Here is a 57,671-nt window from a genome sequence, read left to right as displayed (position 1 = left end):
GTTGTGAAGACCGGCGTGCGCGTGACCGGCTTGCCAACGATGACGCGCCATTGCTCGCGAGGCTTGCCGTTCTCCCACAAGGTCAGTTCCTGCGCGGCGATATTCACCATCAGGTAGCGTTTCCCCAGCCGCGGTGGAAGCCAGCGCCAGCGCGCCAGGTTGGCACGTATCACCGCTTGCCGACCGGCATGCGTTTCGCGCTCCAGAGCGTCGACCAGAGCCTCGTAATGCGGATGCGAAGGGCGAACCGAGCGCAGGTAGAGATCGAGCCGGTTGGCCGCGAGCGCCTCTTCGAGCCCGGCCCACAAAGCCTCGTCGTCGACGCTGCCGTCGATGTGCCACCAGGCGGGGCGCTCGGAGCCGCAGCACCGACCGCGCCAGGCACGCATCAAGGTGAGCGCAGCATTCCCGGCCAAGGGCGCGATGCGTTTTCGATCCCCGCTGTCGATTGCGACCCGCAGGCGCGTATCGGTTCCTGCGGGGAGCGTAATACCCTCTCCCGGCGCGCGCTCTATCCAGCGCAAGAGGTTTTCCGCCTTGGCCGGGGTCCAGCCGGTCTGCGCCGCTGCGGGCGAGGATGCCAGCAGGGCGGCAGCAAGGAACAGGACAAGGAAGCGTAACAGCATATCGACCTCCGGCGTGGACAATCACGCGTTGACAAGGCGATTAGACCAGTACCGCAAGAGGTTCAAACTCGAAGCAGGAGCGCCGATCGCCGCCAACGGGTTGCAGAATAACTTGAACTCGGCTGCAATCGGGCAGACAATCATCGCTGGAGGCCTGCCATCGTTGAACTGACATTCCTCGGCGCTGCGGACACCGTCACCGGCTCGCGGTTCCTGTTCGAAACTTCGCGCAGCAGGGTGCTGGTCGATTGCGGCCTGTTCCAGGGATTGAAAGTCCTGCGTTCACGCAATCGCAAGCCCCTGCCGGTCGATCCGGCCAGCATCGACGCGGTGGTTCTGACCCATGCCCATCTCGATCACTCGGGCTATTTGCCGGTCCTTGTGAACAACGGCTTTGACGGCCCGGTCTTCTGTACCGAGGGTACGCGCGCGCTGTGCGGCCTGCTGCTGCCCGACAGCGGTTATCTGCAGGAAGCAGACGCGCGCTACGCCGCCAATCGCGGCTTCAGCCGGCACGATCCACCGCTGCCGCTTTACACCCGCAAGGATGCGCTGGCCTCGCTGGAAACGCTTGTCCCGCACCCCTTCAAGCAGCGCATAGATATCACTCCGGACTGCTGGATCACTTTCCATCGCGCAGGGCACATACTGGGCGCGGCCATCGTCGAACTGGTGGCCGATGGCACGCGCATCGTGATCTCGGGGGATCTGGGGCGCTACGACGATCCGCTCATGTTCGACCCGGAGCCGCTGCGCGCGGCGGATCACCTGCTGGTCGAATCGACCTATGGCGACCGGCTGCATCCCGATCTCTCCGCGCAGGACGAACTGGAAAGGATCATCAGGCGGACCGTGGCGCGTGGTGGCAGCGTCATCATCCCCTCCTTCGCGGTGGGCCGTGCGCAGTCACTGCTCTACCACATCGACGCCATCCGCAAGCGCGGCGCCCTGCCCGATGTGCCGGTCTATCTCGACAGCCCGATGGCCTGCAGCGCGACCGACATCTTCTGCAAGCACCCCGACGATCACCGGCTCACCGCCGAACAGTGCCGTGATGCGTGGGACGATGTGATCTACACGCGCGAGGTCGAGCATTCGAAGCGCCTCGACACCGAGCCAGGCTCGAAAATCATCATCTCCGCCAGCGGCATGGTCACCGGCGGGCGCATCCTCCACCGCCTCAAGCGCTATGGGCCCGACCGCAGGAGCACCATCGTGCTTGCCGGTTACCAGGCCGCCGGAACGAGGGGCGCGGCGCTGCGCGACGGGGCAGAGACGGTCAAGATCCACGGCCAGCAGGTCCCGATCAGGGCGGAAGTGGTCTCGCTCGACATGCTCTCCGCCCATGCCGACCAACACGATTTGCTGCGCTGGCTGGGCGGCTTCCAGTCACCGCCCGGCGAATGCTTCGTCGTCCACGGCGAGGCAGGTGCGGCAGATCGCTTGCGGTTCGAGATTGCGCAGACCTACGGCTGGAACGCACGGGTGCCCGAACACGGCGAAACGGTCCGGCTGGGATGAGCGACAGCACCAATCGCGACGCGCTGGGAGCACCCGGAGAATTGGTGCCCCTGGCAGCCCGCCGACTGGGCCTGCACACCCAGCGCGAGGATGTAGCCATCGTCCACCGCGACTGTTCGGTAGCCCGTTCCGAAGGATTGAGCGGACGCTCCCGCGTCGAGCTCAGGGCCAACCGGAAGAGAGCGGTCGCGCGCTTATATCAGGTCGACAACGGCATGGTCGCGCCCGACAGTATCGGCCTGTCGGAAAGCGCCTGGCACAAGCTGCGCCTCGACGAGGGCGAAGGGGTGACGCTGCATCATGCGCGCGACACCGGCTCGATGCGGGCCTTGCGCGGAAAGGTTTATGGACACAGGCTTTCGCAAAGGGACGCGTCAGCCATTTTCCGCGACATCGTCGACGGGAAGCTTTCCGACGTGCAGATTGCCGCATTCGTTGCGGCACTCGCCAGCCATGCGCCCGAGCGCACCGAGATAACAGCCCTGACCCACGCGATGGTGGCGATTGGCGAGCGCCTCTCTTGGCCGGGCGAAGTGGTGGTCGACAAGCATTGCGTCGGCGGGCTGCCGGGCAACCGCACCACGCCCATCGTTGTCTCGATCGTGGCCGCGGCCGGACTGACCATCCCCAAGACATCCTCGCGCGCAATCACCTCCCCGGCCGGCACGGCCGACACGGTGGAGACCATGACCCGCGTCGATCTCGGCGTTAAGGATATGCGCCGCGTGGTGGAACAGGAAGGCGGCTGCCTGGTCTGGGGCGGTGGCATCGACCTTTCCCCCGCGGACGATCTGCTCATCCGGGTCGAGCACGAGCTGGAACTCGACTGCACCTCGCAGATGGTCGCATCGGTATTGTCGAAGAAGATTGCCGCAGGTTCGACCCATGTCCTGATAGACGTTCCTGTCGGGCCGACCGCCAAGGTGCGATCGCGCGCCGATGCGGATGAACTTGCCATGTTCATGCGGGGCGTTGGCGAGGCCTTCGGGCTGACAGTGCGGACTGTCATGTCCGATGGCCTGCAACCGGTCGGCGACGGGATCGGGCCGGCGCTGGAGGCACGCGACGTGCTGGCCGTGCTGGAGAACGACCCGCACGCGCCACAGGAATTGCGCACAAGGGCGCTGGGGCTCGCCGCTGCTGTGCTCGAGATGGGAGGAGCCTGCGCTACGGGCAGCGGCATTGGCGCAGCCACTGCTATCCTCGACGAAGGGCGCGCGCTGGCGAAATTCATGGCAATCTGCGAAGCCCAGGGCGGGTTCCGTCGCCCCGGCATTGCCCCCTTCACCAAGGTCATCGAAAGCGAACGCCCGGGCCATGTCGCTGATATCGACAACCGCCGCCTTGCGCGGCTCGCCAAGCTGGCCGGGGCACCGCAAGCGCCCACTGCCGGCGTCGCGCTTCACGTCAATCTCGGCGATGGCATCAGCCGCGGGCAGCCGCTGCTCACCTTGCATGGTGAAAGCCGGGGCGAGCTCGACTACGCGATCGATTACTACCAAACGAATACCAATCTGATCGAGGTCCGGGCCAAGTGAAACCACTCCTGTTCACGCTTCACGCTGCCGACAGCCTTGCGAGCGACATGCTTGCAGGCGGGCTCTTCGATGAAGGTAACGTGGAACGCCGCCGCTTCCCCGATGGCGAAAGCTATGTCCGGCTCGAGACGGGTGTCGAGGACCGGGCGGTGGTGTTCCTGTGCAGCCTCGACAGGCCGGACGAACGGGTAATGACCCTGCTGCTGGCAGCCGAGGCGGCGCAGGCGCAGGGCGCGCAGCAGGTCGGGCTGATCGCTCCCTATCTAGCCTATATGCGGCAGGACAAGGCCTTCAGGCCCGGGGAGGCGGTCTCGGCCCCTGTCTTTGCCGAAATCCTTTCGCGCCGTTTCGACTGGCTGGTCACGCTGGAGCCGCACCTGCACCGGATCACGAGCCTCGATGAAATCTTCACCATCCCTGCGCGCGCGGCCGAAGCGACGCAGCCGATAGCCGAGTGGATCGCAGCCCATGTCGAGCGCCCCTTCCTCGTCGGCCCCGACAGCGAAAGCGCGCCCTGGATCGAGCGGATCGCGGCAAGGCTCGATGCGCCCTTCGCCGTGCTGGAAAAGGAGCGTCTCGGCGATCACGAGGTCCGTATCGGTGGGACGCTCGGCGGCTTGCGACCGGGTATGACGCCGGTCGTCGTCGACGATATCGTGTCGAGCGGGGGAACGCTGGCAACAATCGTCGAGCGCATCGCACAAGAGGCGGATCGTGCCGCCGTCTGCATTGCCGTCCACGCGCTCTACGGCGAGCTTCCCGCCCCTCTCGCCTCCTCCGCCAGCCTACAGGCGCTGGCGAGCAGTGACAGCGTGCCGCATGCGAGCAACCGGATCGGGATTGCGAACCCGCTTCTGGCCGAGGCCGAACAGCTCATCACCCTCAACCTGAAGCGCCATCGCTTATGAGGATGCGAACCGAAAGCTAGCGGGCGCTGTTCCGAACGACGGCAGCCGGGCCGGCCAAAAGCAGCTCGTCCCACAAAACGATCACCACGACCGCAGAGCCAAGTACGTGGAGCACCATTGCGACAAGCAGCGTCAGCACGATCGCGCGGGGCGTCGCGCGGCTCTGGCCCTGGCTTTCCCTGGACAGCGTCACCAGATCCTCGAAACCGGTACAGGCCGCGGCGACCGCAGCGAGAAGAAAGGCAAAAGGAGCATAGGCCCCCGCCCGCTCGATGATGTCACCGATGAAGACATACATGCCGGCGTCGACAATCGTATCGAGCCCGTAAAGGACAAGGCCGAGCGGACTGACCTCGCGGCGTATTTCGGCCGCTTGCTGGACAACGTCGCTGGAGGGTCATGCGGTGAAGGAAAGCGAGGCTCGCAAACTGCGGGACCAGAGAGGGCGGCAACCCCGGCCCGCTTCACGAAAATGACAGCCCCATCGCTGAAGACGCCCAAGTGGATTTCTGGATGACCGGCGGCCGGATCATAAGAATGGCTTAAATCCCCGCGGCAGATTTCCTCTCACTCTTCGAGCGCTCTCGCAACCGCGTCGGTTAGAGCCGAGACCCATCGATCCATTCGAATATCCGCTAATGGCGCGCCCGGCAGGACTCGAACCTGCTGCCTCAAGATTAGAAGTTAGGTCTAACGGTTCCCATAGGCCATCAAAGGCCCGCAATTCTGCGGTTTATGCTTTCCATTTTGTCCATCGCTTGCATGTTACCTCAAGCTGAGTTACCTAGCATGTTACCTATTGCCGATAAGGTAACAGGCGAGCCGAGGTGAGGCGGCAACCTCCACCCCGGCTCTATCGCAACCCTGGATAGAGGGCACGACCGATGGACATAGCAACTGAGATACCCCTAGCAAGCTTCGACGGCAGGTTTGTCGTGATCCAAATTCAAAGCGGCTCAAAGCTGATTGAGCTAGCCTTGGATGCACACCAAAGCGCACGCCTAGCGGGACAGCTGAAATTCGCAGCGCAGGATGCTTTCGACAAACAGCGCGAGAGCAATGTCATCCAGTTTCGAAAGCTTTCCAATGCTGACTGATACCAAGATCGCAGCAATCAAACCGCCCGAAAAGGGACAGGAAGAACATGCCGACCATAAGGTGACGGGGCTACGGCTTCGTGTTGGCGCTGGCGGGGCCAAGACATGGACTTTGCGCCGCCGTGTGGGCGGTAAGGTGATAAACCGGAAGCTTGGCACTTATCCGGCAATGAGACTGGCACAAGCGCGCAACGCTGCCGAGGCAATGATTGAGGCGCTAGAGCGCGATGGCAGCACGGAAGGAATCGACAGGCCTTTTGAGGTGGCTGCCGAGGCATGGATTAAAGCCAAGAAGCGCCCTGCCCTAATCAGTCGCCAGCTAGAGCTTCACGTTTACCCTCATTGGCGAGGGCGCAAGCTAGGCGAGATAAAGCGCGCTGATGTGCGCGACCTTATTGCGGGGCTGGAAGGTGACGTTCTGCCAAACCGCGTTCTGGCGACCATCAAGACAGTCTTTGGCTACGCTATATCGCAGGACTGGATTGAGAACTCGCCAGCCGACCGCATCGAGAAGCCAAATAGCGAGACCCCGCGCGACCGCGTTCTGGATATGGGTGAAATCGCGCGCGTTTGGAATGCGACTGGCCTTCTAGGCTATCCGGTCGGCCCATGGGCGCGACTGCTCTTGCTGACAGCACAGCGCCGCAGCGAGGTTGCAGGGATGCGATGGGCAGACCTCGACCTAGACAACGCAACGTGGACGCTCTCGGCAGGCGATACGAAGGCGAAGCGCGCCCACCTTGTTCCCCTCGCCCCTGCGGCGGTGGAAATCATCAAGGCTATGCCAGAAGTGGGGGACTACGTTTTCTCGACTTCCGCAAACACTCCCATGAGGGGCTTTGCGCGCGCCAAGTCGCAAATCGACCAATGGCTAGAGAGCAAGGACATGGCCCTAGCAGAGCCTTGGCGCTTTCACGATCTAAGGCGCTCGGCAGCAACGCACATGGTCCGGCTCGGCATTCCCGAACTTGTGGTTTCCCGCGTCCTGAATCACCGCGTCCAAGGCGTTACAGGACAGGTCTATGCCCTTCACTCCTATGCTCCCGAAAAGCGCCATGCTTTGGAAGCTTGGGCGGCGGAAGTGGACAGGGCAGTGCATGGCGACCGTGGAGGCAATGTGGTGTCGATCAATGGCTGAATATGAATTGCAATCGACTGGCGACGATGAGGCAGACAACGTTAATTTGCCTGTTTTGCTGGCGCTGACCGGCGGTAAAATCGACAGTGAAACGACTTCATATCTCGCAGAGGTTTTGCGGTCAGACTACGCACTCAGTCCAACCCTCCGGCAAATTCTCGCTGACGCGTTAGACGGAGAGAGCAACGATCTAAGGCTAACGCTCGCTCGCAAAGGAAAGACAGGGCCGCTTCCGAAGCAGCCGCCATTGTTCAAAGCCATGGTCGATTGGGCAAGCAAGATGGCATGGGGCCAGTTTATCAGCGAGCACCCAGAAAGCGACATCAAGCTTGAAAATGCCATTCAGGATGCGTGCGAGCACTTTGACATCCAGAGGTCAGAAGCCTTCGCTGGCCTCAAAGTATGGAGAGAGGTTCACGAGCGCGGCTAGTCCATGGGTTATAGGCTAATTCTTGGACAAGGGACTGGTCGCGCTCGCATAAAATATCAGTATTAAAAGTGTCGCCCAAGAAAAAGGAGGCGACACATGGCAAGGCTCCTCAGCCCCAAGAAGGTCTGCGAAGAGGTTTCTTTCTCTCGCGCTACGCTCGACCGCCTAGTTGCGGCTGGCGATTTTCCTGCTCCAATCCGCATCACGCAAAACCGCTTAGCCTATAGTGCCGAGGCGGTTGAAAAATGGATCGCAGACAAGCTGGGAGCAGCCTAATGGACACGAAAAACCCCCGCCTGGGGTCACAGGCAGGGGCTTCGGTATCCATTGCAGCGGACACCCTAGCTCTTACTAAAAACCGCCCGATTTTGCAAGCGAATAGCGCCATGCGCGCCCGCCTCACCATGCTCCTTTGGGCGTGGCCGTGGAAGGTCCAAAGCGACCGGAGGGCAGCATGAGCGACAAGCCCAAAACCACACCGCAAGCCAAGTGGCGCAATGCCAATCCGAAGGCCACCTGGGCGCACGCTTCGCTTCGCTCGGCACTACGGCGCGGCCTTATCACTCGCGGCAAGTGCGAAGTCTGCGGAGAGGCCGAAACCGATGGCCATCACCCGGACTATGACCGCCCGATGAAAGTGCAATGGCTATGCCGGAAGCACCATCGCGAGCTGCACCGAAGGCAGTCCAATGGGCAAGCCTAGAACCTTCACCACCCTGCCGGTCGCGATGATCGCAGACACGGACCTAACCGCGCTCGACTTGCGTGTTGCGGCAGTCATTGCCCTGCACGATGGCATGAGCGCGGTGAAGGGCAAAGGCGGCGGGTGCTATGCGAAGAACCTAACGCTGGCAGCCCTCGCCCGCACCGATCCCACCAACTTCAGCAAGTGCCTCTCCCGCCTTATTAGCAAGGGCTATGTGACCCGCGAACCGCAGCTGATGGACAAGCGGCGCTTCACCTTGCGCGTCCAATATCCTGCCGATGATAGTTGGCGAGTTGACCAACCTTCAGGCGAGACGGTGGACGCCGAAACAGGCGAGATAGTTGGTGAACCCGCCAAGCCGACCCATGAGATAGTTGGTGAAGCCGATAGCAAGAATGGCGGTTCCTCTAGGCAAACTGGCCGACACTATATTTCCTTAAAGGAGGAACTAGATTCTGTAGAAACAGAGAAACTAAATTCCTTTGAAACGGCGCGTCTTAGCGATGCATCATTCCCGCCAGAGGATGACGAACCTGTCTGGCGAGTGGCCGATGCAATCCGACAGGAAAAAGATGCGGCTAAAGCCGAGGCTATCCGATGGGCGCTCGACGCTCACCTACCTCACAACCTGGAAGCCCTGCCCATTGGCGCACAGGTCTCCAAGCTCGACACGGCCTTCACCGCGATAGGCCGCGACCCCAACGCCCTGCACGACAAGGAACGGGCGAAATACACTCACCTACTCACCGACATTTTCGAGACCTTCATGGGCGGCGACATGGACGCGACCGCACAGCAAGCCTTGCGCCTGTCCGAAGACATGGCGGTCTATTGATGGAGAGGACAATGAACGAACTACAGCACGACTGGAGCGCACCGCCACACAAGCCGTGGTGGCCACCACACCCTAAGGGGGCGCTTCGATCACTCCGAGCAGGAGGGAATCTGGCGGCGGTGGAGACGCGTAAAAATCAAACTAAGGATGCCAGATCATGTTGAGCGCGCCCAAACATCTGCGGGACGCTGGCAGCGCCTTTTATACCTCGGTGGCGGATGAATACGCGATCACCGACGCGGCGGGCCTCGCCCTTCTCTCCCGCGCGGCTGAATGCGTGGACCGAATGACAGCGGCTCAGTCTGCCATCGCAGAACACGGCGAGCTTGTGCCCGACCGCTACGGCGGCGTGAAGCTCAACCCTGCCTGCAATCTCGAAAAAGACGCGCGCAGCGGATTCCTCGCAGCCGTGCGCGCCCTCAACCTCGATCTCGAACCCTTGCGGGACGGCCCCGGTCGCCCGTCTGAATAGGAGAACCAAAGTGCCTACCAATCGCACGCGCCGGAAGCGCAGCAAGCAAGACCTCGACCAGCACAAGCTAAGCGAACTCCATCACGGCCCCGGCACCTGCCTACTGGCTGGCTGCGGCTACTTCATGCACCCCGATTGGCCCGGAGCAGTCCCTGGCAATCAGACTGGCTTTTACTGGGAGCTTAGCGACGAGAACCAAGCCATGGTTCGCGAGGCCATGCTCTCCGATTGGCGGCTCTATCGCGATGAAGTGATGGCAGCGTGGGATGGCGAGGGCGATCCGTGGGCACTTACCGAATTTGGGGAGATTACCTGATGCGACCAGAAACAGATGAGCAATTCACCATCGCGGCCCGCGCCATTGCGACCGCATTTCTCGACCGCTTCGCTCACATGCACCTTTCTCGTGATGAGGTTGCGAACATCTCCGGCGCGGCTTTGTCGGAGATCCTTGCACAGCAGCTAGGCCCTTTCGGCGCGGTCGAACGGCTCCGCGACTTGGCTGACACATTAGAGCAACAAGTGTTGAAAGACGCACTGGATTCTTGACTTTGTTCTTGTTTTGTGCTAGCGCCAAAATCACCGGCAATGCCGAGGCCCACGGGGTGCTGATTCCCCGCTCACCCTTCACGGGCGGCCTCGGCATTTTTGCATCGATCCGCCCTTAAGAATTGGACGGATAGATGAAGACCCAAAAGCTGATTGAACTGGAACGCGACCGCCTCACCATTATGGAAGAGGCCCGTTCGCTCCTGCACGACCTTGAAAGCGAGACCGACGAGGCGAAGGCGCGCGAATTGGAACGCCAGCACGACAAGGCCATGCGCTCGCTCGATGCAAACAAGCTCGACATTGAGGAAGAGCAGATGAACTCCGCCGATGAGGCTGAGCGCAATGCCCGCCGCCCCGGATCGAACGGCAGCGTTGGCGGCAGCGATGACGGAGCAAACGACTTTGCCCGCGCTTGGAGCGGCGAAGGTCGCGGCGAGTGGATCGATGAAAAGGGCAACGCGGTTCGCGTGCTCGAAAACACCGACCGATTTAGCGACACCCGACAGCGCGGCAATGCCCTAGGCGATACCGTCCGAGCAATGGTGACTGGCGCACGCAACGACACCGAGCGCCGCGCCCTTGCTGAAGGCACAGATAGCGCGGGCGGCTATACCGTCCCCACGCCCCTCGCCTCTTGGTTCATCGACCGTCTGCGCTCGCAGTCCGTGGCGGTTCGAGCTGGCGCTCGCACAGTCCCGATGGAATCTCAGACTCTTGCCATCGCACGGCTCGAAACCGACCCGACGATTGGCTGGCGCGCTGAGAACGCGAGCATCGCTGAAGGCGATCCGACCTTTGGCGCAGTGACGCTCACCGCGAAGTCGCTGGCAGGCATCTTGAAGGTCTCGCGCGAACTAATGGCGGACAGCCTCAACGTGGGCGAAATGATCGAGAACGCTCTTGCGCAGACCATGGCGCTGGAGATGGACCGCGCCGCAATATGGGGCGACGGTTCGAGCAATCAGCCGACTGGCGTTGTGAACACGGTTGGCATCAATAGCGTTAGCATGGGCACGAATGGCGCGGCTCTGGCTGACTATGACAGCCTCATCGATGCGATCTATGAGTTGCACGCGGCAAACGTGCCGAACCCGACTGCTGGCATTCATCACCCTCGCACGGGACGCGAACTTGCCAAGCTGAAGGACGCAGACGGAAATCCGCTTGGGGTTCCCGGCATGGTCTCGAACGTTCCTTTGCTTTCGACCACGGCGGCTCCAATCGACGACACGCAAGGCACGGCGACCGACGCTTCGAGCGTGGTTTATGGTGACTTTCGCCAGATGTTCCTTGGTATGCGCGAGAGCATCAACATCCGCATTCTCGACCAGCTTTACGCTGACAGCGGCCAGATCGGCATTCTGGTTCATGCCCGCATGGATGTGCAGCTCGCACAGCCCAAGGCGTTCTGCGAACTCGCTGGCATTATTCCGCCTGCGTAACCTTTTCCCGGCGGCTGCTCGCAAGGTTCGCCGCCGGGTTTCCTGGGTGGGAGAGGGGGAACGGTCCTCCCCCAAGGAGACCCCTCTCCCATTCCCCTAAACAATTGGAGTTCCGCACTTGGCCACTACCATGCTTGGCAGCCTGTTAATCAGCTTGGGCTTGGACTCTGGAGAGTTCAAATCCGGCTTAGATGCTGCCGAAAAACAGATGAAGAAGTCGGAGCGCAACATGAAGCGCATGGGCCGCGACCTTCAGAACATCGGCAAGAGCCTCACCGTTGGCCTCACTGCGCCCATCGCAGGGGTGGCGTTGGCCTTTGGACGCGCGGCAGGCACGATGGCGCAGGAAAGCAAGAGCATGGCCAATTCGGCTCGCCTTGCTGGCGAGGGCTTTGAGCGCTTCCAGCGCCTTGCCCATGCCGCGAGTGTGGGCGTTGGTATTAATGCCGAAAAGCTAGGCGACATTCTCAAAGACACCCGCGACAAGATTGGCGACTTTGCCAGCACGGGCGGCGGCGAAATGGCCGACTTTTTCGAGAACATTGCGCCCAAGGTTAACCTGACCGCCGAGGCCTTCCGGGGCCTAAGCGGCAAGGATGCCTTGCAGCTTTACTATGACAGCCTCTCGAAGGCCGGCGTTTCGCAAGAGCAAATGGTCTTCTACATGGAGTCCATTGCCGACGAAGCCAGCGGCCTAATCCCGCTCCTGGCCGAAAGCGGACGCGAGTTCGACAGGCTTGCCAGCAAGGCTACGATTGTCTCCAGCAGCGATGCAAAGCAGCTAGAGGAATACACCGAAGCACAGCGCGAAATGACGAGCGCCACGCGGCAGCTAACCATTGCTTTCGTGAATAGCGGCCTGCTTGAAGGCCTGACCAATATTGTGACCGCGATTGCGGACTTCACTTCCAAGCTAGCCAAGGCCAGCCCCTTTGCTTTCCAGCTAGCGGCAGGCGTAGGCGCGGCGTTGGCAGTTCTAGGCCCGCTAGGCATTGCGGTGGGCGGCGTAACGCAAATCATCGCCCCGGCCATTGCAGCCTTCAAAACCTTTGGGGGGATGGTGACGGCGGCCGCCACAGCAAGCGGCTCTGCAATTCCAATCCTCGCAGGCTTGAAAGCGGCGATAGGTTCCGTGCTCGCAACGGCACTACCGTGGATTGCCGCACTGACAGTTGTGGCGGGCGTGATTTACCTCGTCGCAAACCGCAGCAAGCTGCACACTGACACGGCGAAGAAACTTGCCGAGCAGCAGGCCATTAACAAGCGCGTCACTGACAAGCTTAGGGAGGCAACCGACAACCTTGCGACCGCCCACGGCGAGGCCCGCAAGGCTGCGCTGGAATCTGCCCGCGCGACTTACGAGATGACAAAGCAGGAGCGCGATGCCGTATGGTGGAAGCTCCAGATGGCGAAAGCCGAGCTTCGCCTTGCGCAAATCCGCACCCGCACACAGCGCAACGCGACGACTGGCGGCGTGGCCGGAACGGCTGGCTTCATTCAGGGCCTAGGCGATACCGAGGTTGGCAAGGCTCGCGACCTTGCGGACGGCTTCGCAGCGCAGCTTGAAGAGCTAAACAAAGACCTTGCCGATGCGCGCAAGAAGATCACCGCGCCCGCTCCGGTCAACTCGTATGTCCCACCCTCCACTTCAAGCGGTAGCGCCACTGGCAGCAATGCACGCGGCTCCGGGCGTAGCAAGGCGGAAATTGAGGACCAGTTCAAGCGCGACCTTGGCGCGCTCTATGAGCGCACATGGTCCGCGATGTCGGCGGTTGCCACCAGCGCGGAGGAAAGGGCTGAACTGGAGCTGCGCAGCGTGGAGCTTGCCCGCCTTCAGGCCTTGAAAGAGATTGAGGCTAACGAGGACTACAACGAAGCGCAAAAGCGCGAGCTTGCCGGAGCGGTGGAGTTCCTTGCCGACCGCGAACGAGCGGCGGTGGAGTATCAGCGCATGGTGGAACTGGAGCGCGAGGCAGCGGACATGGCCGCAACCCGCGTGGACATTGAGCGCGACAAGCTGGACCTTCAATACAGCATGGCCAACACGCAGGCCGAGCGGAAGCTCATTGCTGCCGAGATTCTTGCACTGGAGCAGGAATACAGGCGCAACCAGCTAGAGATGGTCATTGCCAGCTCTACGGCAGCCGATGCCGAGAAAAGGCGCGCACAGGCCATCCTAGACAGTCTGGAGGCTATTGAGGCCGGAGAGCGTGCCGAGGATGCAAGGCGCAACGAAACCGACGCGGAACGCTATGGGCGCGAGATAAGCAAGACGGGCGCGCAGATTGGCGAGGAATTGGACCGCATCAAAATTCGCGGTCTTGAATCGCTTAATGATGCGCTGACGGATGCAATTGTGAACTTCCGCAATTTGCGCGACACGGTTTCCGGCGTTGTGAAAAGCATTCTTGCCGACCTGATCCGGCTGCAAATTCAGCAAGCAGTTATCAAGCCGCTAGCCGGGGCAATGGGCATTCCAATTCCCGGCTTCGCCACTGGCACTAGCTTTGCTCCTGGCGGCATGGCGCTTGTCGGTGAGCGCGGGCCGGAGCTTGTGAACCTCCCACGCGGGTCAAAGGTCAAAACGGCAGGCGTAACAAGCGCCATGCTTCAAGGTCCGATGGGCCAGCAAAGCATGAGACCGATCCATATGACGGTGAACACACCCGACGCGGATAGCTTCCGCAAAAGCGAAGGCCAGATTGCGCGCGAACTTCGCCGCAAACTGAACGGGGTTTGAGAATGAAACTGGACGCAAGCCAATTCAGCAATGACGAGATTGCCGAAATCCTCGCAAAGCAGCTTGAAGCGGTGGAGCAAGAGGCCATCGCTTTTGGCCTTCCTCGCGCAGCAATCGGCATGGGCTTTGCCCGCGCGGCCCGCCGAATACGCGAGGCGATGGAGCGCGATGGCGCAACGATAAACTAGAGCAAGCGGCGTACCACTACGAACACCGCCACTCCGAAGCAGAAAAGCGCCAAGACCAACAGCCCTGCAAACTCCAGTTTGGCGAAGCGGTCCCCCGGCTGAGGCTCCTTGTCGCGCCAATCCTTCATTGACCAATGTTCTCGCCATGTTCCATTTGAAGCATGGTCCGCCACTCTCTCGATTCGGTCAATGAGTTCGCCCGCCAAGGCTACAACCTGCGCATCACTTGCAGCGGCTGCGGTCGCGTTATCGAGGCCAATGCGGTCGAGATGATGGTGGAACTAAACAGGCGGCGCGCACCGTTGTCGATTGCCAGCCTGGAGGATCGCGCCAAGTGCCGGGAATGTGGCCACAGGGGTGCGACTGTCACTGCGTGTGAAGTGAATATCTAGCCAACTTTGAAAAGAAATCCGTCTTTGTGTAGCAAATACCAGCCACGGGAATTTGAGAGGAGACAGATGGACTTTATCGACTACGCGACTGTCGCGTTAGCGCTCTTCTTTTTTGAGTTCGGCCGATGGATACCGCCGGATGAATGGAAATCCCTGCTTGGAGTTCCAATTGCTGGAGTCGTATTTTCTGGGTTCCTTGGGGTCGCGACGACTGATCCTGAGAGATTAGTCGAAATGCTTATTGTTTGGTCAATGAGCAGTCTTGCGGGGTATCTGCGAAACAGAGCAGAGGTGGCTTAGTTTGCGATAAATAGACGACGGTAACAAATTCCACTGCTAAGGAATGTCTGATGAAACCGCTGGGCGGCGTGGTCAACGTTCTATTCCTAATTTGAGGGACCATCGAAAATGTCAGACTTGCGGCCATAGGGGCGCGACGAACACAGCTTGCGAGGTTAGCTTTTAGGCTGTTTTCCAGCTTCCGCCCTCTTGCAGTCGTGGCTTAGGATATTCGGTCACGTGTGCAGGTTGCGCTAACATTACACTGAACTTGATGCGGCTAGCGTTGGTCTCACTACGACCGCTCGCTGATCCCGAAGATAGCTCTGCGGATGCCTGAAGGGAGAGGACGCTGATTAGTCCCGCTTTGCCGCCTACTTTCTCCGCCGAATTATCGTCCGTCGCATCTGTGACCGTTATTGCCACATCAAATTCCACCGGTGATGGATTGGCTACCTTAGCCCCCCTCCCAGCTTCGCGACGGGTTGGGTTTACCTCGGCTTCGATCTCTTTCTCAGCTATGAATCTTTTTGCGTCGTCAACCCCGGCGACAATCTGTGAAAGCGTCTCAGCGACAAAGGTCTGAAGGTCCATCCGAATCTGCCCCTATCCTTGGCGCGCCGCATCAGCGCATTGTTACCTATACGTTACCTAGCTAAGCCAAGGTAACTCTCAAAACTTCGCAAAAGTGGCGCGCCCGGCAGGACTCGAACCTGCTGCCTCAAGATTAGAAGTCTCGCGCTCTATCCAGATGAGCTACGGGCGCGCGCCGACCTGCCCATAACGCGGCTTTGCGTGTAGGCCAATCGGCGATAGGCAGCGGCTTATGGAAAAGCCCCTCCCTTCAGCCACGACCACCGAGCCACGCTTCCGCTTCTATGATCTTGTGATGGCTGCATTCGTGACCGTGCTGCTGCTGTCCAATATCATCGGCGCGGCCAAGCTTTCGGCCATCCCGGTCGGTTTCTGGCCCGAAGGCTGGTGGCCCGCGCCCGAGGGCATGTTCATCTTCGGCGCGGGAATCCTGTTCTTCCCCGTCAGCTACGTCATCGGCGACGTGCTTACCGAGGTTTATGGTTATGCCCGCGCGCGGCGTGTCATCTGGACGGGCTTTGCCGCGATGGTCTTCATGGCGCTGATGAGCTGGGCCGTCGTCGCCATGCCGCCCGCCGACGGCTGGGACGGACAAGAGGCCTACAAGAGCGTTTTCGGCCTCGTCCCGCGCATCGTGCTCGCCTCCATCATCGCCTTCTGGGCGGGCGAGTTCGTCAATTCCTATGTCCTTGCGCGGATGAAAATCTGGACGGGAGGCAAGGCGCTGTGGAGCCGCACGATCGGATCGACCGTGGTCGGCCAGGCGGTCGACAGCGCGATTTTCTATCCCGTCGCGTTCCTCGGCATCTGGGAGACCAGCGCGGTGCTCACTGTCATGGTCACCAATTGGGCGCTCAAGGTCCTGTGGGAAGCGGTCCTGACGCCGGTGACCTATGTCGTGGTCGGCAGGCTGAAACAGGCCGAGGGGGTCGAGATTTTCGATACCGACACCGATTTCTCGCCCTTCGCGAATTCCGACACCCGCGCATAGGAAAAGGGGCGACCCGCAGGCCGCCCCTCCCTCCCCCTTTTAACAGGTCCGCCTAGAACTTCGCGCCCACAGCGACACCGTAGCGGCGCGGATCGAGCGTGAAGATGTTGGTGAACAGGCCCGACGACTGGTCGGTGACGTAAAGCCCGGTCACTGCATCGCTGTCGAACATGTTCTGGACGAAGCCGCGTACATACCAGCGCTCGTCCTGACCGTTCAGCTGCAACTGGGCGTTGACGATTTCATAGCCCTGGATGCGGTTGATATTGTCGTTGAAGATGCTGCCGTAGCTTTCGCCCTGGTAGGACACGTCGACGCGCGGCACGAGGCTCATGCCGTTGCTGAATTCATGCGTGTACTGCGCACCCACCGAGAACTTGAATTCGGGCGCCTGCGGCAGCTGGCTGCCCTGGATGTCGACCGGGATACCCGAAGACACCGTGATGCCGCCGAAGCCAGCTCCCCCCACAGCAGCAACATCGAATAACGCCTGGCAGAGCGAGAAGGCGCCCGTAGTGTTGGTTGAGGGGATCGGCGTGGTGGGCTGCAACACACCGCCCAAAACTACCCCGTTGACGTAATTGACGAAATTGTTCGCCTGCTCTGCACTGCCGATATCGGATGTCACCGCACAGTTGCTGCCAAGGCTGATGTCCTTGATGATGACGGTGTCGTCCTGACCTGCCGAGACATCGCGCGGATTGATCAGCAGCTTGCTCTCGGACACTTCCGAATTGAGGTAGCTGGCGTTGAAATTGACCAGCACGTTCGCCGCCGGTGAGACGATGGCTTCCGCTTCGATGCCCCAGATATCGGCATCGATATTGTCGTTCACCGAGGTGCGCGAAATAATGCGGCTGAGCTGCAGCCCGCTGTACTTGTAATAGAACCCGGTCAGGTTGAGGACCAGATCGCCGTTGCCGAAGACATTCTTCGAACCGATTTCGAAGGCGTCCACATCTTCGGGAGCGAAGGTCTCGTTGACCGCCCCCACCGACAGCGGCGGGTTGATACCGCCGGACTTGTAGCCCCGCGAATAGGAAGCGTAGAGCAGGTTGTCCGGAGTCAGCTCGAAGTCGGCCACGAAGCGCCCGGTCAGGCGGTCGAAACTGACGTCGCGTTCGGTGAACTCCTGCACGCCCGGCGTCGCACGGTCGAAATCGGCTGCGGCATAGTTCAGCGCATCGGTGATGTCCTGCGCCGAATAGGGCGCGATGAGCGCCTGGCCGCCGCTGAACTCGGTCGAGTTGCCATCGCTATAAAGCAGGGTGCGGGCACGCAGTGATTTCTCGTCATTGTTGTAGCGCAGGCCTGCGGTGAACTTCAGGCGATCGGTTGCCTGCAGGTATACCTCACCGAAGATACCGTAGCTGGTGAGGTTCATCTCCGGCGTGTTGTTCCGGTAGAAGGGCGAGATGCGGTAAACCGGCGTTCCTCCGGTCGCACCCGATGCCGTGACGGCAGCACCGAGAATACCGGCCGCGTAATCGAGGCCGAAGCTGTTCACATAGTAGCTGTTGTCCGAGATCTTGGCATCGAGATAGCTCGCGCCGACGAGGAAATTGAAAGCCCCGTCGAAGTCGCTGCTGATGTTGATTTCGGCATTGTACTGCCGCTGGTCCTGTTCGGACCGGTCGAAGTTGAGGCTGGTGTCGAAGCAACCGATGCTGTTGCCGCCGAATACGCCGACGCCATTGGGATCGGTCGCCGATTGGCATACTCCCCCTGCCGGCCCGTTCGGGATGAGCGTGTTGGCAACCGGCGCAAATGCGAACCCGAGCGTCGGGCTGGCGGCAAAGGCCTGGAGCGCCAACAGGCCGGGATTGTTCGCGAGCGAATCCTGCTGGCTCAAATTGTAGTCGGTGGTCGTGTCGATGCGGTTCTTGGTATAACCGCCGGTGAGCGAGACGGTCAGCGCGCCGATGTCCTGCTCGAGCGTCGCCATATAGATTTCTTCACGAGCGAAATAGGTCGGTTCGTAATCGATGGCGACGGTGCGCAGGTCGGTGGGGTTGACCGCATTCTGGAAGGCGTCGGGGCCATAGAGGCTTCCGAGACCGAGCGGCGCGAAGGCCGGACTCACAGCAATCGCAAGCAGTTCGTTCGAGCCCAGCACCCCGGCCAGCGTCGAATTCGCGTTGGTCACGTCGTTGCCGAGACGGTCGGGCAGACAGCCGAGCACGCCGGTGGGGTCGCGGTTACAGAGCTGTTTCTGGATACGCGAACGCGCATCGTCTTCCTCGAAGTAATATCCCATCAGCGTCAGGCGGGTATCGGCGGTCGGCTCCCACATGACGGTGCCGCGAATGGCGTACATATTACGGTCGTCGATATCGTTGCCGGTGACGAGGTTGTTCACGAAGCCGTCGCGGTCGAGGAAATAGCCCGCCACGCGCACGCCCAGCGTATCGCCGATCGGCACGTTGACCATGCCCTTGGCCTTGATGCTGTTGTAATTGCCGTATTCGAATTCGGCAGCGGCACCGAACCCGGTAAGGTCGGGCTTGGCGGTGACGACGTTCACGACGCCCGAAGTCGCATTGCGGCCGAACAGAGTACCCTGCGGCCCACGCAGGACCTCGACACGTTCGAGATCGAAGAATTCGGTTTCGAACAGACGCGAATTGGTCAGCGGCATTTCGTTGATGTGGATGCCGGTGGCGGAATCGCACGAGGTGCCGACGCACAGATCGCCGATGCCGCGGATGGTGAAGCTGGACGATGTGAAATTGGTCTTGGTGAAGGTGATGTTGGGCAGGGAAAGCTGGAGATCGCTGCTGTTCTCGATCTGCTGCGCTTCGAGCGCTTCGGCATCGAAGGCGCTGACCGCAATCGGCACTTCCTGAAGGCTTTGCGCCTGGCGCTGCGCGGTGACGATGATGATGCGGCTGCCATCGGTCTCTTCGACGATCCCGGACTCGCTGCTGTCGCCGGTGACGTCCTGCGCATAGGCCGGAACTGCGAATGCACCTGCACAGATGCCCGCCATCAGGGTGGCCCTGATCCTCATAATCCCTCTCCTCTTCCCTCAGCCCACTCAGACGGGGGCCTGAAGGCAAGCTATCATACATTCGTATGCGCGCAAGGTTTTGCGCATTATTCTTGCGCAAAACTGCTGCCCTGCGACCCTTTGTTGCATTGCAGCAATTTCACAGGATGCAATTGACGTTACGGCATGGCGCCCTTGCGCCTGCCTTCCCTTACGACATGGTGGGTTTCATCAGAGGAGTTCGCTGCTCTGCGCAATATGCGCGATGCCGCGCTTGCCACTGGAATCGCGGCTCAATTGCACCACGACGTCGATGACGCTGGCGGCATAGGCGATGGTATCCGAGCGCGTGAGGCCGATGCCGGTCTGCATGACCATCAGCGACAATTGCTCGAGCGCGCCGCGCAGGGAGTTCGCATGAATGGTCGAGAAGCTGCCCGGGTGACCGGTGTTGATGGCGCGCAGGAAGCTGACACTTTCCGCCCCGCGCAACTCGCCCAGCACGATGCGGTCGGGGCGCAGGCGCAGGGCTGCCTGAAGCAGTTCGTTGGCCGTCACCTTGGCCTCGCCCAGCTCGCCCTTCACCGCAACGAGGCCGACGCCGTTCTCGCCCGGCAGTTTGAGCTCGGGCGTATCCTCGACCAGCACCACGCGCTCCTGTTTCGGGATCTCGCCGAGCATGGCGTTGAGGAAGGTCGTCTTGCCGGTGCTGGTACCGCCGGAAACGAGGATGGTGCGGCGCTGGCGGATAGCTTCGCGTAAGAAAGCCACCGGCTCGGCCTGCGGGTCGGGCATCGGCCCTTGCTGCGCAGGAGTGAGCGGCCCGGTGTCGTAGGCGTCGAGCGGAAGGTCGAGGCGGCGATGGCGGCGAATGGCCATGGCCCAGTGCTTGCGCGCCGCGGGAGGGCCGCAGAATTGGACACGCGCGCCGTCGGGCAGGGTAGCGCCTAATAGCGGATGTTCGCGGTTGATGCCTTGGTGGCTGACCCGAGCGACCTGTTCGGCCAGCCGCTGGATCAGGCGGTCATCGATATCTGGGCGGATGACTTTCTGCATCCCGCCTGCCGCCGCATCCTCGACCCAGATTTCGCCCGGGCGGTTGACGAGGATTTCGGTGACCGTGTCGCGCTCCAGCCATTCGGCGAAGGGCTTCAGGTATGCTTCGAGATAGACGCTGCGCTCGCCGTGCAGGTCGACATTGGGCGCGTCTTCTTCCGGATTGTCGTCCGGCAGGAAGGGGTGGATGTCCGCGCTCACGCCTGCCTCAGCTGACCCGGCTGAAATCGAGGTCGCGGGCGGTGAAGATGCGGATGGGCTCGCCCTGCCGCACACGCACCGTGGGACCGCGCTTGCCGTCCTGCTCTGCCGCAGTGGCCGCCGCCGAGCCGCCGCCGCCGAGCACCAGCCCGCCTGCGCCGCCGGTCGCAAGCTGGCCGAGGCCGCCGACGACCGAGAGCAGCATGGCCGAGCCGAAACGCTTGAAGAAGCCGTTGCCCGAGACCTTGCCTTCGAGACCCGTGGTGCCGTCAAAGCCGATGGCGGGTGAGGCGAGGTTCACCGAGGCACCGTCGGGCCGGATGAGGCGCGTCCAGATGACATAGGCGCGTTTCTGGCCGTTCTGCATGCCCGACTGGTACTGGCCGATAAGACGGCTCGAGCGCGGCACGAGGACCTGCGTGCCGTCGAAGCTGCGTACGTCCTGGCTCACCACGGCGCGGACGTAGCCCGGCACATTGGTGTCGATGGCGGTTTCGAGGATGGCGGGGATGAGCGTGCCCTGCGTCACCGTGGTGGCGGGATTGGTCATCGCCTTGGCCTGCGCCGGAGCGCCGCCGACGCCGCCCACGCGGCTGGCGAAATCGCTGGCGGAATCGCCCGTCTGCGCGAGTGGAGCGCCCTCGCCTGCCTCGACAGCCGGACCGGTTGCAAGCGTAGCGGCTGCGCTTCCAGCGTCGAAGACGACGGTGGGGTTGTTGTAGGGATTACCTGCAGGCTGCGGTGGCGCGGCCAGCACCGGAGCGGGTGCAGGGGCAGCCATGGCGGCTGTCTGTGCAGGCGTCGGCGGAGCTACTTCGACAGGCGGCGGCGCTACCGGCTGGACTGCGGGCTGCGGCGCAACCGCCTCGCTGCCGACACTCGGCTGCTCGGGCAGGCGGGCGCTGCTCATGCTCCAGAGCGTAACCGCGCCAAGGCCTGCAACGATGGCGATGCCCGCCACCATGCCCATCGCATCGCCCTTGCCGCCGGGACGCGCCACGGCGGGGAAGGCGTTGCGCTGGGCGAGGTCGATGACTTCGGCATCGGTCTCGTCACGCGGATCGGTGTCGTTGGCGACCCTGGTGTCCTGCGGGATACGGTTGGCGAGGCGCATCAGTTATCTCCCATACGGGCAAATTCGCCGCCCGCAGTGCTCGCGGTGCGTTCGGGGCCGGTGTTGACCAGCGTGGCGGCCTGCTCGCCTGCACGCAATGTGATGGAGCGCGGGACGCCGTCGATGACGATAGTATCGCCGCGCACGGTATAGTTGACCGGGCCTTCGTCGCCCTTGGCGTTGGTGACGAGGATGGCGGGCACGTCGCGCCCGGCACCCCAGGTGAGGAAGGTCGCCTCGCCATCGTCGAAGGCACGTTCGGGCAATAGCGCGGCGTCTCCGTCACCATTCCATGCGAAATTGAGGTCGGCCGGGTCGACTGCCGAGAACGGGTCTGCGGGCGCCTGCTGTTCGGCCTTGGCCTCGGCCAGTTCGGCCTTTTTCGCCTCTTCTTCAGGGTCGACCGGATAATCGAAGCGCAGGACGTAAAGCGGCTTGGCATTCGGACTGGCCACGAGGTCGAACAGGTAAGTGCGCTTGGTGGTTACCACGGTCAGGTTGGTCGCCGCGCGTGCCTCCAAGGGTTTCACGAAGAGGATGTTGGCGCGCTTGTTCGGCGTCACCTGCCATGTCTGCGAATTGCCGATGGCGACGTTCTCGATGGCTTCATCCTCGCCGAAGACGATGCTCGCCTGCACGTTGACGCGGCCGGGGAGCGTGAAGACCTCCATCTCGTCATACATCACCTCCTGCAGGCGCGGATCGGCGAGCGCAGGGGCGCTGAGCAGCGAGAGCGAGAGCGCGGCAATCATGGCGCGTTTCATGGGTTTTTCTCCGTAGAACCGAGACTGCGCGGCGGGGCGGACTTGAAACGGCTGCCGATACCCGTCGTGCGGCTTGGGCCACTGGTAAGGGGCCCTGTCTGAGCGCCGCCTGAAGCGGTCGCGTAAACCTTGGTGGTGCGCGATGTCCCGCCGCCGCTGTCGTTGGCGGCAGCGCCGGTGGCGACAGCCGAGACATCGATGCGGCGCGCCTGTTCGCTCGCCTGCGTGGCGGCCTGCGCGTGTGCGAGCGGCTGGACCACTTGCGGCGCGGGTGCGGGAGCCGGCGTCTGATGGTTCGAGCTGTCATCCCTCGAGGGCACGAGGCCGAAGACGGTCCACCCAGACACCATGGCTCCGGCGACCTTGAACACCATCACCATCAGCGCGACATGCACCGCGCCGATCATGAAGAAGGCCATGCCCGCCTGTGCCGGGACAACGCCCGGATTGGCAGTCAGCGCCGAAAGAATGGGCACTGCAAGCTCGAGCATGATGGAGCCGCCCAGCACCGCGAACAGCGGCGCCAGCGCGCACATAACCACACCCTTTAGCCAGCCGGTAAAGAGGCCGCGCGTCCCGTTGAACAGCGCGAGCACCACGAAAACCGGCCCCAGCGCCACGAGGATGCCGAGCGCAATCTTGGTCGTGACCAGTAGCCCGACCGTGCCGAGCATGAACAGCATCGCGCCGAGCCACATCATCCCGTGCGGGCTGAAGGCGGAGAAATCCTGGTTGTTGCCGCTCGCTTCCTGGATAGCGATGAAGACGACATCAATCTTCTGCGCGAAGACATCGGTGGCCGAGCCGCGCGTGCCTGTCAGCACCCCGGCGAGCCAGTCGGGCGTGTAGACGAAGAGGTTCCACACCACGCTCTGGTAAGCGACCCAGCTGGTGGCAAAAGTCAGCACGAGGCCCAGCGTCATCATGCGCGGGACGAGGCTGCGCACGCCGATATTGGTACGGCCGGTCAGCAGCAGGAAGCCGAAGATCGCGATGTATATCGTGAGGATCGCGGTCAGCGCATAGCTGAGCGCGCCGCCCGAAGCGAAGAGCTTGCCGAAAGCGGCCGCGCTTGCCTCGCCTGCCACGCAGTCGACGCCGCGCAGCGCCGCTGCGACCCCGTTGCCTACCTGTTCGGCGACCTGCTGGCAGTTGGCGGAGGTCATTCGGCCGCCAGTCCGATCTCGATATCGTCGCCGCGCGCATCGTCCGGACCGCCCGGCCATGCCGTGCCGGTGAGCGCGGGGAACCAGTCGGCAGGCGCATCGCCCATGGCTTCACGCAGCAAGTCGAGACGGCGCACCGAGCTTTCGCGGCCCGAGAGCAGCGTCAGCACTTCGGGCGCGCCCGAGAGGTCGAGGCGAACCACGACGCTGGCATCGGGCTGGCGCACGAGAAAGCAGCGGCTGTGCGCAGGAAGCGTACGAATGAGCGCAAGCTCGTGGCTGGTGAGGCCGAAGCCGTCGCAATAGTCTTCGACGCGGGCGCGGCTGTTGGGCATGAAGACCATGGTCGCGGTCTGCTCCACCAACGCAGTCGAAATGCGGCTTTCCAAAGCGTCGCGCGCGGACTGGGTGGCGAAGCCAACCAGTGCATTGCGTTTACGCAGCGTCTTGAGCCAATCGCGGATGCGCGCAGCGAAGACCTCGTCGTCCAGCGCCTTCCAGCCTTCGTCGATGAGGATCATCGTCGGCTTGCCGTCGAGACGCTCATCGATGCGGTGGAAGAGATACATCATGGTCGGTGTGCGCAGCTTGGGGTTTTCGAGCAGCGCAGTCATGTCGAAGCCGAGCACGCGGGCGGTCAGGTCGAGCTGGTCGTCGGCATTGTCGAACAGCCAAGCGTTTTCGCCAGAGTTGATCCAGGCGCCCAAGCGGTCAGCCAAATCACCCGGCTGCGGGCGGCGCGTGCCCGAAAGCAGTTCCTTGAAGTGACGCAGGCGGCGAAGTGAGGCGTCATTGGCATAGGCCGCATCGACAGCCGCTGCGATGGTCGCATCTTCTTCCGGCCCGTTGGCCTTGAGCAGCACGCCCAGCCAGTCGCGCAGGAAGGCGCGGTTGCCCGGCGTATCGGGCAGCGCCATCGGGTTGAAGCCGGTCGGCTCGCCTGCGCGGATGCTGTCGTAACGCCCGCCGATGCCGCGTACGAAGAGCTCGGCGCCGCGGTCCTTGTCGAATAGGATCGTGCGGGGGCTGAACTTCTGCGCCTGCGCGGCAAGGAAGTTCATCACCACGGTCTTGCCCGAACCCGACGGCCCGATGACCGAGAAATTGCCAAGGTCGCCGTGGTGGAAGTTGAAGAAGAACGGCGTCGCGCTGGTGGTTTCCAGCAGCGTCACCGCCTCGCCCCAGTGGTTGCCTTGCGCCTGACCCAGCGCAAATCCGTGCAGACTGCCGAAGCTCGCCATATTGGCGCTGGAAATCAGCGCGCGCCGGACGAGATAGCCCTCGTTACCGGGGAACTGGCCCCAGAAAGCGGGTTCCAGATTGGTATCCTCGCGCACGGCGATCGCGCCCGTATCGCCCAGCGCAGCGGCGCAGGCGGCAGTTGCATCGTCGAGGCGGGCAAGGCTCGATTCCTTGACCATCACGGTAAGGTGGTGGTCGCCGAAACCGACCGCGCCGTTGCCCAGCGCATCGCGCGCGGCCATCATGTCGGCACGTTCGGCGACAGCTTCCTCGTCCGCGCTTTTCAACCGGCGAATGGCGAGGTCCATGCGTTCGCGTGCGGTCTGGCGCTCGGCGGGTGCGTAGCTTTCCGAGACGACCATTTCGAACGGCAGCCGCAGCAGTCCGTCGAGCAGGCCCGGGCTTGTCGCTTCGGGGTAATCCTTAAGGCCAAGCATCGCGCCGAAATCGGGTGAACCCGAGCCGCGCATTTCCAGCGCGTCGAGCCCGAAGCTGACGCGGCGGTAGGGCAGCATCATACCGAGGTCGACATCGTCCGAGGGCTTGCGCACGGGGCGCATCTCGCCGTTGTAGAGCGCGGAAAGCAGCTCCAGCATCTCGGAATTCACATTCCCCTGCGGCCCGACGTAATCGCCGAGCACGGTTGCGCCATAGGCCTGCAGCGAGGCGACGAGGCCCTGTGCGGCAGCGCGCAGGCCGCGCAAATCCTTGGGGTCGGCTTCGAGCTGCTGCTTGCGGCCCTTGGCCTTTTTCGAAATCCGCTCGACCAGCCCCGCCTTGCCGCGTGCGGGGCGGCGGATGAGCGTGATGAACTGGTCGTTCACGAACAGCTGGCCCGAACCGAGGCGCTCCTTCCAGCGCGCATCGATATGGCGGCTGATGGGGTCGGGGAATTCTGCTTCCAGCTCCACCGCGACACGGCGGCGGATGACGTGGTGATACATGACGAAGCGCGCATCGAGCGTCGAACGCAGCATCACTTCGCGCGTCGCCGCATGGGCGTTCAGCGCGTCGCTATCCTCGGTCTCGAACAAGAGGCCCGGGACCTGGATGGCGGTCATCAGGCTGCCGTCGCGCAGCAGCACCGTGTGTTCGTCGACCAGCCGCGCATAAGGCAGGCGGTCGCCCGCGCGGGCTTCCTTCTCGCTCCATGCGGCGGGGCCGATCCATTTGGTCTTACGCGGCATAGGAATTGCACCCCCAGCGCTTGTAGTTCTTCACGCGCGGACACTTCGACACCTTGGTAATCCAGAGGTCGAAAATGCGCGGTTCGCGCAGGCAGGCGAAATAGCCGACACCATGCATCACCAGCGCGGCGAGCAGAGCCCAGAAGCTGCCGGTGATGAGGAAGACTTCGGTCGTCACGACCCCGTTGATCACGAAATAGTTGAGCGTCACGCCCGCAAACATCTGCGGACGCGTCAGCGCTCTGTGCACGGGGTGGCGGACGAGCGCAGTCATCAGGCTGCCGCCACGCCCTGGATACCGGCGACGATGCTGGCCGCACCGAACAGGATGAAGACGCCGATGATGACGGTCGCGCCGAAGCGCCAGTTGAGGCGGCCGGTGAGCATCATGAAGCCGACGGCGGCCACGGCCATGACCGCAACCGCGGTGGCGACATTACCGAGCAGCGTGCCCTGCAGCCATGCCAGCGCATTGACGACCGGCCCGGAGCCGGCGGGGTCCTGCTGCACGGCCTGTGCGAAAGCTGCCGAAGGGCTGAGAAGAGCGGCGATGGCCACCATCTTGGCGAAAAGCGATTTCAAGATTGTCTACTCCCGTGAATGGTCTGCAAGGCGGCCCATGATGGCGGCCACGTAATTCTGTGTTTCGCGGATGCGCGGGATGCCTCCTGCGCGCTCTACCCGGCCGGGGCCGGCGTTATAGGCGGCGAGCGCCTTTTCGAGGTCGCCGTCGAACCTGTCGAGCTGGGTGCGAAGGTACCGCGCACCGCCTTCGAGATTGGCAAACGGGTCGCGCGGGTCGACCCCCAGATCGCGCGCCGTGCCCGGCATCAACTGGGCCAGCCCCTGCGCCCCGACGGGCGAGACGGCGTCATGCCGCCAGCGGCTTTCCTGCCACACCATCGCCTCGATAAGCGAGGCCGACAAATCATATTTCGCGGCCAGTTCATTGACCTTGGCGCGGTAAATCTCCGGCACGCCCACTGCATGGTTTTGCGGATTGGCGACCACCACATCGGGCACGTAAATTTCCGCCGGAACCTCGGCCACCGGAGCGGCAAATCCGGCATCGACGAGCTGCGCAGCAGCTAGGTCGGAGCCTCCGCCGGCTACCCAGCGCGCTCCGTCCGCATCGATCTCCAAGACATCCGCTTTCGCCGGGAAAGCGGTCAGCGCCAGGCAGGCCAATCCTGCCACCGGCGCCAAGTGTGCGCGAATCATTGTCGAACACCCTCCGTGCGACCCCAGTGGACACTCTACATGACATTGGGGTGACAGGAAGCTGAATATGCCAGATTTGGTGGATAGCACCCAAGAAGAAGGGCCCGCACCTGCCGTCTGGCAGGCACGGGCCCAGTCGGAGAGATCCGCTCTTGCGGAGAAATATCAGCGGACGGCGAGCGCCTCGTAGCCGCGGAAATCGCCGCTATCGAGCATGGCGAGGCCGCGGCGGGCTAGGACCTTGGAATCGACCCAGTCGCCGGTGGAGGTCTGTAGTTCGAGCCGGTCGGCATTGCGCGCAGCGGCAGCGAAACGGTCACGCGCTTCCTCATAGTCACCCACGCGCGCGAGGGCGACAGCGTGGTTGATCTGCCGCGCCGGGTCACTTTCCGGCAGCTTGTCGCAGTTCTCGATCGCCTCAATCGCCCCGCGAGCATCACCAGCGACCAGCTCGGCATAACCGATATCATACTCGCTGTCGGGCGCCGTCACGGTCATCACCGGGCCTTCGGCTGCGACCAGAAGCACTACTGCTGCAAGCATCGACATATCTTTTGTTCTCCCAAACTTGTGGGAGCGAGATATTTCAGCCCCGACCGAACTGCAACAAAACCGTAACGTTGTCATATTTCTGAAATGTGCGCGGCGCGGGCCGAAAACCTGTTGAAACTGCAACACAACGGTCACGAAGCGACACAAACTGTCACACGGCACCCCTAGCTGGCGAGTCGCGATCAACGAATTCGCATCTCGAATTTCGACTCATTTCCGGTTTTTTGAGGGGACCGAACCCGTGACCAATCTTTCTCGCCTGCTCGTTCTCGGCACTTCCGCACTCGCCCTCTCGGCTTGCGGCGCCGATGAAATCGTGTCGCCCGGTACCGGCGGCAATGTGACCATCAATGTCGGCGGCAATGGCGGCACGCCGACCCCGATGCCCACGCCGACCGCCATGCTGGTGACCCCCGCAGCCGGTTGCCCGACCATCAGCGACCCGGTCGGCCTGACCGACAGCGGCACGATCTCGGGCCCGACCGGCGAATACCGCGTCTGCACCATGCCTGCGCGCTTCACCGCCAGCAGCACGCTGCCCTATATCGAAGGCCTGCTTTACCGCATGAACGGCCGCGTCGATGTCGGCACCGATGGCGGTCCTGCACCCGACACCAGCGACGGTCTCGATGACACCGATGTCCAGCTGACCATCGAGCCGGGCGTTATCGTCTATGCTTCGGGTTCGAGCTTCCTCAACGTCAACCGCGGCAACACCATCCAGGCGAACGGCACTGCCGACCGCCCGATCATCTTCACCAGCCGCGACAACGTGCAGGGCCTCAACACCGACAGCTCGTCGGGCCAGTGGGGCGGCGTCGTCCTCTCGGGCCGCGCTCCGGTAACCGACTGTATCGCATCGGGCGCAACCCCGGGCAGCGTGAACTGCGAACGCCAGGTCGAAGGCGCGGCACAGCCGGCCATCTTCGGCGGCGCGACCCGCGACGACAGCTCGGGCAGCATGAGCTACGTGCAAATCCGCTACTCGGGCTTCGTGCTTTCGGGTGACAGCGAGCTCCAGTCGCTGACCACCGGCGGTACGGGCACGGGCACCGAACTCAGCCACATCATGAGCTTCAACAGCTCGGACGACGGCGTCGAGTTCTTCGGCGGCTCGGTCAACCTGACCAACCTCATCGTCGTCGGCGCGGAAGACGACAGCATCGACACCGATACCGGCGTCAAGGCCAACCTCCAGTATGTCATCGCCATCCAGCGCCCCGGCGCAGGCGACACGATCATCGAAGCCGACAGCGACAACGCGTTCAACGACAGCGCCCCGCGCCAGAACACGCGCATCTCGAACGCGACCTTCGTCCACCAGAGGGCCGACGACCAGGTCGTGCGTATTCGCGGCTTTGCCGACTATTCGATCGCCAACTCGGTGCTCGTATCGAACCAAGGCACGGCCTGCATTCGCGTCGACGGCCAGGAAGAACTCTTTCGCACCACCGGCCCCGACGAAAGCGGCCCGGTCGCCTTCGACAGCTTCGTGCTCGATTGCGATACGCCCTTCCGTGACGGTTCGGGTGCGACCGCTGCCGATGTCGAGACCGTCTTCGATAGCGGTTCGAACAACAATTCGGCCTTCACCAACACGCTGCAGAACCTGTTCCTGAACGGCACGAATGAAGACGCCGTGGTGGTCTTCGATGTCGCCAGCTGGGACAGCTTCTTCGAGACGCCCGCCCGCATCGGCGCGGTCTTCACCGAGAATGCCGACTGGGTGAACGGCTGGACCTGTACCTCCAGCACCGTGACCTTCGACAGCTCGACCTCGCCCTGCACCAGCCTGCCGGTCTACGACTGACACGGCCCAAGACAGGCGGGGACGCGGCATAGTTCGCGTCCCCGCCCCTTTTGCATTTTTTCCAGTTTCCGACCTTATTGAGGGGGTCAATCCCATGTCATCCGGCAAGCAGCTTTCCGCCCTGCTCCTGCTCTCCACCGCACTCACCTTCCCCGCAGCCGCGCTCGCGCAGAGCACCGGCGCGGAAGGTCCGCCGCCGACCGAAGAGGAAGTTCCCGACGAGGAACTGGCGCAGGACATCGACACTGCGAACGATACCGTTCCGGGCGATGTCGCGCAGGAAGAAGAAGCGCAGCCCGACATCTCCATTCCCGGCGGCACCATCGTCGTCACCGGACGCCGCAACCGCGACGTGACGCGCGCCTCGCCGCAGGTGGTGAACGTGCTCGATACCGCGACAATTGCCCGTACGGGTGAAGGCGACATCGCTGGCGCGCTCGGCCGCATCACCGGCCTTTCGCAGCAGGGCAACGGCCTCGTCTATGTCCGCGGGCTTGGCGACCGTTATTCGCTCGCGCTCCTGAACGGCCTGCCGCTCCCCTCGCCGCAGCCGCTTAGCCGCGTCGTCCCGCTCGACATTTTCCCTACCAGCGTCGTCGCATCCAGCCTCGTGCAGAAGACCTATTCGGCCAACTTCCCGGGCGAGTTCGGCGGCGGTGTCATCAATTTGACCACCCGCGCCATCCCGACCGAAACCTTCCTCACCGTCAGCGGCTCGATTTCGGGCGATACCGAGACCACCTTCGGGCCCGGCTACACCTATTTCGGCGGCGACTGGGACTGGACCGGCTTCGACCAGGGCCGCCGCAATGTCGAGAATTACGACGCGCTGCAGGGCTTCTTCGACAGTGGTGCGCGCATCAACGACCAGGGCGTGGACACGGCGGCCATCCTCAAGGACATCAACGACCCCAACCTCTACCTGGTCCAGAAAATCGGCGACTTGCCGGTCAATTTCTCGACCGGCGTGACGGCGGGGACGAGCTTCGATGTCTTCTCTGACGGAATGCTGGGCATCATTGCCACCGGCTCGATCAGCAACAAGTGGCGCAACCGCTTCATCACGAAGCAGACCGCGGCCAACACCGACCTCGAACTCGACACGGACTTCCGCGAATTCGCGACCGACAACCGCGTGCTGGTCAACGGCATGCTCGGCTTCGGCCTCGAAGTGGGCGAGCACAAGTTCCGTTTCACCAATGTCTATATCCACGACACGCTGAAGCGTGCGGCGCTGGAGGAAGGCACCGACTTCCAGGACGGCGACAGCGAACTCAACCAGAGCACCTCGTGGTTCGAGCGACAGCTGTTCAACAGCCAGTTCGTCGGCGAGCTCGAATTCGGCGACCTCACTCTCGACCTTCGCGGCGGCTATGCGCAGACCAAGCGCGAAGCCCCGTTCGAGTGGGAATTCAGCTACGTCCGCACGAACAATGCGAACGACCCCTTCGGTGACATCTACCTCAACACGCTCGACCCGCAGCGTGGCGGGGCGATTGTCGCCTTTTCCGACCTCAAAGAAGACCTGTGGTACGGCGGCGTGGACGTGGGCTATGTCTTCAACGACTGGCTGAACGCGACGGTCGGCTATGCCTATACCGACACCGACCGTTTCTCGACCCGCCGCGAATTCGACATCCGCGGCACGTCGAACTTCCCCGAATACTTCGGCGTGTTCCGTCCCGACAATCTGCTCGGCGATGCGCTTATCGACCTTGCTTTCGACCGCGATGCGCAGACCGCAGCGGGCATCGGACCCTATGAGCTGACCATCTTCGAGACGACTCAGGCCGACCCGGCCTTCGCTGCCGCGCTCGAAATCCAGGCCGCCTACGTCAAGGTCAATGTACGCCCGACTGACCGCATCTCGCTCGACTTAGGCGTACGTTACGAGGATGCTACGCAGACCATCGACCCGGTCGAGGTATTCGCCGAGCCGCTCGGCTCATCGAGCGGCACGCTGCTCGAGAACGATTACTTCCTGCCCGGCGGCACGCTGACCTGGGAAGCGACCGACAGTCTCCAGTTTCGCGCCAGCGCTTCGAAGACCATCGCCCGCCCGCAGTTCCGCGAGCTTATCTTCCAGACCTATTTCGATCCGGAGACCAACCGCCAATTCAACGGCAACCCCAGCCTCATCGACAGCGAGCTGACGAACTACGAGGCCCGCGCCGAATATTACATTGGTGGCGGCAGCCGCGCGAGCGTGGCAGGTTTCTACAAGGACATCACCAACCCGATCGAAGTGTTCACCAGCTTCAGCGACAACGAAATCATCAGCGGTTTCGCCAACGCCCCGCAGGCCGAACTCTTTGGGGGCGAGGCCGAGTTCCAGTACAATATCGACCTGTTCGACCTTGGCGGCTGGTTCGACAGCCAGCAGCTGGTGGTGGTGGCGAACTACACCTACACCCAGTCGGAAATCAAAGTGGGTGACGGCGACATCGCGCGGGTCTTCCCCTTCGCGGACCAGCCGGCGACAAACTATTTCGACGACGGCGTGCCCCTGACCGGCCAGTCGGACCACCTCGTGAACCTTCAGCTCGGCCTCGAGGACCTCGACCGGCTGAGCCAATTCACCGTGCTGGTGAAATACGCCAGCGACCGTGTCTCCAGCCGCGGTGCAGGCCCGCTGCCCGACATCATCGAAAAGCCCGGCCTGCAACTCGACTTCGTCGTCCGCCAGGGCTTCGAGCTTGCCGGCACAGAGGTCGAGATGAAGTTCGAGGCCCGCAACCTCACCGGCCAGGGCCACGAGGAATTCCAGACCAACGGCACGAACCGCATCGACATCAACAGCTACGATGTCGGCCGCAGCTTCAGCCTCGGCGCCTCGCTAAAATTCTAGCTCCTTCCACCCGGAAGCAGCCTTGCGGGGGTCGCTCTTCGGAGCGGCCCCTTTTTCAGTGGCTGTCGTAGACGTAGCCGAGCGAACGGACAGTGCGGATGGGGTCGCCCGCGCCCACTTGCCGCAGGGCGCGGCGAAGACGGCCAATCCAGACATCGACGGTGCGTTCGTCGATGGGCGGCTCCTGCTTGCCGAGGCCGTCGATGAGCTCGCCCCTGCTCAGCACGCGGTCGGCATTCTCGGCGAAGAAGCGCAGCAGGCGAAATTCGTTCGGTCGCAGCGGGATCGGCTTGTCCTGCCAGCGAGCCTGCAGGGCAGGCAGGTCGATTTCGAGGTCGCCCAGCGTGAAAGGCCGGTTGGTCGCCTGCGCGATGCGGCCCGTGCCGAGCGCAAGCACACGGTCGAGCACGCCGGTACGGTCGACCGGCCCGACCACATAGTCATCTGCCCCGGCGGCCAGTGCGCGGCGCTTGTCCTCGGCATCGCAGCTTTCGAGCACCATGGTCACATGCGCATCTGCGGTGCGCGGGTCTGCGCGCAGGCGGCGGCACATCTCGAGGCCGGACAAATCCTCCAGCACCCAGTCGACGAAAGCGCAGACCGGCCCCTCGATAAGCCGCTGCGGACCGCTGGCTGTCAGCCGGTCGAAAACATAACGCATATCGCCATTGTCGAACCCGTCCCAGCCGCCGACCTCATCGCCGGTCATCAAGATATTTATCACGGCCACGCGCGCGTCCCTTACCCCTGTTAGGGGTCAAGCGATGGCGCATTCATGTGACTGGTTTGTGACCGCAAAGCGCGCTTTGTAACACTCGGCGGGAGTTCAGCTTGTCAGCGTGACTTTCCCGAAATCCGGAGCAGTCGAAACCACCCCAACCGGCATTTTTGGGCGATAGGGTTTTTCCAGCCGTTCGACCTCTTCACCGGTCAGCCCGAGTGTCATGGCCTCGACCACCGCGCCGATATGCCCCGGCTTGGTCGCGCCGATTATGGGGGCGGTAATGCCTTTTGCGAAGTGCCACGCCAATGCGACCGTTGCCCGTGAAGTCCCGCGCTCTTCGGCAATCGCGCCGACCGCCTCGATAACCTCGCGGTCGGCATCGACATTCTGCGTGTAGAGCGTCTTGCCGAAGCCGTCGGTCTCGCTGCGCACCGTGCTCTCGTCCCACGCCCGCGCCAGCCGTCCGCGCGCCAGCGGCGACCACGGGATGAGGCTCACGCCCTGGTCGCGGCAGAGTGGTATCATCTCGCGCTCCTCCTCGCGGTAGAGCAGGTTCACGTGGTTCTGCATCGAAACGAACGTCGTCCAGCCGCGCGCCCGCGCCACTTCCTGCGCCTTGGCGAATTGCCATGCCGCCATTGAAGATGCGCCGATATACCGCGCCTTGCCCGCCTTCACGATGTCGTGGAGCGCCTCCATCGTTTCCTCGATGGGCGTGCTCTCGTCCCAGCGATGGATCTGGAACAGGTCGACATAATCCATGCCCAGCCGCGCCAGGCTGTCGTCGATGGCCTGAAATAAGCTCTTGCGCGAAAGCCCACCAGCATTGGGCGTGTTGCGCCACGGCAAATAGGCCTTGGTCGCGACCACGATTTCGTCGCGATGGGTGAACTCGGGCAGCAGGCGGCCGATGACCTCTTCCGAAGCGCCCTTGGAGTACATATTGGCCGTATCGAAGAAGTTGATGCCCGCCTCCACCGCCTCGCGGATGAAGGGGCGGCTTTCCTCTTCGCCCAGCACCCAGTCGCCGTGCCAGCCGCGAGTGGTGTCGCCATAGCTCATGCAGCCGAGGCACAGGCGCGAAACCTTGAGGCCGCTGGGTCCGAGATTGGCGTATTCCATGTAAGAGCTTCTCCCGTTTCAGCACGAAGTTGACAGAGTTGACACCATGTCAGCCTCCCCATTCCCCTGCAAGCAACTGAATTTTAAAGCGTCTTTCGGCCTATGCGAAGTTGACACTTGGGCGAAAAATTCCCGCCACTGCATTCATCGCCCATGCCATCAATCGGACGAGTAGGAAAATGCCGCGTCAGGCCCCCACGCTCATCCCGCCGTCGACGCTGATAGTCTGCCCGACCACATAGTCTGCCAGCGGCGAGGCCAGGAACAGCGCCGCGCCCGCCATGTCTTCGGGCAGGCCCAGCCGCCCGCGCGGGGTGCTGGCGATAATCTGTTTCTGGGTCTTCTCGTCCTTCAGGAAGGCATCGTTGATCTTGGTATGGACATAGCCCGGTGCGATGCCGTTGACGCGAATGCCCTCGGCCCCGAATGCCACGCCGAGCGATTTCACCATGCTGATGGCGCCCGCCTTGCTCGCGCCATAGGCCGGGTTGCCGACCAGCCCGCGATAACCACCGACCGAGCTCACGATAATCAGCGATCCGCCACTATCGGCCAGCTTCTGCCGCGTGGCATTGGCGCAATCGAGCAGGCTGTCGAGATTGACCTCCATCACCGCGTCCCAGCCATCGCGGGTAAACTCCTCGCGGCCATAGCGGGCGATGCCCTGGCACAGCACCACAACATCGAGCGCTTCGGGCCAGTCGAAAGCATCCACCGCATCGCGATCCGACACGTCGAGCTGCGCGAAATGCAGCCCCTCCATCTCGCTGTCGGGATAGTCATCTGCCGAAGTGCGCGTGCCGGTTACATGCACCTCGGCCCCGTTCTCGCGAAAGGCCTGCGCGATACCGTTGCCGATACCGCTCGTCCCTCCGACGACGAGGACGGTCTTGCCGGAAAAGTCGAGCGGATTGGTCATGGATGCCTCCTCAACCCGCTTGGAAGCCGGCGAGGCGCTTGGTGATGATCTCATCGGCCTGCGCCATGATATTATCGATCAACTCCTGGCAGGTCGGGATATCGTTGATGAGGCCGGCCACCATGCCGCAGGACCATGCGCCTGCATCCATGTCGCCTTCGGTCATGATGCGCGGATAGACGCCCGCGACCTGCTCGATGATGTCCTCGAACTTGAGGTCGGCGCCCTTCTCCTTCTCGATTTTCAGCAATTCCTCGACCGCATCATTGGTCATCACGCGCTCGGTATTGCGCAAGGGGCGCATGACGAGGCGGGTGTCGAGTTCGCTCGCCGCGACGATAGCCGCCTTCACATTCTCGTGCACCGGCGCTTCCTTCGTGGCGATAAAGCGCGTGCCCATGTTCATCCCGTCCGCGCCCATGGCCAGCGCGGCGACAAGGCTGCGCCCGTCGGCCATCCCGCCGCTGGCGACGAAAGGGATTTCCAGCTCGTCCGCTGCGCGGGGCAGCAGGATCATGTTGGGAATATCATCTTCGCCCGGATGGCCGCCGCATTCGAAGCCGTCGACACTCACCGCATCGCAGCCGATTGACTGGGCCTTGAGGCTGTGGCGCACGCTGGTGCATTTGTGGATGACCTTGACGCCCGCATCCTTGAAATAGGGAAGTACCTGCGCGGGATTGTTGCCCGCGGTCTCGACGATTTTCACCCCGCCCTCGATGATAGTGCGCACGAGGCCCGGATAGTCGGGAGCGTTGACCGTGGGCAGGAAGGTCAGGTTCACGCCGAAGGGCTTGTCGGTCATGTCCTTGCAGCGCGCGATTTCATTGGCGAGCTTTTCGGGCGTGCCCTGCGTCAGGGCGGTGATGATGCCCAGCCCGCCCGCATTCGACACCGCCGCCGCCATCTCCGCGAAACCGACGTAATGCATGCCGCCCTGGATGATGGGGTGCTTGATACCGAACATTTCGGTGATGGCGGTTTTCATGGTGCGGCTCTCCCTTTCGTGTTGCGTTTTGCAACCGGTATCGGCGGGAGGTGCTCAAGTCTAGCGCTTCGCGATACGCTCCAGCGCCGCGAGCAGTTCGGTCCCGCGCGCCGTAAGGGAAAGGCCTTCGCCGCTTTCTTCGGCAAGCCCTTCACGCTCCAGGTCCTCGCCCGAAGGAGCGCGCATGATGCGGCCATATTGCCCGCCGTGATAGATGAGCGGCTCTGCCTCGCGCCGGTCGAAATCGACCACCTCGCCAAGGAAAATCGCGTGGTCACCGCCCTCGTATTCGAAGCGCGCGCGGCAGCCGAAACGTGCGGCGCAGCCCTCGATGAGCGGGGCTCCTTCGGGACCATCGACGAGGTCCAGCCCGGCAAACTTGTCGATTGCAGGCGTGGCGAAACGGTCGGACATATCCTGCTGGTCGGCAGCGAGGATATGCACCGCCCAGGTCTCGGCATCGCGGAACACCGGCAGGCTGCCCGAGTGGAGCGAGAGGCTCCACAAGACCATCGGCGGATCGAGGCTGACCGAATTGAAGCTGTTCGCCGTCAGCCCCACCGGCGCGCCCGATGCATCGCGCGTTGTGACGATGGTCACACCCGTGGCGAAGGAACCGAGCGCGCTGCGGAAGGCTTGGGGATCGAACATGCGCGTGCAGCGCTAACCGCGCGGGCCATCAAGGGCAACACGCAAGATTGTGAGTCCGCATTCGTATGGATTTCGGACTCCCGCGTAACCAACCGAAACAAGAATGCAACAGTGACGCATTTTTGTGTCGCGCATACGGTTGCGCGCGTTGACCGGGTGGCGGTTATAAATTAGGTGAACGTTCACAAAAGGGTATTTGGGTGAGCCAAATGCCTGTTTTGGGAGGAGAATCAGATGGCTTTTGGACGTAAGCCCACGTTCGCCAAGTACCTGGCCGGTGCCTCGGTCATGGCGATGGGTATGGGTGCAACCACCGCTTTCGCACAGGATGCGACTGCGGATGAAGAGGCTGCCGAAGAGGTAGTCGCGGCTGACGACGTTATCGTCGTTACCGGTATTCGCGCATCGCTGCGCGACGCGATGAACATCAAGCGCGAGGCGCAGGGTGTCGTCGATGCAATCTCGGCGGAAGATATCGGCAAGTTCCCCGATACGAACCTTGCTGAGTCGCTGCAGCGCATCACCGGCGTGTCGATCGACCGTGAAAACGGCGAAGGCGCCCGCGTCACCGTTCGCGGCTTCGGCCCGGAATACAACCTCGTCACGCTCAACGGTCGCCAGATGCCGACCTCGACGCTCGGCGACGGTGCCAGCGCGCCCTCCTCGCGCTCGTTCGACTTCGGCAACCTCGCTTCGGAAGCGGTTGCGGCCGTCGAAGTGTACAAGACCGGCCGTGCCACCGTTCCTTCGGGCGGTATCGGTTCGAGCATCAACATCCGTACCCCGCGCCCGCTGGACGCACCCGGTTTCAAGGGTTCGATCGCGGCCAAGGGTGTCTATGACGATTCCGAGAACGGCGACGTCAGCATCACTCCGGAAATCTCGGGTATCATCTCGAACACCTGGGGTGACGAAGCGCAGTTCGGTATCGCCGTCACCGGCAGCTACCAGAAGCGCAATTCGGGCTTCAACCAGTTCTTCAGCGATTTCCGCGACGGTTACCTGGGCTGCGGCTCGGCCGACGAATGGAACTGGGGTACGGTCTGCTTCCGCGACAACACCCAGAACCCTCCGGGCGCGACCGACGTCTACTCGGTTCCGCAGAACGGTTCGTACAACGTCACCGACATCACGCGTGAGCGTATCAACGGCCAGGTCGTCCTGCAGTACGCCCCGTCGGACAACCTGACCTTCACCACCGACTACACCTATTCGCAGAATGAAGTCGAAGCTCGCCAGAGCTCGGTCGGTATCTGGTTCAACCACGGCAATACCAGCAGCGCGTTCAGCGACGGTCCGGTTGCCGACCTTCTGTTCTACTCGGAAGATTTCGGCACGGGTCCCTCGGACCTTTCCTACTCGGGCTCGCTCACCGCGAACCGTTCGACCAACAAGTCGCTCGGCTTCAACGTCGAATGGAAGGCTCCGGGCAACTTCACCTGGGTTCTCGATGCGCACACCTCGAGCGCGGAATCGAAGCCGACCTTGCCCTACGGTTCGAACGTTTCGGTCGGCACGGCCGTCTTCGGCCTGCAGACGCAGACCATCGACTTTACCAGCGACCTGCCGGTCATTTCGTACACCAACGCCACCGGCGTTGACTCGAACGACATCTCGCAGCGCTTCGCCACGGGTAACGCCTTCCGTAACGCCTTCTTCCGCGACGACATCGACCAGGTGCAGCTGAGCGGTAACTGGGAATCGGACAGCGGCTTCCTCGAAAGCCTCGACTTCGGCGTCACCTACACCGAAAACAAGGTCAAATCGGCCTACGGCTTCCTGCAGAACGAAACCTGGGGTGGTCTCGGCACCGCCGCCGACCTGCCGGATGATGTCTTCTTCCCGATCGATGTCACGGAAGCTTTCCGTGGTATGGACGGTGTCGATAATCCGAACATCATCCAGCAGTTCTACGGTTTCGACGTGGAGCGTGTGGTGGGTCTTCTCGAAGACCAGTTCAACATCTGCAGCCAGCCCGGTGTCGGAACGCCGCAGGCAGGCACCTGTCTTGCAAAACCGACCACCGATCGCCGGATCAAGGAAACGACCCTTGCGCCGTTCGCAGAAGCCAACTTCACGTTTGATGTCGGCGCCGGTGAAGCGCACCTTATCACGGGCCTCCGCTACGAAACCACCTCGGTGGAATCGACCGCACTCGTGCCTTCGGTCACCGGATCGTACTGGGCTTCGGCGAACGAATTCTATCTCGAAATCGATGACGATAACCGCATCTTCACGAGCGCGAAGGGCGATTACGACTTCTGGCTGCCCAATGTCGACTTCGACATCGAGCCGTTCGAAGACATCAAGCTGCGTGCATCGTACAGCCATACGATCACACGCCCGACCTACGACAACCTTCAGGGTGGCCTGACCTACAACCCGCTGTTCCGCGTTGACGGCGCAGACGGGAACCAGGGAAACCCCGGCCTGCTTCCTTTCAAGTCCGAGAACTTCGACGTTTCGGCTGAATGGTACTACGGCAATGCAAGCTACCTGTCGGTCGGCTACTTCCGTAAGAACGTCGAGAATTACATCTCGTTCAACGGCAGCTACCAGGGCACGATCGACGGCATAACCAATCCGTATGACGGTCCGCGTGCAGATGAAGCTCGCGCAGTTCTGGGAGCAAATGCGGGCAATGACGCAATTCGCGATTACATCATTGCGAATTATCCGGAGACGACCTTCGTCGGCAACAATGGCGGCATCAACATCAGGGGCTTGCCGGAAGATGCGCCGCTGCAGGTTGACGTAACGGTACCGGCTAACTCCGATCGTACCGCGACCATCGACGGCTGGGAATTCGCGCTCCAGCACAACTTCTGGGAAACCGGCTTCGGTGTCATTCTGAACTACACCATCGTCAACGGCGATGCGACGTTCGACAACACCCAGCCTGCCAGCGTCGACCAGTTCGCTCTCGTCGGCCTGTCCGACAGCGCCAACGCGGTTGCCTTCTACGACAAGGGTCCGTTCCAGGCTCGTGTCGCATGGAACTGGCGTGACGACTTCCTGGCCGGTTATAGCTCCAACCCGACCAACCCCTTCTATCGTGACGAATACTGGCAGGTCGATGCCAGCGCTTCCTACGAGTTCGACATGGGGCTGACGGTCTTCGTCGAGGGTATCAACCTCACCGGCGAAAACCTGAAGGGTTACCGCCGGAGCTACAACAACACCTTCTTCTCCTATCGCGGTGCACCGCGTTACGCGGCAGGTGTTCGCTTCTCCTTCTAAGTCTGGCGAGGGGGCCCTGCCCCCTCCCACTCCGCGAAGTTTCGAGAGCCGCACTGCCAGCGCGCAGTGCGGCTCTCCTTATTTGTGCCTCGCTAAGAGACAGCTATAGGTCATCAAATGCCCGGGACATTCGACAAGGTTGCCATAGTGGGTGGCGGTACAGCCGGCTGGCTAACAGCCGGTCTGCTCGCCGCGCGCAGGCCCGACCTTGCGATCACACTCATCGAAGCCCCCGACATCGCCACCATCGGCGTTGGCGAAGGCACCTGGCCCACGATGCGCGAGACATTGCGCACCCTCGGCATTCCCGAAACCGAGTTCCTGCGGGAATGCGATGCCAGCTTCAAACAGGGTTCGCGCTTCGACGGATGGGTCGATGGCAGCGAACGCGACAGCTACCTCCACCCCTTTACCGCCCCGCCCGCGTCCCAGACCGGACAGGTACTCGCCGCATTCCGCGACGGCGACGAGACTTTCGCGCAGGCCATGTCGCCGCAGGCCGATGTCTGCGCGCGCGACCTTGCGCCCCGCCAACGCGCCATGCCCGACTATGCCGGCACACTGAACTATGGCTACCATCTCGATGCGGGAAAGTTTGCCGAGCTGCTCAAGCGCCACGCGACCACCCGCCTCGGCGTCACGCACATTTCCGACCGGGTCGACAAGGTTCTCGGCCCGCAGGGAAGCTCGATCGAAGGCCTGCTGCTGGCAAAAACAGGCAGGCTGGAAGCCGATTTCTTCATCGATTGCACCGGCATGGCCGCGCTCCTCATCGGCGAGCATTGCGGCAGCGGCTGGGTCGACCGCTCGGATGTCTCCTTCAACGACCGCGCGCTTGCCGTGCAGGTCCCGGTCGAAGCGGGCAGCCCGATTGCCTCGCAAACCGTCGGCACCGCGCATGAAGCGGGCTGGCTGTGGGATATTGCCCTGCCGACCCGGCGCGGCATCGGCTGCGTCTATTCCTCACGCTTCATCGATGACCAGCGGGCCGCCGAGCTGCTCGATGCCTATATCGCCGAGCACCTCCCCCACGCCGACCGGAGCCAGCTCGCGCCGCGCAAGCTCGCCTTCCCTACCGGACACCGCGAGAAATTCTGGGTCGGCAACTGCCTCGCCATCGGCATGTCGGCCGGCTTCATCGAACCGCTGGAAGCCTCGGCCATCGTGATGATCGAACTGTCCTGCCGCATGCTGGCAGAGAATTTTCCCGAGAGGCCCGAGACCGCCGCGCTCCATGCGGAGAAGTTCAACGAGCGCTTCCTCTATCGCTGGGATCGCATCGTCGAATTCCTCAAGCTGCATTACGTGCTGAGCCGGCGGAGCGAGCCCTACTGGCTAGCCCAGCGCGAGGCTGCATCGATTCCGCCGCGCCTTGCCGCGCAACTGGAACTGTGGCGCGACGCACCGCCCTCGAACTGGGATTTCCCGCAGCAGGACGAAATCTTTTCCGCCGCCAGCCAGCAATATGTGCTCTACGGCATGGGTTTCGACCTGCCTGCCAGCCTCGCGCGCGCGCCGACTGCACAAGGGGCGGTCGCAATGCGGGAAAAGACACGGGCGCTGCTTGCGGCTTTGCCCAGCAATCGGGATTACCTCGACAGAATGAATAACATCGCGGCGAACCCTGCCGCGCACGGAGAATTGGCCGGATCATGAGCAACCACCAGAGCCTGAATACCAAGGAACACGCCGAACTGCGCATCCATACCGACCATGGTGTGGAGCGGGGCGACGCGGTCATGGCGTGCCTTATCGTACCGCATGAATTCCGCCAGGTGCAGGGCGACTATCCCATCCTCTTCCGCCGCAACGACGACGGTAGCGGCTTCAACGCGCTTGCCATGCTGGGCTTCGAGAATGGCGAGAACCTCTACCTCGAGGGCGACAAGTGGGACGCCAGCTACATCCCGCTCTCGATGAGCATCAAGCCCTTCCTGGTCGGACGTCCGCGCGAGGAAGGCGGCGAGCCGCAGGTCCATATCGACATGGACCACCCGCGCGTTTCGACCAGCGGCGAAGGCACGCGCGTGTTCGACGAAGATGGCCGTCCGACGCCCTTCCTCGAACGGATCAGCGACCAGCTCGGCGCGCTGCACGCTTGGTTCCAGGAAACCCCGGCCTTCTTCCAGGCGCTGGAGCGTTACGACCTGCTCGAGCCCTTCAGCCTCGACGTGCCGCTGAGCAACGGCACGCGCCAGTCGCTGGTCGGCTATCACATCATCAACGAAGACAAGTTCTTCGCGCTCGACGTGACCGCGCTCGACGAATTGCGCCAGACCGGAATGCTGACGCCGATCTTCATGGCGCTCGCCTCGCTTTCGCAGCTCTCGGGGCTGATTTCCCGCAAGGACCGGAAGGAAAACCTTGGCTGAGGCCGACGCCTCGATTTTTGCTTCCATGAGAAGCGTGCCCGAGCGCGAGGTCGCCGACCACGATGCGCTGATGGCTGCCGTGTCGCAAACGCGCGAGCCCTTCATTGCGCGCGGGCTCGTGCGCGACTGGCCGATCGTCGAAGCCGGGCTTTCCTCGGCGAAAGACGCGCGCGAGCATATCCTCTCCAAGGCGCACAATGTCCCCTTCACCGTCTCGATCGGCGAAGATGGCGGCGGCGGCCGGCTGTTCTACGGCGAGGACATGAAGGTGAATTTCCGCACCTCGCAGGCCAGGCTCGCCGATATTTTCCGCCACTACGACGAACACGAGGGCAAGATCGATGCGCCGCTGATGTATCTCGGCTCGATCGACATGAAGGTGTTTTTCGACGGACTGGTCGATGCCAATCCCTCGCCCGTTGCGGATCACAATCCGCTGCAGAGCATCTGGATCGGCGGGCGAACCCGCATTGCGGCGCATAACGACTTTCCCGACAACCTCGCCTGCTGCGCGGTAGGGCGCCGCCGCTTCACGCTGTTCCCGCCGGACCAGTTCGACAATCTCTACCTCGGGCCGATCGACAACACGCCCGCGGGCCGCGCGGTGAGCATGGTCGATTTCCATGCGCCCGATTTCGATGCCTTCCCCCGCTTCGCCGATGCGCTGGAAGTGGCGCAGGTGGCCGAGCTCGAGCCGGGTGATGCGCTCTTCATCCCGTCGATGTGGTGGCACCATGTCGAAGGGCTCGCCGATTTCAACGTGCTGATCAATTACTGGTGGCGGCGCGCAGCGAACTTCCTCGGCCAGCCGCAGGAAGCGCTCTATCACGCCATCCTTGCCATCCGCGACCTGCCCGATGACGACAAGGCCATCTGGCGCGCGCTTTTCGACCACTACGTATTCGAAAACGACCCGCAGGTCGCCGAACACATTCCCGCCGACGCCCGTGGGGCGCTGGCACCTCTCACGGCGCAAACCGCAGGCCAACTGCGCGCCTTTCTACTCAGGACACTTTCGCGATGAGCACACAGCGCACCCCCAAACGCATCGTCATTGCCGGTGGCGGCACCGCAGGCTGGATGGCCGCGGCAGCCATTTCGCGCACGATGGGGCGGGCCGCGGAAGTGACGCTGGTGGAATCGGATGCCATCGGCACGGTCGGCGTGGGCGAAAGCACCATCCCGCCGCTGATCGCCTTCAACGAGATCATGAACATTCCCGAAGCGGAGTTCATGCGCGAGACCAACGCCACCTTCAAGCTGGGCATCAATTTCGAGAACTGGGGCAAGGACGGCGAGGAATATTTCCATTCCTTCGGTTCCACCGGAAAGGATCACTGGTCGGCCGGCTTCTGGCACTTCTGGCTCGAGGGCCGCGAGCGCGGCATCGACTACAGCTACGACGATTACTGCCTCGAATTGCAGGCTGGCTTCGAAAAGAAATTCGCCCACCTGCCCGATCGCAGCCTGAACTACGCCTACCAGATCGACGCGACGAGCTATGCGCGTTACCTGCGCAAGCTGTCCGAGGCCGCAGGCACGACGCGCGTCGAGGGCAAGATTGCCAAGGTGGAGCTGGATACCGAGAGCGGCAATATCGCAGCGCTCCTGCTCGAAAGCGGCAAGCGCATCGAGGGCGAGCTGTTCATCGACTGCACCGGTTTTCGCGCGCTTCTCATCGAAGGTGCGCTGCACGTCGGCTATGACGACTGGAGCCATTACCTCCCCTGCGACCGCGCCGTGGCGGTCCAGACCAGGAGCGTGCAACCGCCGATCCCCTATACCCGCGCCATCGCGCATGATTCCGGCTGGCAATGGCGCATCCCGCTACAGCACCGGCAAGGCAATGGCATCGTCTATTGCAGCCGCTACCTCAGCGACGACGAGGCCGAGGCGCGCCTGCTCGACACGGTGACCGGCGAGACCGTGTCGAAGCCCAACCGCCTGCGCTTCCTGACCGGTGCGCGGCGCAAGCAATGGCACCGCAACTGCATCGCGGTCGGCCTGTCGAGCGGCTTCATGGAACCGCTGGAATCGACCAGCATCCATCTCATCCAGCGCGCCATCATCCGCTTCCTGCGCATCATGCCGGGTGGCGAGGTGAAGGAAAGCGACGTCGCCGAATTCAACGACCAGCAGCTGCTCGACATGGAGCAGATCCGTGATTTCCTCATCCTGCACTACAAGGCCACCGACCGGCGCGACAGCCCGTTCTGGCGCCAGTGTGCGACCATGGATATTCCCCAGAGCCTCAAGCAGAAAATCGAGCTGTTCCGCGAATCCGGTCGCGTGTTCCGCAAGTCGGACGAACTCTTTGCCGAGAATAGCTGGGTGCAGGTGATGATGGGACAGGGAATCTTCCCGCAATCGCATCACCCCGTAGCGCGCAAGATGGGCGACGAGGAACTGACGAAATTCCTCGCACTGATCAGGGAAAACACGCGCAAGACGGTTGCCGCACTTCCCGCGCATCATGAATATGTCAGCCGTTATTGCGGCGCGAAGGAACCGGTTCCCGCCTGAGGAGGGGCAGGCAGGGATCGGAAGCGAACTGGAATTTCTGGAGGGATCAGGCGAATGGCTCGGCGGCGCCAGTCGGTAACTATCAAGCACGTGGCAGCCGATGCGGGGGTTTCCCTGCAGACGGTGAGCCGCGTCATCAACAACGAGCCCAATGTGCGCCCCGCCATGAAGGAGCGCGTGCAGGCGAGCATCGACAAGCTCGGCTATGTGCCCAGCATCGCGGCCCAGCGCATGAGCGGCTCGCGCAGCTATCTCATCCTCGCCTTGAACGACCGCGACGCGACCATTTCCGACTGGCGCGCGCGCGAAGGGCGCGACTGGGTCGACCAGATGCTCCTTGGCGGCATGCTGACCTGCGCCGAGCACGGCTATCGCATGCTCATCGAGCTCGTCGACACGCATAGCGACCATGTCGAGCGGGAGCTTTCCGCAGCCATCGCCGCGCTCCAGCCCGACGGTGTCATCCTGACCCCGCCGCATTCGGAGAACCCGCTGATTACCGGCCTGCTGGCCGAGCGCGGGATCCCTTTTGCACGTATCGGCACGACCGAGGAGGGACCGGGTTTCGCGATCACCATGGGCGACCGTTTCCATGGCGCCCTTGCGACCGACCACCTCATCGAACTGGGGCACGAGCGCATCGGATTTATCGCAGGGCCGATAGATTTCAGCCTCTCCGACCGCCGTATCGCCGGGTGGCGACAGGCGATGGAAAACGCAGAACTGCCGTGCGAAGACCTGTGCGAGAGAGGCGATTTCGGCTTCGACAGCGGGATTGTCGCCGCCACCGCCCTGCTCGAGAGCGACGATCCGCCCACCGCCATCATCGCCAGCAGCGACCAGATGGCGCTCGCCACATTAGAGGTTGCGCGCAAGCGCGGGTTGAAAGTCCCGCAGGACCTCTCGCTGGTCAGCTTCGACAATTCGCCGATCGTGCGTTTCACGCAGCCGCCGCTGACTGCCGTCGACCAGCCGATCTCGGCGACCATCTCGCGCGCGGTGGAACTGCTGATCGAGGCGCGCAAGAAAGCCAAGCCTGCAGGCGTGATCTCGGTGCATGGCGAACTCGTGGTCCGCGGCTCGACCGCGCGCGTGCCGGGCAATGGCGCAAACTGAGACCACCCAGCCGCAGCGCCAGTCGCTGCGCTTCCTGTGGCTCTACGCGCTTGCCGTCGCGGGCGGCGCGGTGTCCTATGTGCCCTTCCTGACCCTGCTGCTCCCGCTGCGCGCGCAAGACATGGCAGGCGAAGGTGCTATCGACCTGCTCGCCTATATCGCCTTTGCCGGAGCCATTTCCGCCAGCCTCGGCAATATCGCCTTCGGCTGGGCGAGCGACCGCACGGGTACCCGCCGACCGTGGATTTTCGCCGGGCTGGCGCTGTCCTTCGCGCTACTCGTGAGCGTGCCGACGGCCCAGGACACCGTGCCGCTGATAGTCCTCATCATAGGCTGGCAGTTCGGCCTCAACATGATGCTCGGGCCGCTCGCGGCATGGGCGGGCGACGTCGTGCCCGACGAGCAGAAGGGCTTCCTCGGCGGCCTGCTGTCATTTGCCCCAGCCCTCGGTGCGGCTTCGGGCGCGCTGGTGACGATCCCGGGCCTCGCCTCTCCCGACGAAAGGCTGTGGCTGGTCGCCGGCCTCGTTGCCGCAATGGTGCTGCCCGTGCTGCTGCTGGGCCAGCCGCGCGCCATGCCGCAGCTGATGACGAGCGAAGCCGAAGCAGCTCCCAAGCCGCGCCGGTTCAAACGCAGCGCGGTCTCGCGCATGTGGCTCGCCCGGCTGCTGGTCCAGATCGCGGAAGCGGCGCTTTTCGCCTACCTCCTCATCTGGTTCACCGGGATCGATCCGAGCTTCACCGACAATGATACGGCACGCATTTTCGCGATCGTCCTTGTCCTGTCGGTCCCGGCCGCCCTGCTCGCCGGTCGGTGGTCGGACCGGCACGACCGTCCCATCCTGCCGCTGGCACTGGGCGCGGGAATCGGCGCTGTAGGCCTCGTCCTGATGGCGCTGTCGGGCGACCTGAGAGGTGCCATCGCAGGTTACGTCGTCTTCGGCCTCTCGACCAGCGTGTTCCTCGCGCTGCACTCGAGCCAGACGCTGCGCGTCCTGCCAAGGCCTGAAACACGCGGGCGCGACCTCGGCCTGTTCAATCTCACCAACACCGTGCCGAGCCTCATCATGCCCTGGCTCACCCTCAGCCTCGTGCCGGTTTTCGGCTTTGCGGGCCTGTTCCTTGTGCTGGCGGTGCTGACCGCGCTTGCAACCGGACTCCTGCTCACCATGCCCCGCTCCAACTAGCAGCTTGATTTTGGCAGCGCCACATGGCACTCCTCGCGATTGAGAACGTTCTCAACCAAATAGGGAACGCAGAGGGATGATGGATATGAAGGCGTTTTTCTTGGCGTCGGGCGCGGCACTCGCGCTCGCAGGATGCAATGCGGTACCGGCGGAAGTCGAATCGACTCCGGTCGCCGATGCCCGCTCGGCAGAGGATGCGCGCGTCGCGGACCTCGTCTCGCGCATGAGCGTGGAGCGCAAGGTCGCCCAGCTCATCCAGCCGCAGATCAACAGCTTCACCGCCGAGGACATGCGCCGCTATCGCTTCGGCAGCTATTTGAACGGCGGCAACGGCGGCCCTTACGGCGACGAATATGCCGAAGCCAGCGAATGGCTGAAACTCGCCGACGAGATGTATCTCGCCTCGGTCGAGCCCATGGAAAACGGCGAGCCGGTCATCCCGACCATGTGGGGCACCGACGCTGTGCACGGCCACACGAATGTCATCCGCGCGACCATCTTCCCGCACAATATTGCTTTGGGCGCGACGCGCGATGCCGACCTCATCCGCCGCATCGGCCATGCCACGGCGGTCGAAATCGAAGTGACTGGCATCGACTGGAACTTCTCGCCCACCATCGCGGTGGCGCAGGACGACCGCTGGGGCCGGACCTACGAAAGCTATTCCGAAGACCCGAAGATCGTCGCCCCCCTGGGCGCGGCGCTGGTCGAGGGACTGCAGGGCGCCAAGGGTGACCCAGACCGCCTCGGCAAGGGCCATGTCATCGCAACCGCCAAGCACTTCTTCGGCGACGGCGGCACCGACCAGGGTGTCGACCAGGGCGAAGTGACCGGCGATATCGAAGCATTGAAGGCCATCCATGCAGCGCCCTACCCCGCCGCCATCGATGCGGGCGTGGAGGCCATCATGGCCAGCTTCAACTCGATCAACGGCCGCAAGATGCACGGCAACGAGTATCTCCTTACCGACGTTCTGCGCGGCGAACTGGGCTTCGACGGCCTCGTGGTCGGCGACTGGAACGGCCACGGACAGGTCAAGGGTTGCACCAACACCGACTGCCCGCAGTCGCTCCTCGCAGGCCTCGACATCTACATGGTCCCCGACGACTGGAAGGGCCTGCTCGAAACGCTGGTCAGCCAAGTCGAGGACGGCACCATCCCGATGTCGCGTCTCGACGAAGCCGTCAGCCGCGTGCTGCGCGTGAAGATGCGTGCGGGCCTGCTCGACGAAATCGTCCAGCCCTCGGGCCGCCCCAATGCTGGCCAGTACGAACTCATCGGTTCGGCCGAACACCGCGCAATTGCGCGCGAGGCGGTCGCAAAGTCGCAGGTCCTGCTCAAGAACAATGGCGTTCTACCGCTGAAGGCGGGCGCCAACATCCTCGTCGCAGGCACGGCCGCAGACGACATCGCGCAGGCCTCGGGCGGGTGGACGCTGACCTGGCAGGGCGGCGGCGACCTCGACAACAGCTATTTCCCCGGCGCGACCTCCATCTGGAAGGGTCTCGAGACGGCAGCGAAGGAAAGTGGCGGCACGGCCGCGCTGTCTTCGGACGGCAGCTACACCACCAAGCCCGATGTCGCCGTGGTTGTCTTTGGCGAAGAGCCCTACGCTGAATTCGCTGGCGACCGTAAGCACCTTGGCTTCACCGACGAGGAAGGCCTTGAGCTGCTTCGCAAGTTCAAGGCCGAAGGCGTACCGACGGTTGCCGTCTTCCTCTCGGGCCGCCCGATGTGGATGAACCGCGAGATGAACGTCGCCGATGCCTTCGTGGCAAGCTGGCTGCCGGGCAGCGAAGGCGCAGGCGTGGCCGATGTCCTCACCGGCAAGGTGCCCGCGACCGGCAAGCTCGGCTTTAGCTGGCCTGCGACCTGCGACTTCGGCCCCCTGAACGGTCCCGAAGGCGCGCTTTTTCCGGTCGGCTATGGCCGTTCGCTCACCGACACCTCGGCAACCCCGACGCTCGACGAGGATTGCGCCCCGCTGATGGCCGGCGCAGCTGCCGACTGGTATGTCAGCGGCCGCCTTGCAGACGGCGTGCTGGCTAATACGGCCACCGGCAAGCTCGACAATCTTCGCGGCGAAGCGGGCGGCATTTCCGCAGTCGGCCTCGACCGCAATACGCAGGAAGACGCCCGCGCTGTCAGCTTCGGTCCGGGCGCGTTCCTCGAACTGACGCAGGCTGGCGGCGACAACGGCCCGGGTTACCGCGTGACCTACGAGGTCCAGACCCGTCCTTCTGCTGCTGTCTACATCAAGACCGGCGCAAGCGAGCCGCTCGACATCACGGACCAGCTCTCGGTCGCCGAAGGCAAGGGCTATCGCGAGATGATCCTGACCGAAGACTGCATGGCGGACCTTGGGCCTTCGCTCACGATCACGTCGCAGGGGCCGTTCAAGATCAACATCGGCACCGTCGTGCGCGAGGAGTTCGCCGAAGGGACCGCCTGCTCGTTCTGAGCCGCTTAAATTCATATTCGCTTTGTGTCGCGCCAAAAGGCTGGCACACAGCGTTTCGTGAGGAATACGCCGGGTCGCGGGACTGACGCCGGCTTCTGGGAGGAATACTGATAATGGCACTCGCACCAGACGTTTCGTCTAGCACCGACCCGATGCCGATCGAGGAAGAGGGCGGCGGCATTCATGCCCCGGGCCTCAACTACTTCGTCTTCGGCCTGTTCTTCATCTTCGGCGGCATCACCTCGCTCAACGACGTGATCATCCCGAAGCTGAAAGAGCTTTTCACGCTCAGCTACACCGAAGCGATGCTGGTGCAGTTTTGCTTCTTCTTCGCCTATCTCGTCATCGGCATTCCCGGCGCGAAGCTGGTCAAGAAGCTGGGCTATATGCGCGGCGCGGTGGCGGGTCTTTTGACCATGATGGTCGGCTGCCTGCTGTTCATCCCGGCCAGCCAGACGGCGACTTACGAGATCTTCCTCTTCGCCCTGTTCATCCTCGCCAGCGGCGTGGTCATCGTGCAGGTCGTGGCGAATCCGCTGATCTCGCTGCTCGGGCCGCAGAAGACGGCGCATAGCCGCCTCACCTTCGCGCAGGCCTTCAACTCGCTCGGTACGACGGTCTTCCCGATTGTGGGTGCCGCCGTCATCCTCGGCAGCCTCGCCAATGTCAGTGCAGACCAGCTTTCCGGCGCAGAACTCACGGCTTATCGCCAGGCCGAGAGCGAGGCCATCTGGCAGGGCTACCTTGGCGTTGCCGCCCTCATTGCGGTCGTGGCGCTGGCCGTGTGGCTGTTCCGCAACCGCCTGCCGCACGATTCCAAGATGATGGGCGAGAACGAGTTCGTTTCCAACGGCCGTTATCTCATCGGCCTCGCCATCATCGTCATCGGCGCCGTACTCGCGATCAACGTCAACGCGTGGCTTGGCGTGCTGCTTATCATTGCAGCCCCGATGACCTGGCTTTATGACAACGACCTGCTGACGCGCAAACGCTTCAGCTTCGGCGCGCTGTGCATCTTCCTCTACGTGGGTGCAGAGGTTTCGATCGGCTCGATCATCATCAACTACCTCGCTCAGGACCGCGTCCTTGGCGAGCCCGAAAGCGTCATCGGCTGGATGATCGGCCTCTACTGGGGCGGTGCGATGGTGGGCCGTTTCATCGGCTCCTACTTCCTGCGCATCTTCTCGCCGGGCAAGATCCTCGCCTTCAACGCGACGGGTTCGATTACCCTCATCCTCATCAGCATCCTGACGACGGGTGAAGTCTCGGCTTACAGCCTGCTTGCCGTGGGCCTGATGAACTCGATCATGTTCCCGACCATCTTCTCGCTCGCCTGCGAGAAGCTGGGTCCGCGGGCAGCCGACGGTTCGGGCATCATCAACGTCGCCATCTTCGGCGGCGCAGTGGTTCCGCTGCTTTACGGTGTCATTGCCGACGCCAGCGGCAGCCTCGCCACCGCGCTGATCCTGCCGATTGCCTGCTATGCGATTATCGCAATGTTCGGAATCTTCGCGCGGCGTCCTGCCACCGCATAAGAATTCGCATTCAAGACGCTCTTCGGGGGTTCGCAAGGCGGCTTCGGTCTGCCATGCGGCCCCCGAATTCTTTCAGACCTACAGGGACGCCCCATGACCGACGCCGAACTCGCCGCCCACCTCGCCGAAGTGGCTGGCAAAATTCTGATACAGGTCCGCGAGAGCGGCATGTTCGAGGGCAAGTCGCTCGGCAAGGCGGGCGACCAGACGGCAAACCAGTTCCTCTGTCACGCCCTGACCCAGCAGCGCGCCGAAGACGGGTTGCTGTCGGAAGAAAGCAAGGACACCGATGCGCGCCTGTCGAAGGAGCGTGTGTGGATTGTCGACCCTGTCGACGGCACGCGCGAATATGGCGAAGCGCGCAGCGACTGGGCGGTCCATGTCGCGCTCTGCGTAAACGGCAAGCCCGAAACCGGCGCGGTTGCCCTGCCCGGTCTCGACTGCGTGCTGCGCACCGATGCGCCAATCGATGTGCCCGCCGCTGCCGAAACTCCGCGCATGGTCGTCAGCCGCACGCGCCCGGCTGCCGAAGCGGTTGCCGTGTCGGAGGCTATCGGCGCCGAACTCGTGCCGATGGGGTCGGCCGGGGCCAAGGCCATGGCGGTGGTGCGCGGTGAAGCGGAAATCTACCTTCACACCGGCGGCCAGTACGAATGGGACAGCGCCGCTCCGGCAGCGGTCGCTCTCGCGCATGGCATGCACGCCAGCCGCATCGACGGCAGCCCGCTCGTCTACAACCAGGCCGATACCTATATGCCCGACCTGCTCATCTGCCGCCCCGAATGGGCCGAGCGCGTGCTGGCGGAAGTGGCGAAGCTTTCGGCTTAATCCTCGACCTGCGCCAGCAGCTGCCGCGCGCGGCTGAGGTGCGGGCGGTCGAGCATCTTGCCCTTGTGACCGATGGTGCCCGCGCCGGGGTTCGCCTCGAACAGCGCGACAATCTCGCGGGCCTCGGCGATTTCCTCGTCACTGGGCGTGAAGGCTGCGTTGATGACCGGCACCTGCGCCGGATGGATGGCGAGCATCCCGCGATAGCCGTCGCGGCGCACCTTCTCGGCGCGCGCCTTCAACCCTTCGAGATTGCGGAAATCGCCGTCGATGGTTTCGATGGCAGGAACGCCTGCCGCTGCCGCGCCGAGTAGCGTCAGGCTGCGGGCAAGCTCGTAGGTGAAGCTGTATTCGCCGTCGGGTCCACGGTTCGAAAGCGCCCCGATGGAATCCGCCAAATCCTCCGCACCCCATGTCATCGAAACCAGACGCGGCGCGCCTGCATAGTCGCCGGTGGTGAACATGGCTGCGGCCACCTCGGTCACCAGCGCAATGACCGGGGTCGAGCCGGGCTCGATACCCAGTTCCATTTCCAGCGGCGTGAGGAGCCGGTCGAGTTCCTCCACATCGTGCCGCCCGCGCGCCTTGGGCAGCATGATGCCGCCGGGCCGAGCAGGCATGATGGCAGCAAGGTCATCCGCGGTATGCGGTCCGTCGAGGGGATTGACCCGCACCCACAGCCGGTCGTGCTCCGCATTGTCGCGCGTGCCGAGAAATGCCGCGATAGCCTGCCGTGCCGCGGGCTTGGCATCATCCGCCACCGCATCCTCGAGGTCGAAGATCACGATATCGGCCTCGCCCTCGCTCGCCTTGTTCATCTTCTTCTCGCTGTCGCCCGGAGCGAACAGCCACGAGCGATGGCGGGGCGGGATGGCAGCTTTCGACACTTGGATTTTCCTCTCTCGATTCCGTGTGCGGCTTGAGCCGACCTGATGCTGCGAAGTCAAGCGATGGCTTGTGATGCATGCCATGTGCGCTAGAGCTTGCAGCCATGCTCCGGGTCCCCGCTCTTTCTTCCGCCTTGATTGCCCTTATCGGCACCCAGCCAGCATTCGCGCAGGAGGCGGATGAGCCTGAGGTCATTGTCGTGACAGGCACGGGGCTGGAGGAAACACCGGCTACCCCAGCCTATGACACGCAGGTTATCGAACGCGAGCAGCTGGTCTCGACCGGCTCGGGCCGTATCGAGGATGCGCTATCGTCGGTCGCGGGCTTCCAGCAATTCCGACGTTCGGACAGCCGCTCGTCCAACCCCAGCGCGCAAGGGGCGACACTCCGTTCGCTGGGCGGCAATGCCACCAGCCGCGCTCTCGTGCTGCTCGACGGCGTGCCCATGGCCGACCCGTTCTTTGGCTTCATCCCCTTTTCCGCCATCGCGCCGGAGCGGCTCGGTAGCGCCCGGATTACGCGTGGCGGCGGCTCCGGCCCCTTCGGCGCAGGCGCGCTGGCGGGCACAATTGAGCTAACCAGCGCCGATGCGGCGACGCTCGGCAATTTCGGCGGTCATGTTTACGTGAACGACCGTGGCGGGACCGAGAGCGCAGCGCATGTCGCGGGCGACCTCGGCAGCGGCTTCGGCGTGATTTCGGGCCGGTGGGACCGCGACAAGGGCTTTTTCACCACTCCCGAGGCCGACCGCGTCGACGCCAGCACCCGCGCCGGTTTCGACAGCTATTCTATCCAGGCGCGCGGTGTGGCTCCGCTGACCGACACCGTCGAATTGCAGGCACGCGGCCTCGTCTATGACGACCGCCGCACGCTGCGCTTCGATGGCGCCGACAGTTCGAGCACGGGGCAGGACGCCAGCCTGCGCCTCGTGGGCCGCGGCAACTGGCAGTTCGACGCGCTGGCCTATGTGCAAGCGCGCAACTTCACCAATGTGGTCATCAGCTCGACGCGCTTCGTGCCGGTCCTCGACCAGCGCAACACCCCTTCGACCGGACTCGGGGGCAAGTTCGAAATCCGTCCTCCGGTTGGCGAGAGCAACGTCCTTCGCCTCGGCATCGACTACCGCCGCAGCGACGGCGAGCTTTACGAAACCGCACTGAGTGCCTTTACCGGTTCGGTGCGCGAACGTCGCAACGCTGGCGGCACGAATACCGACCTCGGCTTCTTCGTCGAGAATGATTTCATGCTCGGGCCGCTGACGCTGACCGCAGGGGCAAGGCTCGACCGCTACACCATCCGGAATGGCTTCTATACCTCACGCGATGCAGATGGCACCATCCTGCAAAACGAAAGCTACGCCGATCGCAGCGGCTGGGAAGAATCCTTCCGTGGTGGTGCGGTGTTCGAGGCGGGTGGCGGGCTCAAACTGCGCGCCGCTGCCTATACCGGCCTGCGCCTGCCGACATTGAACGAGCTTTACCGCCCATTCGTCGTCTTCCCGGTGACCACCAATGCCAACGCCCGGCTGGAGAACGAAAAGCTGGAGGGTTTCGAGGCCGGTGTGGATTTCTCGCCCAGCGAAGACATCGACCTCTCCCTCACTGCCTTCGACAACCGGGTGAAGGGCGCGGTGGCCAATGTCACGCTCGACCCGGTCACTCGCCAGCGCCAGAACATTGACGCCATTCATGCGCGCGGTATCGAAGCGGGCGCTGGCCTCTCCTTCGGCCCTCTGCGTTTCGACGGCTCGCTCGCTTATACCGAAGCCGAGGCGCAGCAGGCTGGCGCAGCCTTTGATGGCAACCGCCCCTCGCAAACACCCGCTTGGGTCGGCGGCGCGACGCTGAGCTATCGTATCGGCACCGACGGACTGGTCTCCGCAACGCTGCGCCATGTTGGCAAGCAGTTCGAGGACGACCTCGAAAGTAACGTCCTGCCCGCAGCGACCACGCTCGATGCCTTCGCGCAAGTTGCGCTGACCGAACGGTTCGCGCTTGTCTTGCGCGGCGAGAACCTGACCGACGAGGACATCGTCACACGCAACCAGGGCGGCTCCATCGACTTCGGCACGCCGCGCACCCTGTGGATTGGCCTCAAGCTCCAGAACTGAGCACAAGCCAATTGCATGCGCGCCTGAGACCGATATGCTCTGCCCCCAAGGGATAGAGAGGCCGAAGCGATGAATGCACAGGAACTGGCGGCGCGGCACGAGGCCGTGAACGAGGATGCGGAAAGCTACTGGCTGGAAGAGGCCAAGCGGCTCGACTGGTACAGCTTTCCCACCACGGCCAACCGCAGCTCCTTCGACGAGGGCGATTTCGGCATTCGCTGGTTCGAGGACGGAGAGCTCAACGTCACCGTCAACTGCCTCGACCGCCACCTCGCGACGCGTGGCGACAGAACCGCCATCATCTTCGAAGGCGACGAACCGGGCGAAGGCTATTCGCTTACCTACGCTCAGGTCCACGAAGAGGTCTGCCGCTTCGCCAATGCGCTAAAGGCTTGCGGTGTCGGCAAGGGCGACCGCGTCGCTATCTACATGCCGATGATCCCCGAAGCCGCCTTTGCCATGCTCGGCTGCGCGCGCATCGGGGCCATCCACTCGGTCGTCTTCGGCGGCTTCTCGCCCGACAGCCTTGCCGACCGTATCGAGGACTGCGGCGCGAAATTGCTCGTCACCGCCGACGAGGGCGTGCGCGGTGGCAAACGCATCCCGCTGAAGGACAACGCCGACAAGGCGCTGGAAAAGTCCCCGGTCGAAGCGGTCATCATGGTCCGGCGCACCGGCGGCGAGGTGAATTTCGTCGAAGGGCGCGACCGCTGGTGGCACGATTTGCGCGAAGAGGTCTCTGCGACCTGCGAGCCGGAAAAGATGAACGCCGAAGATCCGCTGTTCATCCTCTACACCAGCGGCTCGACCGGCAAGCCCAAGGGGGTGATGCACACCACGGGCGGCTATTTGCTGTGGGTCACGGCGACTTTCGACATAGTGTTTGGCGCGACTGATGAAGATGTCTTCTGGTGCACCGCCGACGTCGGCTGGGTCACCGGCCACAGCTATGTCGTCTACGCCCCGCTCGCCAATGGCGCGACCACGGTGATGTTCGACGGCGTGCCCAACTATCCCGACTTCGGGCGCTTCTGGGAAACTTCGAACCGCCTGGGCGTGACGATTTTCTACACCGCCCCCACCGCCCTGCGCGCCCTCATGCGCGAGGGCGACGAATGGGTGAAGCAGCACGACCGCTCGCAAATCCGCCTTCTGGGCACGGTGGGCGAACCGATAAATCCCGAGGCGTGGAACTGGTATCACGAGGTTGTCGGTGACGGCCGCTGCGAGATTGTCGACACATGGTGGCAGACCGAAACCGGCGGCATGCTCATCACCCCCGTCCCTGGCGCGGTGAAGACCAAGCCCGGCAGCGCCACCCTGCCCCTGCCCGGCGTCTATACCAAGTTGGTCGACAATGACGGGAAGGAACTTACCGGCCCCGCAGAAGGCAACCTCTGCCTCACGCAGAGCTGGCCCGGTCAGATGCGCGGCGTGTGGGGTGACGACGAACGCTTCTTCCAGACCTATTTCACCACCTATCCTGGCATGTATTTCACCGGCGACGGCTGCCGGCGCGACGACGACGGCTACCACTGGATCACCGGCCGGGTGGACGATGTAATCAATGTGTCCGGCCACCGCATGGGCACCGCCGAGGTCGAAAGCGCGCTTGTCGCCCATCCCAAGGTCGCCGAGGCCGCCGTCGTCGGCATGCCCCATGATGTGAAGGGACAGGGCATCTACGCCTATGTCACGCTCAACGCGGGCGAGCCCGAAAGCGAGGAGCTGCGGCAGGAGCTGCGCCAGTTCGTGCGCAAGGAAATCGGTGCCATCGCCTCGCCCGATGCCATCCAGTTCGCCCCCGCCCTGCCCAAGACCCGCTCGGGCAAGATCATGCGGCGCATCCTGAGGAAGATTGCCGAGGGCGAGCCGGACAAGGTGGGCGACGTCTCGACGCTGGCCGAACCGGCGGTTGTCGATGCACTGATCAAGGGTGCACAGGCTTAGTCCGGCCCACATTTGCCTTGGGCACAAAAAAGCCCGCCGTGATGGCGGGCTTGTTTTTGAGTTGGTTGCGGGGGTTGGATTTGAACCAACGACCTTCAGGTTATGAGCCTGACGAGCTACCGGACTGCTCCACCCCGCGGTACCTTTTTGTGGCGCCTCAGGCGCCGGCGGCTGCGTCCGCAGCCTTGGCTTTCCTCGCATAAGCTCGGGCGGCCGTGCAGGTGACCTTTGGTCAGCTGCGTTACACTACGCTTCCGGCCTTGCGACCCTGCGGGTCGTTTGGCCTTGCCTCGGGCGCGGAGGCCAGAGACTAAAAAGCCGCCGCTCGGGGATGCCCGGCAGCGGCTTTTTTGAACTTGTGAATGGGTTTGTTTCCCGCGCACCCGCCGGCTTTAATGCCTGGCGACGACCTACTCTTCCAGTGCTTGAGCACTAGTACCATCGGCGCTGTCCGGTTTC

General features: G+C 63.0%; 49 protein-coding genes and 2 tRNA genes (1 of these 51 running past the window's edge). 30 read left to right on the top strand and 21 right to left on the bottom strand.

The window, feature by feature from the left end; translation table 11 throughout:
• A protein-coding gene (locus tag K3152_RS13545) for a L,D-transpeptidase family protein (RefSeq protein WP_221574667.1) crosses the window boundary here: on the bottom strand, positions 1-626 show its 5' portion. Its footprint begins 583 nt before the window's first position; only the first 626 of its 1,209 coding nucleotides appear in the window; its start codon is at positions 624-626; its stop codon lies off the left edge, out of view.
• A 159-nt stretch (positions 627-785) separates the two neighbouring features.
• Between K3152_RS13545 and K3152_RS13540 the strand changes: the two genes are divergently transcribed.
• The 3 genes from K3152_RS13540 to K3152_RS13530 are packed head-to-tail and all read left to right on the top strand — an operon-like array spanning position 786 to position 4,593.
• Complete coding sequence (locus tag K3152_RS13540; RefSeq protein WP_221574711.1) at positions 786-2,147, top strand: MBL fold metallo-hydrolase RNA specificity domain-containing protein; 1,362 nt, start codon at positions 786-788, stop codon at positions 2,145-2,147.
• Positions 2,144-3,685 (top strand): thymidine phosphorylase family protein, encoded by a 1,542-nt coding sequence (locus K3152_RS13535; RefSeq protein WP_221574666.1) that lies wholly within the window; start codon positions 2,144-2,146, stop codon positions 3,683-3,685. Before K3152_RS13540 ends, K3152_RS13535 begins: the two co-directional genes overlap by 4 nt.
• Positions 3,682-4,593, top strand: coding sequence for a ribose-phosphate diphosphokinase (locus tag K3152_RS13530; protein WP_221574665.1), 912 nt, complete (start codon positions 3,682-3,684; stop codon positions 4,591-4,593). The genes K3152_RS13535 and K3152_RS13530 overlap by 4 nt, the downstream gene beginning before the upstream one ends.
• A gap of 16 nt (positions 4,594-4,609) precedes the next feature.
• Here K3152_RS13530 and K3152_RS13525 read toward each other — a convergent pair whose 3' ends face one another.
• Complete coding sequence (locus K3152_RS13525; RefSeq protein ID WP_221574664.1) at positions 4,610-4,891, bottom strand: hypothetical protein; 282 nt, start codon at positions 4,889-4,891, stop codon at positions 4,610-4,612.
• 586 nt (positions 4,892-5,477) lie between these two features.
• On the opposite strand from K3152_RS13525, the gene K3152_RS13520 reads away from it, so the two are divergent.
• From K3152_RS13520 to K3152_RS13465, 12 genes are all read left to right on the top strand, one after another.
• Complete coding sequence (locus K3152_RS13520; RefSeq protein WP_221574663.1) at positions 5,478-5,690, top strand: hypothetical protein; 213 nt, start codon at positions 5,478-5,480, stop codon at positions 5,688-5,690.
• Complete coding sequence (locus tag K3152_RS13515) at positions 5,680-6,828, top strand: tyrosine-type recombinase/integrase (protein ID WP_221574662.1); 1,149 nt, start codon at positions 5,680-5,682, stop codon at positions 6,826-6,828. The genes K3152_RS13520 and K3152_RS13515 overlap by 11 nt, the downstream gene beginning before the upstream one ends.
• Entirely contained in the window at positions 6,821-7,258 is a 438-nt protein-coding gene (locus K3152_RS13510; protein WP_221574661.1) for a hypothetical protein, read from the top strand. The genes K3152_RS13515 and K3152_RS13510 overlap by 8 nt, the downstream gene beginning before the upstream one ends.
• A gap of 96 nt (positions 7,259-7,354) precedes the next feature.
• Positions 7,355-7,534, top strand: a complete 180-nt coding sequence (locus tag K3152_RS13505) for a helix-turn-helix transcriptional regulator (protein WP_221574660.1) — start codon at positions 7,355-7,357, stop codon at positions 7,532-7,534.
• Positions 7,535-7,712: 178 nt separating this feature from the next.
• The gene (locus tag K3152_RS13500) at positions 7,713-7,961 is read left to right on the top strand and encodes a hypothetical protein (RefSeq protein WP_221574659.1); all 249 of its coding nucleotides are present in this window, start codon (positions 7,713-7,715) and stop codon (positions 7,959-7,961) included.
• The gene (locus K3152_RS13495; RefSeq protein WP_221574658.1) at positions 7,948-8,799 is read left to right on the top strand and encodes a MarR family transcriptional regulator; all 852 of its coding nucleotides are present in this window, start codon (positions 7,948-7,950) and stop codon (positions 8,797-8,799) included. Before K3152_RS13500 ends, K3152_RS13495 begins: the two co-directional genes overlap by 14 nt.
• 157 nt (positions 8,800-8,956) lie before the next feature.
• Entirely contained in the window at positions 8,957-9,271 is a 315-nt protein-coding gene (locus K3152_RS13490) for a hypothetical protein (RefSeq protein ID WP_221574657.1), read from the top strand.
• Positions 9,272-9,281: 10 nt separating this feature from the next.
• Positions 9,282-9,587: a hypothetical protein gene (locus K3152_RS13485; protein ID WP_221574656.1), complete on the top strand. Its 306-nt coding sequence runs from the start codon at positions 9,282-9,284 to the stop codon at positions 9,585-9,587.
• Positions 9,587-9,820 carry a hypothetical protein gene (locus tag K3152_RS13480; protein WP_221574655.1) on the top strand — a complete coding sequence of 78 codons (234 nt, stop codon included), beginning with the start codon at positions 9,587-9,589 and terminating at the stop codon, positions 9,818-9,820. Before K3152_RS13485 ends, K3152_RS13480 begins: the two co-directional genes overlap by 1 nt.
• A 134-nt stretch (positions 9,821-9,954) precedes the next feature.
• On the top strand, positions 9,955-11,265 hold the full coding sequence (locus tag K3152_RS13475) for a phage major capsid protein (protein WP_221574654.1): 1,311 nt from the start codon (positions 9,955-9,957) through the stop codon (positions 11,263-11,265).
• 208 nt (positions 11,266-11,473) lie between these two features.
• Complete coding sequence (locus tag K3152_RS13470) at positions 11,474-14,005, top strand: coiled-coil domain-containing protein (protein WP_221574653.1); 2,532 nt, start codon at positions 11,474-11,476, stop codon at positions 14,003-14,005.
• 2 nt (positions 14,006-14,007) lie between these two features.
• Positions 14,008-14,193 carry a hypothetical protein gene (locus tag K3152_RS13465; RefSeq protein ID WP_221574652.1) on the top strand — a complete coding sequence of 62 codons (186 nt, stop codon included), beginning with the start codon at positions 14,008-14,010 and terminating at the stop codon, positions 14,191-14,193.
• An 854-nt stretch (positions 14,194-15,047) separates the two neighbouring features.
• Here K3152_RS13465 and K3152_RS13460 read toward each other — a convergent pair.
• Together K3152_RS13460 and K3152_RS13455 are read right to left on the bottom strand one after the other, a co-directional pair.
• Entirely contained in the window at positions 15,048-15,458 is a 411-nt protein-coding gene (locus K3152_RS13460; protein WP_221574651.1) for a hypothetical protein, read from the bottom strand.
• Positions 15,459-15,553: 95 nt separating this feature from the next.
• Positions 15,554-15,630, bottom strand: a tRNA-Arg gene (locus K3152_RS13455).
• 60 nt (positions 15,631-15,690) lie between these two features.
• Here K3152_RS13455 and K3152_RS13450 point away from each other — a divergent pair.
• Complete coding sequence (locus tag K3152_RS13450; protein ID WP_221574650.1) at positions 15,691-16,449, top strand: queuosine precursor transporter; 759 nt, start codon at positions 15,691-15,693, stop codon at positions 16,447-16,449.
• Positions 16,450-16,501: 52 nt separating this feature from the next.
• Here K3152_RS13450 and K3152_RS13445 read toward each other — a convergent pair whose 3' ends face one another.
• The 10 genes from K3152_RS13445 to K3152_RS13400 form a co-directional block, all read right to left on the bottom strand.
• A complete protein-coding gene (locus K3152_RS13445; RefSeq protein WP_221574649.1) occupies positions 16,502-19,459 on the bottom strand; it encodes a TonB-dependent receptor in 2,958 nt (985 codons plus the stop codon).
• Between the two features lie 210 nt (positions 19,460-19,669).
• Positions 19,670-20,695, bottom strand: coding sequence for a P-type DNA transfer ATPase VirB11 (gene virB11 / locus K3152_RS13440; RefSeq protein WP_221574648.1), 1,026 nt, complete (start codon positions 20,693-20,695; stop codon positions 19,670-19,672).
• A 7-nt stretch (positions 20,696-20,702) separates the two neighbouring features.
• Positions 20,703-21,809 (bottom strand): TrbI/VirB10 family protein, encoded by a 1,107-nt coding sequence (locus K3152_RS13435; RefSeq protein ID WP_221574647.1) that lies wholly within the window; start codon positions 21,807-21,809, stop codon positions 20,703-20,705.
• Entirely contained in the window at positions 21,809-22,573 is a 765-nt protein-coding gene (locus K3152_RS13430; protein WP_221574646.1) for a TrbG/VirB9 family P-type conjugative transfer protein, read from the bottom strand. Before K3152_RS13430 ends, K3152_RS13435 begins: the two co-directional genes overlap by 1 nt.
• Positions 22,570-23,739, bottom strand: a complete 1,170-nt coding sequence (locus tag K3152_RS13425; RefSeq protein WP_221574645.1) for a TrbL/VirB6 family protein — start codon at positions 23,737-23,739, stop codon at positions 22,570-22,572. Before K3152_RS13425 ends, K3152_RS13430 begins: the two co-directional genes overlap by 4 nt.
• Complete coding sequence (locus K3152_RS13420) at positions 23,736-26,168, bottom strand: VirB4 family type IV secretion/conjugal transfer ATPase (RefSeq protein WP_221574644.1); 2,433 nt, start codon at positions 26,166-26,168, stop codon at positions 23,736-23,738. Before K3152_RS13420 ends, K3152_RS13425 begins: the two co-directional genes overlap by 4 nt.
• Positions 26,158-26,442, bottom strand: a complete 285-nt coding sequence (locus K3152_RS13415) for a VirB3 family type IV secretion system protein (RefSeq protein ID WP_040965480.1) — start codon at positions 26,440-26,442, stop codon at positions 26,158-26,160. Before K3152_RS13415 ends, K3152_RS13420 begins: the two co-directional genes overlap by 11 nt.
• On the bottom strand, positions 26,442-26,729 hold the full coding sequence (locus tag K3152_RS13410) for a TrbC/VirB2 family protein (protein WP_040965706.1): 288 nt from the start codon (positions 26,727-26,729) through the stop codon (positions 26,442-26,444). Before K3152_RS13410 ends, K3152_RS13415 begins: the two co-directional genes overlap by 1 nt.
• Positions 26,730-26,756: 27 nt before the next feature.
• Positions 26,757-27,389: a lytic transglycosylase domain-containing protein gene (locus K3152_RS13405; RefSeq protein ID WP_221574643.1), complete on the bottom strand. Its 633-nt coding sequence runs from the start codon at positions 27,387-27,389 to the stop codon at positions 26,757-26,759.
• A gap of 165 nt (positions 27,390-27,554) precedes the next feature.
• Positions 27,555-27,932 (bottom strand): hypothetical protein, encoded by a 378-nt coding sequence (locus K3152_RS13400; RefSeq protein WP_221574642.1) that lies wholly within the window; start codon positions 27,930-27,932, stop codon positions 27,555-27,557.
• Between the two features lie 250 nt (positions 27,933-28,182).
• On the opposite strand from K3152_RS13400, the gene K3152_RS13395 reads away from it, so the two are divergent.
• Complete coding sequence (locus tag K3152_RS13395; protein ID WP_221574641.1) at positions 28,183-29,751, top strand: hypothetical protein; 1,569 nt, start codon at positions 28,183-28,185, stop codon at positions 29,749-29,751.
• A 94-nt stretch (positions 29,752-29,845) separates the two neighbouring features.
• A complete protein-coding gene (locus K3152_RS13390) occupies positions 29,846-32,599 on the top strand; it encodes a TonB-dependent receptor domain-containing protein (protein ID WP_221574640.1) in 2,754 nt (917 codons plus the stop codon).
• A 55-nt stretch (positions 32,600-32,654) separates the two neighbouring features.
• Here the strand turns inward: K3152_RS13390 and K3152_RS13385 are convergent, their stop codons facing one another.
• The 5 genes from K3152_RS13385 to K3152_RS13365 all read right to left on the bottom strand — a co-directional run bounded on the left by K3152_RS13385 (position 32,655) and on the right by K3152_RS13365 (position 37,003).
• On the bottom strand, positions 32,655-33,329 hold the full coding sequence (locus K3152_RS13385; protein WP_345719815.1) for a response regulator transcription factor: 675 nt from the start codon (positions 33,327-33,329) through the stop codon (positions 32,655-32,657).
• Between the two features lie 96 nt (positions 33,330-33,425).
• Complete coding sequence (locus K3152_RS13380) at positions 33,426-34,445, bottom strand: aldo/keto reductase (RefSeq protein ID WP_221574639.1); 1,020 nt, start codon at positions 34,443-34,445, stop codon at positions 33,426-33,428.
• Between the two features lie 187 nt (positions 34,446-34,632).
• Positions 34,633-35,364 carry an SDR family NAD(P)-dependent oxidoreductase gene (locus K3152_RS13375; RefSeq protein ID WP_221574638.1) on the bottom strand — a complete coding sequence of 244 codons (732 nt, stop codon included), beginning with the start codon at positions 35,362-35,364 and terminating at the stop codon, positions 34,633-34,635.
• 10 nt (positions 35,365-35,374) lie between these two features.
• Positions 35,375-36,352: an NAD(P)H-dependent flavin oxidoreductase gene (locus K3152_RS13370; protein WP_221574637.1), complete on the bottom strand. Its 978-nt coding sequence runs from the start codon at positions 36,350-36,352 to the stop codon at positions 35,375-35,377.
• Positions 36,353-36,412: 60 nt separating this feature from the next.
• Positions 36,413-37,003 (bottom strand): flavin reductase family protein, encoded by a 591-nt coding sequence (locus K3152_RS13365; RefSeq protein WP_221574636.1) that lies wholly within the window; start codon positions 37,001-37,003, stop codon positions 36,413-36,415.
• 234 nt (positions 37,004-37,237) lie between these two features.
• Here K3152_RS13365 and K3152_RS13360 point away from each other — a divergent pair, with 234 nt between their 5' ends.
• From K3152_RS13360 to K3152_RS13315, 10 genes are all read left to right on the top strand, one after another.
• Positions 37,238-40,243: a TonB-dependent receptor gene (locus K3152_RS13360; RefSeq protein ID WP_247713448.1), complete on the top strand. Its 3,006-nt coding sequence runs from the start codon at positions 37,238-37,240 to the stop codon at positions 40,241-40,243.
• Between the two features lie 117 nt (positions 40,244-40,360).
• Positions 40,361-41,899, top strand: coding sequence for a tryptophan halogenase family protein (locus K3152_RS13355; protein ID WP_221574635.1), 1,539 nt, complete (start codon positions 40,361-40,363; stop codon positions 41,897-41,899).
• On the top strand, positions 41,896-42,615 hold the full coding sequence (locus tag K3152_RS13350) for a SapC family protein (protein ID WP_221574634.1): 720 nt from the start codon (positions 41,896-41,898) through the stop codon (positions 42,613-42,615). Before K3152_RS13355 ends, K3152_RS13350 begins: the two co-directional genes overlap by 4 nt.
• A complete protein-coding gene (locus K3152_RS13345) occupies positions 42,608-43,639 on the top strand; it encodes a cupin-like domain-containing protein (RefSeq protein WP_221574633.1) in 1,032 nt (343 codons plus the stop codon). The genes K3152_RS13350 and K3152_RS13345 overlap by 8 nt, the downstream gene beginning before the upstream one ends.
• Positions 43,636-45,138, top strand: coding sequence for a tryptophan halogenase family protein (locus tag K3152_RS13340; RefSeq protein WP_221574632.1), 1,503 nt, complete (start codon positions 43,636-43,638; stop codon positions 45,136-45,138). Before K3152_RS13345 ends, K3152_RS13340 begins: the two co-directional genes overlap by 4 nt.
• Positions 45,139-45,192: 54 nt before the next feature.
• Positions 45,193-46,254: a LacI family DNA-binding transcriptional regulator gene (locus K3152_RS13335; RefSeq protein WP_221574631.1), complete on the top strand. Its 1,062-nt coding sequence runs from the start codon at positions 45,193-45,195 to the stop codon at positions 46,252-46,254.
• On the top strand, positions 46,241-47,440 hold the full coding sequence (locus K3152_RS13330) for an MFS transporter (RefSeq protein ID WP_221574630.1): 1,200 nt from the start codon (positions 46,241-46,243) through the stop codon (positions 47,438-47,440). Before K3152_RS13335 ends, K3152_RS13330 begins: the two co-directional genes overlap by 14 nt.
• Positions 47,441-47,525: 85 nt before the next feature.
• The gene (locus K3152_RS13325) at positions 47,526-49,901 is read left to right on the top strand and encodes a glycoside hydrolase family 3 protein (RefSeq protein ID WP_221574629.1); all 2,376 of its coding nucleotides are present in this window, start codon (positions 47,526-47,528) and stop codon (positions 49,899-49,901) included.
• A 113-nt stretch (positions 49,902-50,014) separates the two neighbouring features.
• Complete coding sequence (locus K3152_RS13320) at positions 50,015-51,436, top strand: sugar MFS transporter (protein ID WP_221574628.1); 1,422 nt, start codon at positions 50,015-50,017, stop codon at positions 51,434-51,436.
• Between the two features lie 93 nt (positions 51,437-51,529).
• Complete coding sequence (locus K3152_RS13315) at positions 51,530-52,264, top strand: 3'(2'),5'-bisphosphate nucleotidase CysQ (protein ID WP_221574627.1); 735 nt, start codon at positions 51,530-51,532, stop codon at positions 52,262-52,264.
• Here the strand turns inward: K3152_RS13315 and K3152_RS13310 are convergent.
• A complete protein-coding gene (locus K3152_RS13310; protein WP_345719814.1) occupies positions 52,261-53,151 on the bottom strand; it encodes an HpcH/HpaI aldolase/citrate lyase family protein in 891 nt (296 codons plus the stop codon). The genes K3152_RS13315 and K3152_RS13310 overlap by 4 nt on opposite strands.
• A 104-nt stretch (positions 53,152-53,255) precedes the next feature.
• On the opposite strand from K3152_RS13310, the gene K3152_RS13305 reads away from it, so the two are divergent.
• Together K3152_RS13305 and acs are read left to right on the top strand one after the other, a co-directional pair.
• Positions 53,256-55,262, top strand: coding sequence for a TonB-dependent receptor plug domain-containing protein (locus tag K3152_RS13305; RefSeq protein WP_221574625.1), 2,007 nt, complete (start codon positions 53,256-53,258; stop codon positions 55,260-55,262).
• A 39-nt stretch (positions 55,263-55,301) separates the two neighbouring features.
• The gene (acs, locus tag K3152_RS13300) at positions 55,302-57,212 is read left to right on the top strand and encodes an acetate--CoA ligase (RefSeq protein WP_345719820.1); all 1,911 of its coding nucleotides are present in this window, start codon (positions 55,302-55,304) and stop codon (positions 57,210-57,212) included.
• A 62-nt stretch (positions 57,213-57,274) separates the two neighbouring features.
• On the opposite strand, the gene K3152_RS13295 is transcribed toward acs, so the two are convergent.
• Positions 57,275-57,351 (bottom strand) — tRNA-Met (locus tag K3152_RS13295).
• Positions 57,352-57,671: the final 320 nt, after the last annotated feature.

This window comes from Qipengyuania polymorpha, assembly GCF_019711435.1.
In the GTDB taxonomy this organism is placed as follows: domain Bacteria; phylum Pseudomonadota; class Alphaproteobacteria; order Sphingomonadales; family Sphingomonadaceae; genus Qipengyuania; species Qipengyuania polymorpha.
Note: the sequence above shows the minus strand (reverse complement) of the source record. Positions and strands in the feature narration are given on the sequence as shown.

Excerpts from the sequence above, each read along its gene's own strand:
- K3152_RS13535 (WP_221574666.1), top strand. The coding sequence starts at position 2,144 with ATGAGCGACAGCACCAATCGCGACGCGCTGGGAGCACCCGGAGAATTG.
- K3152_RS13525 (WP_221574664.1), bottom strand. The coding sequence starts at position 4,891 with ATGTATGTCTTCATCGGTGACATCATCGAGCGGGCGGGGGCCTATGCT.
- K3152_RS13520 (WP_221574663.1), top strand. The coding sequence starts at position 5,478 with ATGGACATAGCAACTGAGATACCCCTAGCAAGCTTCGACGGCAGGTTT.
- K3152_RS13515 (WP_221574662.1), top strand. The coding sequence starts at position 5,680 with ATGCTGACTGATACCAAGATCGCAGCAATCAAACCGCCCGAAAAGGGA.
- K3152_RS13510 (WP_221574661.1), top strand. The coding sequence starts at position 6,821 with ATGGCTGAATATGAATTGCAATCGACTGGCGACGATGAGGCAGACAAC.
- K3152_RS13505 (WP_221574660.1), top strand. The coding sequence starts at position 7,355 with ATGGCAAGGCTCCTCAGCCCCAAGAAGGTCTGCGAAGAGGTTTCTTTC.
- K3152_RS13500 (WP_221574659.1), top strand. The coding sequence starts at position 7,713 with ATGAGCGACAAGCCCAAAACCACACCGCAAGCCAAGTGGCGCAATGCC.
- K3152_RS13495 (WP_221574658.1), top strand. The coding sequence starts at position 7,948 with ATGGGCAAGCCTAGAACCTTCACCACCCTGCCGGTCGCGATGATCGCA.
- K3152_RS13490 (WP_221574657.1), top strand. The coding sequence starts at position 8,957 with ATGTTGAGCGCGCCCAAACATCTGCGGGACGCTGGCAGCGCCTTTTAT.
- K3152_RS13480 (WP_221574655.1), top strand. The coding sequence starts at position 9,587 with ATGCGACCAGAAACAGATGAGCAATTCACCATCGCGGCCCGCGCCATT.
- K3152_RS13475 (WP_221574654.1), top strand. The coding sequence starts at position 9,955 with ATGAAGACCCAAAAGCTGATTGAACTGGAACGCGACCGCCTCACCATT.
- K3152_RS13470 (WP_221574653.1), top strand. The coding sequence starts at position 11,474 with ATGAAGAAGTCGGAGCGCAACATGAAGCGCATGGGCCGCGACCTTCAG.
- K3152_RS13465 (WP_221574652.1), top strand. The coding sequence starts at position 14,008 with ATGAAACTGGACGCAAGCCAATTCAGCAATGACGAGATTGCCGAAATC.
- K3152_RS13460 (WP_221574651.1), bottom strand. The coding sequence starts at position 15,458 with ATGGACCTTCAGACCTTTGTCGCTGAGACGCTTTCACAGATTGTCGCC.
- K3152_RS13450 (WP_221574650.1), top strand. The coding sequence starts at position 15,691 with ATGGAAAAGCCCCTCCCTTCAGCCACGACCACCGAGCCACGCTTCCGC.
- K3152_RS13445 (WP_221574649.1), bottom strand. The coding sequence starts at position 19,459 with ATGAGGATCAGGGCCACCCTGATGGCGGGCATCTGTGCAGGTGCATTC.
- K3152_RS13435 (WP_221574647.1), bottom strand. The coding sequence starts at position 21,809 with ATGCGCCTCGCCAACCGTATCCCGCAGGACACCAGGGTCGCCAACGAC.
- K3152_RS13430 (WP_221574646.1), bottom strand. The coding sequence starts at position 22,573 with ATGAAACGCGCCATGATTGCCGCGCTCTCGCTCTCGCTGCTCAGCGCC.
- K3152_RS13425 (WP_221574645.1), bottom strand. The coding sequence starts at position 23,739 with ATGACCTCCGCCAACTGCCAGCAGGTCGCCGAACAGGTAGGCAACGGG.
- K3152_RS13420 (WP_221574644.1), bottom strand. The coding sequence starts at position 26,168 with ATGCCGCGTAAGACCAAATGGATCGGCCCCGCCGCATGGAGCGAGAAG.
- K3152_RS13415 (WP_040965480.1), bottom strand. The coding sequence starts at position 26,442 with ATGACTGCGCTCGTCCGCCACCCCGTGCACAGAGCGCTGACGCGTCCG.
- K3152_RS13410 (WP_040965706.1), bottom strand. The coding sequence starts at position 26,729 with ATGGTGGCCATCGCCGCTCTTCTCAGCCCTTCGGCAGCTTTCGCACAG.
- K3152_RS13405 (WP_221574643.1), bottom strand. The coding sequence starts at position 27,389 with ATGATTCGCGCACACTTGGCGCCGGTGGCAGGATTGGCCTGCCTGGCG.
- K3152_RS13400 (WP_221574642.1), bottom strand. The coding sequence starts at position 27,932 with ATGCTTGCAGCAGTAGTGCTTCTGGTCGCAGCCGAAGGCCCGGTGATG.
- K3152_RS13390 (WP_221574640.1), top strand. The coding sequence starts at position 29,846 with ATGTCATCCGGCAAGCAGCTTTCCGCCCTGCTCCTGCTCTCCACCGCA.
- K3152_RS13380 (WP_221574639.1), bottom strand. The coding sequence starts at position 34,445 with ATGGAATACGCCAATCTCGGACCCAGCGGCCTCAAGGTTTCGCGCCTG.
- K3152_RS13375 (WP_221574638.1), bottom strand. The coding sequence starts at position 35,364 with ATGACCAATCCGCTCGACTTTTCCGGCAAGACCGTCCTCGTCGTCGGA.
- K3152_RS13370 (WP_221574637.1), bottom strand. The coding sequence starts at position 36,352 with ATGAAAACCGCCATCACCGAAATGTTCGGTATCAAGCACCCCATCATC.
- K3152_RS13365 (WP_221574636.1), bottom strand. The coding sequence starts at position 37,003 with ATGTTCGATCCCCAAGCCTTCCGCAGCGCGCTCGGTTCCTTCGCCACG.
- K3152_RS13360 (WP_247713448.1), top strand. The coding sequence starts at position 37,238 with ATGGCTTTTGGACGTAAGCCCACGTTCGCCAAGTACCTGGCCGGTGCC.
- K3152_RS13355 (WP_221574635.1), top strand. The coding sequence starts at position 40,361 with ATGCCCGGGACATTCGACAAGGTTGCCATAGTGGGTGGCGGTACAGCC.
- K3152_RS13350 (WP_221574634.1), top strand. The coding sequence starts at position 41,896 with ATGAGCAACCACCAGAGCCTGAATACCAAGGAACACGCCGAACTGCGC.
- K3152_RS13340 (WP_221574632.1), top strand. The coding sequence starts at position 43,636 with ATGAGCACACAGCGCACCCCCAAACGCATCGTCATTGCCGGTGGCGGC.
- K3152_RS13335 (WP_221574631.1), top strand. The coding sequence starts at position 45,193 with ATGGCTCGGCGGCGCCAGTCGGTAACTATCAAGCACGTGGCAGCCGAT.
- K3152_RS13330 (WP_221574630.1), top strand. The coding sequence starts at position 46,241 with ATGGCGCAAACTGAGACCACCCAGCCGCAGCGCCAGTCGCTGCGCTTC.
- K3152_RS13325 (WP_221574629.1), top strand. The coding sequence starts at position 47,526 with ATGAAGGCGTTTTTCTTGGCGTCGGGCGCGGCACTCGCGCTCGCAGGA.
- K3152_RS13320 (WP_221574628.1), top strand. The coding sequence starts at position 50,015 with ATGGCACTCGCACCAGACGTTTCGTCTAGCACCGACCCGATGCCGATC.
- K3152_RS13315 (WP_221574627.1), top strand. The coding sequence starts at position 51,530 with ATGACCGACGCCGAACTCGCCGCCCACCTCGCCGAAGTGGCTGGCAAA.
- K3152_RS13305 (WP_221574625.1), top strand. The coding sequence starts at position 53,256 with ATGCTCCGGGTCCCCGCTCTTTCTTCCGCCTTGATTGCCCTTATCGGC.